51 protein-coding genes and 1 pseudogene (1 of these 52 running past the window's edge) are annotated in these 53,185 nt (G+C 62.3%); 25 read left to right on the plus strand and 27 right to left on the minus strand.

Annotated elements, in window-relative coordinates; translation table 11 throughout:
* On the minus strand, positions 1–598 hold the start of the coding sequence (tssK, locus tag E1N52_RS23340) for a type VI secretion system baseplate subunit TssK (RefSeq protein ID WP_133185097.1). The gene continues 749 nt to the left of window position 1, outside the view; 598 of the gene's 1,347 nt are visible here — the first part of the coding sequence; the start codon lies at positions 596–598; the stop codon falls past the left edge of the window.
* Between the two features lie 114 nt (positions 599–712).
* Positions 713–1,327 carry a type VI secretion system lipoprotein TssJ gene (gene tssJ, locus E1N52_RS23345; protein ID WP_133185098.1) on the minus strand — a complete coding sequence of 205 codons (615 nt, stop codon included), beginning with the start codon at positions 1,325–1,327 and terminating at the stop codon, positions 713–715.
* A gap of 354 nt (positions 1,328–1,681) precedes the next feature.
* Between tssJ and E1N52_RS23350 the strand changes: the two genes are divergently transcribed.
* From E1N52_RS23350 to E1N52_RS23440, 19 genes are all read left to right on the plus strand, one after another.
* Entirely contained in the window at positions 1,682–2,368 is a 687-nt protein-coding gene (locus E1N52_RS23350) for a tetratricopeptide repeat protein (RefSeq protein ID WP_205965658.1), read from the plus strand.
* A 60-nt stretch (positions 2,369–2,428) separates the two neighbouring features.
* Complete coding sequence (gene tssB / locus E1N52_RS23355; protein WP_133185099.1) at positions 2,429–2,983, plus strand: type VI secretion system contractile sheath small subunit; 555 nt, start codon at positions 2,429–2,431, stop codon at positions 2,981–2,983.
* Between the two features lie 18 nt (positions 2,984–3,001).
* Positions 3,002–4,495 (plus strand): type VI secretion system contractile sheath large subunit, encoded by a 1,494-nt coding sequence (tssC, locus tag E1N52_RS23360; RefSeq protein ID WP_133185100.1) that lies wholly within the window; start codon positions 3,002–3,004, stop codon positions 4,493–4,495.
* A 142-nt stretch (positions 4,496–4,637) separates the two neighbouring features.
* Positions 4,638–5,141 carry an Hcp family type VI secretion system effector gene (locus E1N52_RS23365; protein WP_028206760.1) on the plus strand — a complete coding sequence of 168 codons (504 nt, stop codon included), beginning with the start codon at positions 4,638–4,640 and terminating at the stop codon, positions 5,139–5,141.
* 81 nt (positions 5,142–5,222) lie between these two features.
* Positions 5,223–5,702, plus strand: a complete 480-nt coding sequence (gene tssE, locus E1N52_RS23370) for a type VI secretion system baseplate subunit TssE (RefSeq protein WP_133185101.1) — start codon at positions 5,223–5,225, stop codon at positions 5,700–5,702.
* Positions 5,703–5,772: 70 nt separating this feature from the next.
* Complete coding sequence (gene tssF / locus E1N52_RS23375) at positions 5,773–7,611, plus strand: type VI secretion system baseplate subunit TssF (RefSeq protein ID WP_133185102.1); 1,839 nt, start codon at positions 5,773–5,775, stop codon at positions 7,609–7,611.
* The gene (gene tssG, locus E1N52_RS23380; RefSeq protein WP_133185103.1) at positions 7,575–8,660 is read left to right on the plus strand and encodes a type VI secretion system baseplate subunit TssG; all 1,086 of its coding nucleotides are present in this window, start codon (positions 7,575–7,577) and stop codon (positions 8,658–8,660) included. Before tssF ends, tssG begins: the two co-directional genes overlap by 37 nt.
* A 31-nt stretch (positions 8,661–8,691) precedes the next feature.
* Complete coding sequence (gene tssH / locus E1N52_RS23385) at positions 8,692–11,352, plus strand: type VI secretion system ATPase TssH (RefSeq protein ID WP_133185104.1); 2,661 nt, start codon at positions 8,692–8,694, stop codon at positions 11,350–11,352.
* A gap of 69 nt (positions 11,353–11,421) precedes the next feature.
* A complete protein-coding gene (gene tssA / locus E1N52_RS23390) occupies positions 11,422–12,543 on the plus strand; it encodes a type VI secretion system protein TssA (protein ID WP_133185105.1) in 1,122 nt (373 codons plus the stop codon).
* Between the two features lie 2 nt (positions 12,544–12,545).
* Positions 12,546–15,218, plus strand: coding sequence for a type VI secretion system Vgr family protein (locus tag E1N52_RS23395; RefSeq protein WP_133185106.1), 2,673 nt, complete (start codon positions 12,546–12,548; stop codon positions 15,216–15,218).
* A 2-nt stretch (positions 15,219–15,220) separates the two neighbouring features.
* Positions 15,221–16,642: a hypothetical protein gene (locus tag E1N52_RS23400; protein WP_133185107.1), complete on the plus strand. Its 1,422-nt coding sequence runs from the start codon at positions 15,221–15,223 to the stop codon at positions 16,640–16,642.
* Positions 16,639–17,409, plus strand: coding sequence for a hypothetical protein (locus E1N52_RS23405; protein WP_133185108.1), 771 nt, complete (start codon positions 16,639–16,641; stop codon positions 17,407–17,409). Before E1N52_RS23400 ends, E1N52_RS23405 begins: the two co-directional genes overlap by 4 nt.
* 343 nt (positions 17,410–17,752) lie before the next feature.
* The gene (locus E1N52_RS23410) at positions 17,753–18,451 is read left to right on the plus strand and encodes a hypothetical protein (protein ID WP_246089187.1); all 699 of its coding nucleotides are present in this window, start codon (positions 17,753–17,755) and stop codon (positions 18,449–18,451) included.
* 88 nt (positions 18,452–18,539) lie between these two features.
* Positions 18,540–18,827 carry a PAAR domain-containing protein gene (locus E1N52_RS23415; protein ID WP_133185109.1) on the plus strand — a complete coding sequence of 96 codons (288 nt, stop codon included), beginning with the start codon at positions 18,540–18,542 and terminating at the stop codon, positions 18,825–18,827.
* 208 nt (positions 18,828–19,035) lie between these two features.
* A complete protein-coding gene (locus E1N52_RS23420; protein ID WP_133185110.1) occupies positions 19,036–19,956 on the plus strand; it encodes a DUF6708 domain-containing protein in 921 nt (306 codons plus the stop codon).
* A 9-nt stretch (positions 19,957–19,965) separates the two neighbouring features.
* Positions 19,966–20,250: a PAAR domain-containing protein gene (locus tag E1N52_RS23425; protein WP_133185111.1), complete on the plus strand. Its 285-nt coding sequence runs from the start codon at positions 19,966–19,968 to the stop codon at positions 20,248–20,250.
* 377 nt (positions 20,251–20,627) lie between these two features.
* Positions 20,628–20,984 carry a hypothetical protein gene (locus E1N52_RS23430; protein ID WP_133185112.1) on the plus strand — a complete coding sequence of 119 codons (357 nt, stop codon included), beginning with the start codon at positions 20,628–20,630 and terminating at the stop codon, positions 20,982–20,984.
* 47 nt (positions 20,985–21,031) lie between these two features.
* Entirely contained in the window at positions 21,032–21,454 is a 423-nt protein-coding gene (locus tag E1N52_RS23435; protein ID WP_133185113.1) for a hypothetical protein, read from the plus strand.
* 103 nt (positions 21,455–21,557) lie between these two features.
* Positions 21,558–22,034: a hypothetical protein gene (locus E1N52_RS23440; protein WP_165979432.1), complete on the plus strand. Its 477-nt coding sequence runs from the start codon at positions 21,558–21,560 to the stop codon at positions 22,032–22,034.
* Between the two features lie 38 nt (positions 22,035–22,072).
* On the opposite strand, the gene E1N52_RS23445 is transcribed toward E1N52_RS23440, so the two are convergent.
* The 4 genes from E1N52_RS23445 to E1N52_RS23460 form a co-directional block, all read right to left on the minus strand.
* Positions 22,073–23,020, minus strand: coding sequence for an OmpA family protein (locus tag E1N52_RS23445; protein WP_425468118.1), 948 nt, complete (start codon positions 23,018–23,020; stop codon positions 22,073–22,075).
* Positions 23,004–24,014 carry a type VI secretion system-associated protein TagF gene (gene tagF, locus E1N52_RS23450; RefSeq protein ID WP_133185115.1) on the minus strand — a complete coding sequence of 337 codons (1,011 nt, stop codon included), beginning with the start codon at positions 24,012–24,014 and terminating at the stop codon, positions 23,004–23,006. The genes E1N52_RS23445 and tagF overlap by 17 nt, the downstream gene beginning before the upstream one ends.
* Positions 24,011–27,856, minus strand: a complete 3,846-nt coding sequence (gene tssM, locus E1N52_RS23455) for a type VI secretion system membrane subunit TssM (protein ID WP_133185116.1) — start codon at positions 27,854–27,856, stop codon at positions 24,011–24,013. Before tssM ends, tagF begins: the two co-directional genes overlap by 4 nt.
* Before the next feature lie 132 nt (positions 27,857–27,988).
* The gene (locus tag E1N52_RS23460) at positions 27,989–28,846 is read right to left on the minus strand and encodes a M15 family metallopeptidase (protein WP_133185117.1); all 858 of its coding nucleotides are present in this window, start codon (positions 28,844–28,846) and stop codon (positions 27,989–27,991) included.
* 144 nt (positions 28,847–28,990) lie between these two features.
* Between E1N52_RS23460 and E1N52_RS23465 the strand changes: the two genes are divergently transcribed.
* Positions 28,991–29,908, plus strand: coding sequence for a hypothetical protein (locus tag E1N52_RS23465; RefSeq protein ID WP_133185118.1), 918 nt, complete (start codon positions 28,991–28,993; stop codon positions 29,906–29,908).
* A 33-nt stretch (positions 29,909–29,941) separates the two neighbouring features.
* Here the strand turns inward: E1N52_RS23465 and E1N52_RS23470 are convergent, their stop codons facing one another.
* From E1N52_RS23470 to E1N52_RS23480, 3 genes are all read right to left on the minus strand, one after another.
* Entirely contained in the window at positions 29,942–31,402 is a 1,461-nt protein-coding gene (locus E1N52_RS23470; protein ID WP_133185119.1) for a 3-deoxy-D-arabino-heptulosonate 7-phosphate synthase, read from the minus strand.
* A gap of 64 nt (positions 31,403–31,466) precedes the next feature.
* The gene (locus E1N52_RS23475) at positions 31,467–31,994 is read right to left on the minus strand and encodes a DUF6496 domain-containing protein (protein ID WP_133185120.1); all 528 of its coding nucleotides are present in this window, start codon (positions 31,992–31,994) and stop codon (positions 31,467–31,469) included.
* A gap of 68 nt (positions 31,995–32,062) precedes the next feature.
* Complete coding sequence (locus tag E1N52_RS23480) at positions 32,063–32,974, minus strand: LysR family transcriptional regulator (RefSeq protein ID WP_133185121.1); 912 nt, start codon at positions 32,972–32,974, stop codon at positions 32,063–32,065.
* Positions 32,975–33,098: 124 nt separating this feature from the next.
* Here E1N52_RS23480 and E1N52_RS23485 point away from each other — a divergent pair, with 124 nt between their 5' ends.
* A complete protein-coding gene (locus E1N52_RS23485) occupies positions 33,099–34,037 on the plus strand; it encodes an alpha/beta hydrolase fold domain-containing protein (RefSeq protein WP_133185122.1) in 939 nt (312 codons plus the stop codon).
* A 7-nt stretch (positions 34,038–34,044) separates the two neighbouring features.
* Here E1N52_RS23485 and E1N52_RS23490 read toward each other — a convergent pair whose 3' ends face one another.
* From E1N52_RS23490 to E1N52_RS23515, 6 genes are all read right to left on the minus strand, one after another.
* Complete coding sequence (locus tag E1N52_RS23490; protein WP_133185123.1) at positions 34,045–35,607, minus strand: MltF family protein; 1,563 nt, start codon at positions 35,605–35,607, stop codon at positions 34,045–34,047.
* Between the two features lie 94 nt (positions 35,608–35,701).
* Positions 35,702–36,082 carry a hypothetical protein gene (locus E1N52_RS23495; protein ID WP_165979433.1) on the minus strand — a complete coding sequence of 127 codons (381 nt, stop codon included), beginning with the start codon at positions 36,080–36,082 and terminating at the stop codon, positions 35,702–35,704.
* Positions 36,083–36,192: 110 nt separating this feature from the next.
* Positions 36,193–36,594 (minus strand): hypothetical protein, encoded by a 402-nt coding sequence (locus E1N52_RS23500; protein ID WP_133185124.1) that lies wholly within the window; start codon positions 36,592–36,594, stop codon positions 36,193–36,195.
* Positions 36,595–36,713: 119 nt separating this feature from the next.
* Positions 36,714–36,980 carry a pentapeptide MXKDX repeat protein gene (locus E1N52_RS23505; protein ID WP_133185125.1) on the minus strand — a complete coding sequence of 89 codons (267 nt, stop codon included), beginning with the start codon at positions 36,978–36,980 and terminating at the stop codon, positions 36,714–36,716.
* Positions 36,981–37,084: 104 nt separating this feature from the next.
* A complete protein-coding gene (locus E1N52_RS23510; RefSeq protein ID WP_133185126.1) occupies positions 37,085–37,861 on the minus strand; it encodes a molybdopterin-dependent oxidoreductase in 777 nt (258 codons plus the stop codon).
* Between the two features lie 56 nt (positions 37,862–37,917).
* Positions 37,918–38,556 carry a cytochrome b/b6 domain-containing protein gene (locus E1N52_RS23515; RefSeq protein ID WP_133185127.1) on the minus strand — a complete coding sequence of 213 codons (639 nt, stop codon included), beginning with the start codon at positions 38,554–38,556 and terminating at the stop codon, positions 37,918–37,920.
* A gap of 421 nt (positions 38,557–38,977) precedes the next feature.
* Here E1N52_RS23515 and E1N52_RS23520 point away from each other — a divergent pair, with 421 nt between their 5' ends.
* Both E1N52_RS23520 and E1N52_RS23525 read left to right on the plus strand, forming a co-directional pair.
* On the plus strand, positions 38,978–39,523 hold the full coding sequence (locus E1N52_RS23520; RefSeq protein WP_133185128.1) for a sigma-70 family RNA polymerase sigma factor: 546 nt from the start codon (positions 38,978–38,980) through the stop codon (positions 39,521–39,523).
* Positions 39,520–40,161 carry a DUF1109 domain-containing protein gene (locus E1N52_RS23525; protein ID WP_133185129.1) on the plus strand — a complete coding sequence of 214 codons (642 nt, stop codon included), beginning with the start codon at positions 39,520–39,522 and terminating at the stop codon, positions 40,159–40,161. The genes E1N52_RS23520 and E1N52_RS23525 overlap by 4 nt, the downstream gene beginning before the upstream one ends.
* A 33-nt stretch (positions 40,162–40,194) precedes the next feature.
* Here E1N52_RS23525 and E1N52_RS23530 read toward each other — a convergent pair whose 3' ends face one another.
* The 3 genes from E1N52_RS23530 to E1N52_RS23540 form a co-directional block, all read right to left on the minus strand.
* The gene (locus E1N52_RS23530) at positions 40,195–41,502 is read right to left on the minus strand and encodes a chloride channel protein (RefSeq protein WP_133185130.1); all 1,308 of its coding nucleotides are present in this window, start codon (positions 41,500–41,502) and stop codon (positions 40,195–40,197) included.
* A 128-nt stretch (positions 41,503–41,630) separates the two neighbouring features.
* Positions 41,631–42,377, minus strand: coding sequence for a glucose 1-dehydrogenase (locus tag E1N52_RS23535; protein ID WP_133185131.1), 747 nt, complete (start codon positions 42,375–42,377; stop codon positions 41,631–41,633).
* Between the two features lie 210 nt (positions 42,378–42,587).
* Positions 42,588–43,583, minus strand: coding sequence for an aldo/keto reductase (locus tag E1N52_RS23540; protein WP_133185151.1), 996 nt, complete (start codon positions 43,581–43,583; stop codon positions 42,588–42,590).
* Positions 43,584–44,030: 447 nt separating this feature from the next.
* Between E1N52_RS23540 and E1N52_RS44590 the strand changes: the two genes are divergently transcribed.
* Entirely contained in the window at positions 44,031–44,405 is a 375-nt protein-coding gene (locus E1N52_RS44590) for an MvdC/MvdD family ATP grasp protein (RefSeq protein WP_205965659.1), read from the plus strand.
* Positions 44,406–44,453: 48 nt separating this feature from the next.
* On the opposite strand, the gene E1N52_RS23550 is transcribed toward E1N52_RS44590, so the two are convergent.
* The 9 genes from E1N52_RS23550 to E1N52_RS23590 form a co-directional block, all read right to left on the minus strand.
* Positions 44,454–45,278, minus strand: a complete 825-nt coding sequence (locus E1N52_RS23550; protein ID WP_133185132.1) for a hypothetical protein — start codon at positions 45,276–45,278, stop codon at positions 44,454–44,456.
* A gap of 135 nt (positions 45,279–45,413) precedes the next feature.
* A complete protein-coding gene (locus tag E1N52_RS23555) occupies positions 45,414–45,707 on the minus strand; it encodes a DUF971 domain-containing protein (RefSeq protein WP_133185133.1) in 294 nt (97 codons plus the stop codon).
* Positions 45,704–46,699, minus strand: coding sequence for a HEAT repeat domain-containing protein (locus E1N52_RS23560; protein ID WP_133185134.1), 996 nt, complete (start codon positions 46,697–46,699; stop codon positions 45,704–45,706). Before E1N52_RS23560 ends, E1N52_RS23555 begins: the two co-directional genes overlap by 4 nt.
* Positions 46,700–46,734: 35 nt before the next feature.
* A complete protein-coding gene (locus tag E1N52_RS23565) occupies positions 46,735–47,505 on the minus strand; it encodes an ABC transporter ATP-binding protein (RefSeq protein WP_133185152.1) in 771 nt (256 codons plus the stop codon).
* Positions 47,506–47,549: 44 nt separating this feature from the next.
* Positions 47,550–48,410, minus strand: a complete 861-nt coding sequence (locus E1N52_RS23570; RefSeq protein ID WP_133185135.1) for an ABC transporter permease — start codon at positions 48,408–48,410, stop codon at positions 47,550–47,552.
* Positions 48,411–48,459: 49 nt separating this feature from the next.
* Positions 48,460–49,887: an ABC transporter substrate-binding protein gene (locus E1N52_RS23575; protein ID WP_133185136.1), complete on the minus strand. Its 1,428-nt coding sequence runs from the start codon at positions 49,885–49,887 to the stop codon at positions 48,460–48,462.
* Positions 49,888–49,933: 46 nt separating this feature from the next.
* Complete coding sequence (locus E1N52_RS23580) at positions 49,934–50,179, minus strand: 4Fe-4S dicluster domain-containing protein (protein WP_133185137.1); 246 nt, start codon at positions 50,177–50,179, stop codon at positions 49,934–49,936.
* Between the two features lie 11 nt (positions 50,180–50,190).
* Positions 50,191–51,939, minus strand: coding sequence for a fumarate reductase/succinate dehydrogenase flavoprotein subunit (locus E1N52_RS23585; RefSeq protein WP_133185138.1), 1,749 nt, complete (start codon positions 51,937–51,939; stop codon positions 50,191–50,193).
* Positions 51,936–52,706: a GntR family transcriptional regulator gene (locus tag E1N52_RS23590; RefSeq protein ID WP_133185139.1), complete on the minus strand. Its 771-nt coding sequence runs from the start codon at positions 52,704–52,706 to the stop codon at positions 51,936–51,938. Before E1N52_RS23590 ends, E1N52_RS23585 begins: the two co-directional genes overlap by 4 nt.
* Positions 52,707–52,943: 237 nt before the next feature.
* Between E1N52_RS23590 and E1N52_RS23595 the strand changes: the two are divergent.
* A pseudogene (locus E1N52_RS23595) lies at positions 52,944–53,185 on the plus strand (IS256 family transposase); the annotation flags it as partial.

Below are 53,185 nucleotides of genomic sequence, written 5' to 3' on the forward strand. Positions count from 1 at the left end.
GCAGCGGCGACGCTTCGATGGCGAGACTCGGCGGCACGAAGCTTTCGTCGACCTCGAATCCCGAAGTCGCAGTGCGCCGCACGCGTGCGACGGGCACCGAGAGCAACTGGTCGCGCGGCTCGCTGTGCGCGATCAGCTTGACGTTCGTTTTCAGGAACGTCACGTCGGCCTGCGCGGCGTCCGTGTAGTGATCGGCGACGCTCGCCTGCTCGCTCACGTAGCGCGTGACGAAGCCCTCGTTGCGATCGGGCGCGTAGTTCGTGCCGGTTTCGCGCATCTGGTGCAGCGCCAGGTAGAACGTGAATTCGTTGATGCCCTCGGGCAGCGTGTCGAGCGCCACGGGCGGCGGCAGGTCGTCGGCCTGCGGCGCGCTGTAGAGCGTGCCGTCCGGAAACACGAGCGCGAGTTCGCTCATGCGCAGCATGTTGCTGCCCAGTGCGTCGTGGTCGAGCCGCGCGGTGCGAACGCCCCAGTTGTACGGCGCAATGGCCTGGATCGATTCGAAGAGGCGCGCTTCGTGGTAGGCGTCCTGCCGCTGGAAGTGCTGAGGCCTGAGGAACAGGCCTTCTCCCCAAAGCACTTTCGAGGAATAACTCATGTTAAATCGGCTATATGCGTGATTCGGCCCGTGCCGCTCGCGCCGGCGATCGGCGGACTGAAATTGTTAAATATCCCGCTTGCTCGTTACTCTGCCTGGTGCTTTGCCCTTTATTCACCCGCAAGTCACCGACGAAAGCAGATTCAGCTGCTGCGGCGGTAATCCCTGGTCCGGCGAGATCACCGTGCCGCTCGTGACGGTCATTGCGCAGTTATGCAGGCCGACCATTATGCCGGATTTCTCGGATTTCGCAGGATCGAAGGCGAACTTCCAACGCTGCATGGCCGGATCGCGGAATAGGGCGACGATACCGAATGCCTGCGCCTCGCGTGAAACCTTTTCAGTGGCGTTATATCGCTGGCCCGGAATGAGCGTCACTTCCCGCACGCCGAGCAGGTCGCTGCCCAGCGCGCTCTTTTCTTTTGCGGGGTCGGTGAACGTATCGAACGGCGCCTGCTGGAATGACGTAGGGTCCTTCAGCACGTAGAGCCGCACGACGAGCGCAAGCGGCTTGCGGTCGGTCGCCGCGTTGAGGTTTTGCGCCGCAAGCAGCGTGATACCGAGGTCGCGCGGGGGTTTCTGGCTGTCCGGCACGTCGGGCTTGCCGATGCCCGCGAGCTGCAAAGCCGCCGACGCCGCACTGCCGAGCGCCGGCACGGCCGCCGCGCAACCGGCGAGTTGCGTCGTGACGATGACAATCGATGCGAAACGAATAACACGCGCATTCATTATGTGTTGGCCAGGCGTGAATGCCCGGAGTCCGTTAAGTGGTGATATGCGATCCGGATAATGCTATCCGCATAAAAGCGCATTTAACCCCGCTTGGCGCCGATAAGCGGTTGATTATTTGAGGCGGCAAACTTTTCCGGCTCGCTCGTGTTTTCAATTGCACGAGTGAGAAATTCTTTCCTGTGTGAATTTCTTGTGGCAGTAAACCCCGCGTCAAAGAAGCTATTTAGTGTCGGCGCATTACATTAAGAAGTTGAATTATCAAAATTTGGGCTGTACTATACCCGCGCGCTAGAGCTAAAGCAAAACTCTAGTTCCCTCCCATCGAATTAATAATTACACGTTGGTGAAAGAATGATAAACCGGGTCATTTCAAGGCTCTCCGGGGTGGTGCTGGCATGCGGGGTAATCGCGGGCTGCGCTACGCAGGACCATAATCTCGCGGCATCGCCAGACGCATTCAACAAGGCGCTAGCCGACGCCGATACCGCGGCGAAGGGCGGCGATCAGGATCGCGCGATCGCGCTTTACCAGAAACTCGCTGCGGCAGATCCGACGCGCGAAGAACCGTGGTCGCGCATCGCGCAGATCCAGTTCCAGCAGCAACACTATGGACAGGCCATCGTGGCGGCTCAGGAAGCGCTGCAGCGCGATCAGACCGATCGCGCTGCGAAGAGCGTGCTGGCCGTGGCCGGGTTGCGCGTCGCGACGCAGTCGCTCGGCGAACTGCGCCAGGATGCCTCGCTGCAGGGCGACGCGAAGTCCGATGCGCAGGCGCTCGCGAAGCAGTTGCGCGACACGCTCGGCGAAGATTCGCTGTTCCCGCCCGAGCAGGCGGATAAGCCCGCGCCGAAGAAGCGCCGCATCGTTCGCCATGTGCAGAAGCCGGCAGCGAAGCCCGTTGAAACGGCCGAGGCCACGCCGGCTGCACCGTCAGCGCCCGCTGCCCCCGCGGCTGCGGCTCCTGCGCCTGCTAAAGCGGCGCCGGCCAAAGCGGCTGCAAGCGGTGGCGCGTCCGATCCGTTTAGCGCACTGCGCTGAACCGCGTGGCGGTGAATTGCTGACAACAGGTCTTGAACGACTCGAACAGGGGAGCCCTCGATGGCCAAGAAAGAAAGTATTCAGAAGCGCTTGCAGAAAGTGCGGCCGCCGCGCGTCCAGTTGACGTACGAAGTCGAACTCGGCGATGCGATTGAGGTGAAGGAACTGCCGTTCGTAGTCGGCGTGATGGGCGATCTCGCGGGTCAGTCGGAAGTCGAACAGCCGCGTCTGCGTGACCGCAAGTTCGTCAATATCGACCGCGACAATTTCGACGACGTCATGAAGGGCATCGAGCCGCGCGCGGCGTTCCAGGTCGAGAACCGCTTGAGCGAAGCGGGCGGCAAGTTCGCCGTGGACTTGCGCTTTCATTCGATGGCCGACTTCAATCCCGACGAAGTCGTCGCACAGATCGAGCCGCTGCGCCGTCTGCTCGAGGCGCGCTCGAAGCTCGCGGACCTGCGCAACAAGCTCGCCGGCAACGACAAGCTCGAAGACCTGCTGAGCGAGGTGCTGGCCAACACGCAGCAGCTGCAGGCGCTCGCGGGCAACACGGGTGCCGCCGGCGAAGCGGAGCGTGGCGAGCGCAACGAATCCAGCGACAGCAACGATCAATAAGCGCCTGGGGAGATCGACATGAATCAGCAAACTGGCGCAGTTCGCGCACCGGCCCTGGAAGAAGCCCAGGCCGCGCCCTCGTTGCTCGACGAGATCGTCGAAAAGAGCAAGGTGGCCAAATCCGAATCCGAGCACGCGCGCGCGAAAGACCTTATCGGCGAGCTCGTGCATCAGGTGCTGGACGGCACCGTGATCGTCTCGAACAATCTGTCCGCGACGATCGATGCTCGCGTGGCCGAACTCGACCGCCTGATCTCGGCGCAGTTGAGCGCCGTGATGCACGCGCCGGAATTCCAGCGGCTGGAAGGCACGTGGCGCGGCCTCGATTACCTGTGCAAAGAGAGCAATACCGGCTCGACCATCAAGATCAAGGCGCTGCATGCGCCCAAGCGCGACGTCGTGCGTGACTTCAAGACCGCCGTCGAATTCGACCAGAGCGCGCTCTTCAAGAAGATCTACGAAGAAGAGTTCGGCACGTTCGGCGGGGCGCCCTTCGGTGCGCTGATTGGCGACTACGAAGTGACGCGCCAGCCGGAAGACATGTATTTCATCGAGCAGATGTCGCACGTTGCGGCGGCGGCGCATGCGCCGTTCGTCGCATCGGCCTCGCCGGAACTGCTCGGCCTCGAGTCGTTCGCCGATCTCGGCAAGCCGCGCGATCTCGGCAAGGTATTCGACACCGTCGAATACACGAAGTGGAAGTCGTTCCGTGACGCGGAAGATTCGCGCTACGTGGGGCTCACGCTGCCGCGCTTTCTCGGTCGCCTGCCGTTCAATCCGAAGGATGGCGCGACGGCCGAAGGCTTCAATTTCGTCGAAGACGTGGACGGCACCGATCACGCCAAATACCTGTGGTGTAACGCGGCATGGGCCTTTGCGGCGCGCCTGACCGCTGCGTTCGACGACTTCGGCTGGTGCGCGGCGATTCGCGGCGTGGAAGGCGGCGGCCTCGTGGAAGACCTGCCCACGCACACCTTCAAGACCGACGACGGCGAAATCGCGCTGAAATGCCCGACCGAAATCGCCATCACGGATCGGCGCGAAAAAGAACTGAGCGACCTCGGTTTCATTCCGCTCGTCCATTGCAAAAACTCGGACTACGCTGCGTTCTTTGCCGCACAGTCAGTGCAGAAGCCCAAAAAATATAGTACCGACAACGCGAATGCGAACGCCGTGCTTTCGGCGCAGCTGCAATACATCTTCTCGGTGTCGCGCGTGGCGCACTATCTGAAGGCGATGATGCGCGACAAGATCGGCAGCTTCGCGTCCGCACAGAACGTCGAAGTGTTCCTGAATCGCTGGATTTCGCAGTACGTGCTGCTCGACGACAACGCCTCGCAGGAGCAAAAGGCGCAGTTTCCGTTGCGCGAGGCGTCGATCCAGGTCAGCGAGATTCCAGGCAAGCCGGGTTCGTACCGGTCGGTCGCGTTCCTGCGGCCGCACTTCCAGCTTGACGAACTGTCGATTTCGCTGCGGCTCGTGGCGGATCTGCCGAAACCCGCTAATTCGTAAAGCCGCGCAAGCGTGCGAATGAGTTGAGCCGGAGCGGTCCGTCGTTCATCCACGGATCGTTCCGGGAAGCAACCCGGGGCATCGCCCTCGGGCCCGCGTTAGCAAACTACCGTAAACCCCCACTCTGGGGAGTCGAGGCGTTATGAAGGACATCTATCTAAAATTCGGCAATCCGGCCATTAAGGGCGAGTCGCAGGACAAGGACCATGCCGGCTGGATCGAAATCGATTCGTGGAATCACTCGATTCTGCAGCCGCGTTCGGCAACGGCCTCGACGGCGGGCGGTCATACGGTCGAGCGTTGCGAGCATGCCGACATGCGCTTCCTGAAGGACATCGACGTCGTGAGCCCGCTGCTTTATCAGCACGCTTCGGGCGGCACCACCTTCGACGAAGTCACGATCGACTTCATGCGCTCGGACGGCGAGGGTAACCGTATCAAGTACCTCGAAATCAAGCTCAAATACGTGATCATCTCCAGCATCACGCCGGAAGTGGTCGGCGAAGGGCTGCCCACGGAGCAGTTCTCGCTGAAGTATGCGGCCGTGCAGTGGAAGTACACGCAGCAGAAGATCGGCGGCAACCAGGGCGGCAATGCGCAAGGCGCATGGAGCCTCACGAAGAACGACAAGACCTACGCGGTCTGACGCGGCGTGCGCAGGCGGCGCGCGCGATCGCGTGCACTGCCTGCGCCTGTTTCATCTGGCTGACCGACTCTATTTGAACCGATGAAGCGTTTCGAGCCAGGACTGCTTGACAAGCTCTTCGACGACGATCCGCATTCGCCGGCACCGGCGGCAGTGCGGCAGTTTTCGATCGAAGAACTCAAGGCGACCGTTGCGCGCGATCTGGAGTCGATCCTGAACTCGCGCATTGCGTTCACCGAGCACGAACTCGCGATGTTGCCCGAGTGCCGCCGTTCGATCCTGACCTACGGGCTGAACGATTTCGCGGGCTTGAGCCTTGCGAGCCATTACGATCGCGCATTCATCTGCAAGTCGATCCAGCAGGCAATCGAGCGGCACGAACCGCGATTGCAGCGCGTAACGGTGACGCTCGAACTGAACGAGCGCTCGACCAACGCACTGTACTTCGCGATTCAGGCGTTGCTGGTGGTGCATCCGGCGCAAGAGCCGGTGAGTTTCGACGCGATGCTGCAGCCTTCGACGCTGCAGTATTCGGTCACGCGCGCACGCGCAAAAGCATGACGCAGCCGCGACCGGCGGCGCGCGACATGGCATGAAACAAAGGTAGTTTTGGGGGGGCGGGAGCGTACCGATGGAAGAGCTGTTGCCGTACTACGAGCGCGAATTGTCGTTCCTGCGGCGTTATTCGCGCGAATTCGCCCAGCGCTACCCGAAGATCGCGGCCCGCCTCGCGATGACGGGGGAGCACTGTGAAGACCCGCACGTCGAGCGGATGATCGAGTCGTTCGCGTTGCTTGGCGCGCGCATCAACAAGCGCCTCGACGACGACTACCCGGAGTTCACCGAGGCGCTGCTGGAGGTGCTGTACCCGCACTATCTGCGTCCGTTCCCCTCGTGCTCGATTGCACAGTTCGGCGTCGCGGGCGCGCTCGGCAATCTCACCGAGCCGGCCGTGATCGAACGCGGCACGGAACTGAAGTCGCGGCCGATCCGCGGCGTGCAATGCCGCTTTCGCGCCGCCTACGACGTGACGCTCGCGCCGATCCGCATTTCGGAGGCGCGCTACGTGCCGGCGGCGATCGCACCGAGCGCGACAATCCTGCCGCCGAACGCAACGGGCGTCCTGTCGATCACGATCGAATCGACGTCGCCGCAGTTCGACCTCTCTGCGTGGAAAAGCGGCGCGCTACGTACCTACCTGCACGGCGAGCAGTCGTTCATCGCGGCGCTCGGCGACTGCCTGTTCGTGCATGCAATTGCCGCTTACGCCGAGCCCGAGCGCAATGGCCGCTGGCGCGCGCTCTCCGCGCTGCCGTTCGCGCAGGCCGGCTTCGACGCGGCTGACGCGCTGATCGACTATCCGGCGAAATCGCACCCCGCGTACCGCCTGCTCACGGAGTATTTCGCGTTTCCGGACAAGTTCGATTTCGTCGACTTCGACCTCGCGGCAATGACCGCCGCGGCGGGGCGCTGCCAGCGACTTACGCTTCATATCGTGCTCAAGGACGTGCGCGGCGACTCGCACGTGGCACGGTTGCTCGACGCACTCGCGGCGCACCATCTGCGGCTTTTCTGCACGCCCGTGGTGAACTTGTTCAAGCAGCATGGTGAGCCGATTCGCCTCGATCATCAGGCGGTCTCGTATCCGGTTGTGGCAGAGGGGAGGCGCGCATTCGCCTACGAGGTCTATTCGATCGACTCCGTGCAACTGGTGCGGCAACGCGCGCACGAAGAGACGGTCGTCGAGTTCCGGCCTTTTTACTCGCTGCGCCATGGCGAATCGATGCGTGCCGGTCACTACTGGTTTGCCCGTCGCGACGAATCCGTCGCACAAAAGAGTCCCGGCTACGAAACTGAAATCTCGATCGTCGATATCGACTTCGAAGTGGATACCGAGCAAAACGAAACACTGAGCCTCGATCTGACCTGTACCAACCGCGATTTGCCCACTGCGCTCGCGACCGGTCTCGAAGGCGGCGATCTGTTTCTGGAGGGCGGCGCGATTGCGAGTAGCATCGCGCTCCTGATGCGGCCGACGCCGTGCGTGCGCTTCGAGCGCCGGCAGGCCGCGCACTGGCGGCTCATTTCGCATCTCGCGCTCAACCACGTCTCGCTCGTGAACCACGGCGCCACCACGCTCAAGGAAATGCTCGCGCTCTATGACCTGCGGCGCACGGCGGTGTCGGCGCGGCACGTGGACGGCATTGTCGACGTCGAGCAGCGCGCGGCCGTGCAATGGTTGCCCGGCAAGCCGTTCGCGACCTTCGTGCGCGGCATCGAGATCCGCCTGACCGTCGACGAGGATCACTTCGTCGGCACTAGCCTCGGAACGTTCGTGCGCGTCATCGACGTGTTTTTCGGGCTTTACGTGCACATCAACAGCTTCGTGCAACTGGTCGTCGTTTCGCGGCGCACCGGCGAGGAGATCATGCGATGCAGCCCCCGCAGCGGCGAATCGATTCTGGCGTAATCGAGCGGCTGCTCGATGAGCCGCACCGCTTTGGGTTCTTCCAGGCGGTGCGCCTGCTCGAGCGCTGGTTCGTCGACAAGGCCGGCGCGCGGCAGCGCGACGTGCTCCCACAGCGAATCGGCTTTCGCAACACGCTGTCGCTCGCGTTTCCGGCCAGCGAAATTGCGGGCGCCGTGTCTTATGACGCGGCCGGCGCGCCGCTGGCCGATGCCGAGAAACGCTCGGCCGCGCTCGATGCGGGCGAGCTCGAACGCGTGGATCTCACGCCCGCGTTCTTCGGGCTGCTGGGCGCGCAAGGCGCGCTGCCGCTGAACTACACCGAGCAGATCGTCGCGCGCGAGCAATTGCGGCGCGACCGCGCGGCACGCGAGTTTTTCGACGTGTTCTCGAACCGCGCCACGGCGCTGTTCTATTCGGCGTGGAAAAAGTATCGGCTTCCGTTGCACTACGAACTCGATCGCGACGAACGCTATCTGCCACTGCTGCTCGCGCTTGCGGGTGTGGCCAACGACGCGTCGCGCGAGAGCCTGCAGGACGGTGGCGGCGCGCTCTTCGACGAGGCGATCGCGGGGCATGCGGTGGCCGCGCGTCATCAGCCGGTTTCCGCCGCGTATCTGCGCCAGACGCTCTCCGACTATTTCGGCGTGCCCGTGCAAGTCGAACAGTTCGTAGGCAAGTGGTACGACGTGCCGCCCGATCAGCTTTCCATGCTCGGCCAGCGCAACGTGATGCTCGGCGCAACGGCGCTTGCGGGCGAGCGCGTCTGGCAACGCGACATGCGTGCGCGCCTCGTGATCGGGCCGCTTTCGAAGACCGACTATGAGGCCTTCCTGCCGGGCGCGGAACACGCGCTCGCACTCGAACGCATGCTCACGCTGGTCGCGCGCGTGACGCTCGAATACGAGGTGCTGCTGGTGCTGCGCCGCGAGGAAGTTGGGCCAAGCCGCCTGGGCGCCGGCGCGCGTCTCGGCTGGGATGCTTTCCTTTGCACGCACGAAGCCGACCGCGACCGCCGCGACGCACGCTACGAACTGCACGTCATTCATTGAACACAAGAGACCCGAGGCCGGACCGGACGACATGAGCACGCCCCTGAAAACCCTGATCGCGAAGCTGAACACGACCTGCCGGCTGGCTACCGAGCGTGCGGCGAGTGCGTGCCTGTCGCGCGGACACTACGAAGTGGACCTCGAGCACGTGCTGCTCGCGCTGCTCGAAGAACCGGCCAGCGACCTCGCCTGCGTGCTGCGTGCGTCGCGCATCGATGCGCATGCGCTGCGTGCGGATCTGGAGCGCGAACTGCAACGCCTCAAGACGGGCAATACACGTACGCCGGTGTTCTCGCCGCATTTGATCGCGCTGTTCGAGCAGGCCTGGCTCATCGCGTCGCTCGACTCGCAGATCGGGCGCATCCGCTCCGGTCATCTGCTGCTCGCGCTCTTGAGCGCGCCCGATCTCGCGCAGTTCGCGCAGCGCATGTCAGCGCGTTTCGCCGAGGTTCCAGTCGCCGAACTCAAGCATCGCTTCGAGGAAGTGACGCACGGCTCGGTCGAGGTCGAGCCGGTCGAAGGCGCGGCAGAAGCCGGTAGTGAAGTCGCGAGCGTAACGAGTATCGCTCCTTCGAAAACGCCCGCGCTCGATACCTACACGACCGACCTGACTCAGCGCGCGCGCGAGGGGCTCGTCGACCCGGTGATCGGGCGCGAAGCGGAAATCCGCCAGACGATCGACATCCTGATGCGCCGCCGCCAGAACAACCCGATTCTCACCGGCGAGCCGGGTGTGGGCAAGACGGCTGTGGTGGAAGGGCTCGCACTGCGCATCGCCGCGGGCGACGTGCCAGAGGCGCTGTGCGGCGTTGTGCTGCGCGTGCTGGACATGGGGCTGCTGCAGGCTGGCGCGAGCGTGAAGGGCGAGTTCGAAAACCGTCTGAAGAGCGTGATCGACGAGGTGAAGAAAAGTGCACAGCCCATTGTGCTCTTCATCGACGAGGCACACACCATCATTGGAGCAGGCGGCCAGGCGGGCCAGAACGATGCGGCGAACCTGCTCAAGCCCGCACTCGCGCGTGGCGAGCTGCGCACGATCGCTGCGACTACGTGGAGCGAGTACAAGCGCTACTTCGAGAAAGATGCGGCGCTGGCGCGGCGTTTTCAGGTGGTCAAGATCGAGGAGCCGGACGAAACGCTCGCGGCAGCCATGCTGCGCGGTATGGTGGGGCTCATGGAGCGCCACTTCGACGTGCGCATTCTCGACGAGGCAATCACCGAGGCCGTGCGGCTGTCGCATCGGTATATCAGCGCGCGGCAACTGCCCGACAAGGCCGTGAGCGTGCTCGATACCGCGTGCGCCAGGGTGGCGCTCGCGCAGGGCGCGACGCCCGGCGCGATCGACGACGGCAAGAAGCGCATCGAACGTATCGAAGCGGAGATCGCTTCGCTCGAGCGGGAAACCGTGCATGGCGCCGAGCATGAGGAGCGCCTCGCGGCGCTGCGCGAGGCGCGCGACACTGCCGCTCGCGAACTGGCAGAAAGCGAGACGCGCCACGCCGAGGAGCGCGAACTCGTGGCGCAGATCACGAAACTGCGCGGCCAGATCGACTCGGCGCGCGAAGACAGTACGTCATCCGAACGAATGCGCGACGCCGATGCCGCGCGCGAATCGTTGCCGTCGCTCATCGCGCGCCTGCACACGCTGCAACAGAACGCGCCGATGGTGCCGCTGCAGGTCGATGCGCACGTGGTGGCGGAAATCGTCGCTTCATGGACCGGCATTCCGCTTGGCCGCATGGTGAAGGATGAAATCCAGACCATGCTGAATCTTCATCCGTTGCTGGCCGACCGCGTGATCGGCCAGGATCACGCGCTCGAAGCCATCGCGCAGCGCGTGCGCACGGCGGGCGCGAATCTGGAGGACCCGAACAAGCCGCGTGGCGTCTTCATGTTCGTGGGACCGTCCGGCGTGGGCAAGACGGAGACGGCGCTCGCATTGGCCGACATTCTCTACGGCGGCGAGCGCAAGCTCATCACCATCAATATGAGCGAGTATCAGGAGGCGCACAGCGTGTCGGGCCTGAAGGGCTCGCCGCCCGGCTATGTAGGCTACGGCGAAGGTGGCGTGCTGACCGAGGCCGTGCGCCGCAATCCGTATTCCGTCGTGCTGCTCGACGAAGTGGAAAAGGCTCATCCCGACGTGCTGGAAATGTTCTTCCAGGTTTTCGACAAAGGCACGATGGACGACGCCGAGGGCCGCGCGATCGATTTTCGCAACACGCTCATCATTCTCACGTCGAATGTGGGTTCGACTGCCGTCATGCAGGCCTGCCTGAACAAGTCCGATGAAGAACTGCCTGACGCTGAGGCGCTGGCAGAGCTGCTGCGCCCGCAACTGTACAAGTCGTTCAAACCCGCTTTCCTCGGCCGCATGAAAGTCGTGCCGTATTACCCGATCTCCGACGATGTGCTCGCTGAGATCATCGAGCTGAAGCTCGAGCGCATTCGCCGCCGCGTCGAGGCGAACCATGGCGCGACGTTCGAATGGGACGAGTCGCTCGTCGATGCGGTGCTCGCACGATGCACTGAAGTCGATTCGGGCGCGCGCAACGTCGACCACATTTTGAACGGCACGCTCTTGCCGGAACTCGCACAGCAGATTCTGGAGCGCATCGCGCAGGGCACATCGCTCGCGCGTGTGAGCGTGCGCGCCGATGATGCAGGTGAGTTCGAGTACGCGGTGCAATGACCATGACCATGAAACGCGGCCGCCGCGCTTCGCTCGAAGCCCGCCGCCTTAGCCCTTTTGTAGAACGCCATGTCGACTGACACGACCGCGCTGCTAGCGCCTATTAATGAAGCGTCGCCGTGCGGCGCCGACCTGCTGTTTTCGGCGGATTTCGACGCGATTCAGCATGCACGCCGCTTCGACGACCCGTCGCTCGACCAGGGCGAGTGGATCACCGAGATCAAGGAAGCCGACTGGCCTTTCGTCGTCGAGCGTTGCACGGCAATGCTGCGCACGCAGACGAAGGACTTGCGGCTCGCCGTGTGGCTCACCGAGGCGCTCGCGATTCAAGAGGGCGTGCCGGGACTCACGCAGGGCTATGCGCTCCTGGCCGGACTCGTCGATCAGTATTGGGAGCAGGTTCATCCACTGCCCGAAGGCGACGACACGGAGTATCGGCTCGGCAATGTCGCGTGGCTCGCGGGCCGCACGGCGGAATTGCTGCGTTCGGTGCCGCTCACGCAGTCGGGTGTGGCGTTCAGCGCGATCGACTGGGATGTCGCGATGCACGTCGCGCAGGCAGTCAAGCGCGATCCGGATCACGCAGACGATATCGCGCGCGGCAAGCCTTCGGTTGAGCAGATCGACGCCTCGAAGCGGGCCACGCCGGCTTCGTTCTATCGAACGTTGCTCGCGCAGTTGAAAGCATTCGAAGCCGCTCTCGCTGCGCTCGATATGGTGCTCGAGGCGCGAGCCGGTGATGCGGCGCCGAGCTTCCGGCAAGCGCGCGAGGCCAACGAGAGCGTGTATGGACTTGCGGAGCGGTTCGCGCGTGACGTGGGCGTGAACCTGAATGCGGAGACTTTGGAGCCTGCCGTGCAACCGGCCGCTTCGCCCGTGGCTGTCGAACGCGCAGAACCGAGCTTCAAGACACCTTTGGCCGTTGAGGACACCATGGCGAATCCGATTCGAATGCCGGTCCGCGCGTACGCGGGCATACAGAGCCGTGCCGAAGCCGTCGCGCAACTGCGTGCGGTGGCGGTGTTCTTTCGCGAGACCGAACCGCATAGCCCCGCCGCCTATCTCGCGGACAAGGCGGCGGAATGGGCGGAAATGCCGCTGCACAAGTGGCTTTCGTCCGTGGTGAAAGACGATGGCACGCTCGCGCAAATTCGCGAGATGCTTGGTGTGAAGACGGATGATGCGGGTTGAGCATGAATCTCACTGAACTTGTTCAGGTCATTCAGGGCGGTCTGATCCAGCAGGACCGCCTGATCAAGACCGATATTCCAGCCTTGCCGGATAGTGCGCTCGTGCCGCGCAGGGCGGTTCTTTGTTCGGAGCTGGGGCGCGATTTCAGTGGCACGCTCGATCTGGTGTCCACGGCGGGCGACATCGAACTCAAGAAGCTCATCGCGCAGCCAATGACGCTGTGGATTCAGCAGGCGGACAAGTCCTATCTCCCGGTCAACGGCTATATTCATACGGCCCGAAGGCTCGGTGCGGACGGCAGCTTCACGAGTTACCAGCTGACCTACGCCTCATGGATGCACTTTCTTAGGTTCCGCAGCGACATGCGGTACTGGCAGGACAAGAGCGCCGACGCCATCATCACGGACGTATTCAACGGGCATCCGCAGGCGCGCGGCCAGTTCCAGTTCGCGCTGAGCAAGCCGCTGCCACAACGCTCATATTGTCGCCAGAGCGAAACTGACTGGAATTTTGTCCACCGGCTGATGGAGGAAGAAGGTCTGTTCGGCTTCTGGCGGCAGGCCAAGGACGGCAAGTCACATACGTTGGTCGTGACCGACGACATCCATTCGCTCGACGAGGTGTCGCCTAATCCGGTTACGTTCTACCGGTCCGGCACTGGCAGCGAAACGGACGCCTTCACGCAGTGGTCGGGCTCGCGGACGTTGCAGAGCACGGTGCATACGACGCGCACGTTCGACTACAAGACGCCGTCGTCCGCGGTCAATCCCAAAGGGACAACACTGCCGACGATGGCGAACCAGGGGAATCTGCCCGAGCAAGCTGAGGTCTATGAGTATACCGGTGCATATACATACTCGGACCAGACTCGTGGCGAGCACCTTTCAAGAGTTCATCTGGAAGAATGGGAGTCGCGTGCCAAACGGTTCTATGCGGCGGGTGGCGTTCGCGGTATGGATGCGGGACTGCGCTTCGAACTGACCGGTCACCCGGAGCACGATCACGATCCGGCGGGCCAGCGGGAATTCGCGGCAATCAAGGTGCGCCGGTACATCGAGAACAACCTGCCGCTTTCGGACCACGAAGCGAGCTTTCCGCACAGCTTGCAGAACGAACTGGCGAAGGCCAAATCCGGGCACACCGGAGAAACTGTTACCCAGGAAGACGGTTCCGCAGGTTTTTATCTGGTCGAAGTCGAAGCGCAGCGCGTGACGGTTCCGTACCGCAGTCCGTTCGAGCACAAGAAGCCAGAAATGCACCTGGAGACGGCTATCGTCGTCGGTCCGCAGGGCGAAGAGGTCTACACGGACGAACTGAACCGCGTGAAGGTGATGTTCATCTGGGACCGGCAGAATTCTGGAGATGCGGGCGCTTCGTGCTGGGTGCGGGTCGCGCAGTCGGATACGGGGGGCGGTTACGGTAGCGTTCACGTTCCTCGGGTCGGTGAGGAAGTGCTCATCGGGTATGTAGGCGGAGATTGCGATCGGCCGATTGTTCTGCATCGCGTCTACAACGGGAGCGTCCAGCCGCAGTGGCACAGCAACGGGATTCTCTCGGGCTACCGATCGAAGGAGTATTCGGGTTCGGGATTTAACGAAATGGTTCTCGACGATGCGACGGGGCAGAATCGGGCAAGGTTGTTCAGCAGTACGGGGAACAGTCTGCTTCACTTGGGGTACTTGATCGACCAGAGTGGAAATACACGCGGTTCATATCTTGGCTCAGGATTCGATCTGAAGACGGATTCGTACGGTGCGGTGCGTGCTTCGCAGGGGCTGTACGTCTCGACGCATCCTAAGCAAGCTGGCAGCCAGCAACTGGACGTGAGCGAGGCCAGGCAGCAACTCGTGGGCGCCGAGGGCGTGGTCGAGTCGATGTCGCAGGCTAGCGAGGCGCATCAGGCCGAAACTTTGAGCGACGGCCACGACGCGCTCAAATCCTTCACCGACGCAACACAGAGCAGTGCGCAGGGTGCGGCTTCGTCCGGTGGCAGAACGGCTGGAGGTGGCACCGGCAGTGCAAACGCTTTCAAGTCGCCTGTGATGCTGGTTGCGAGTCCGTCCGGTATTGCGCTGTCGACGCAAAAGTCAGTGCACTTGGCGAGTGATCAGCAGACTAACCTGGTTAGTGGACAGAGCACGTTCATCGCCAGCGGGAAATCGCTTGTAGCCAGCGCTGCCGAGAAGATCAGTCTGTTCGTGCAGAACGCGGGGATGAAACTGTTTGCGGCCAAGGGGAAGGTCGAGGTGCGCGCATATTCCGATAACGTGGAGGTCACTGCGCAAAAGGGCGTCAAGATGCTCTCGGCAGCAGGAAGCATAGAAGCGATCGCGAAGGAACAAGTTCTCCTGACCTCGGGTGGCGCATACATCAGGGTCAAAGACGGGAACATCGAGATTCATGCGCCGGGAAAGATTGATATCAAGGGCGCACAACATTCATTCGCCGGTCCAACGAGTCTTGCCGAGACATACAACCTCGAAGGCAAGAAGGCCGAAATGCGCCTCCGCTACGTCGATGCCGACGGAAACGTTCCCTTCGGCGAGCCACTCCAGCTAGCTGCGCAAGATGGCGCAACACATAGTGTTTCACTTGACGGAGAAGGAAAGGCAGTGTTGAAGAATATCGATTTCGGCTCTTTGACCGCAGTTCAGACGAAACGTGTTGGAGATTGAATATGGGCGAACGTCCGCTGGTGCAGCATACGGCCTGTATCGACCTTCCCGGGGAACCTGTTAACTGTTGGGCCGAAACAGACTTGACCGTGCTATTGCGCAAGCATCGTGACGTGATTTTCGATATCGAATTGAAAAAAGGCGCGACGTATTCGGTTGAGGCTACGCAGGACTGGATGTACGACGTCAAGAAGAAAAAGCGTGTGCAGAAAGGACAGTTCCTGGACGGCGAGCGGTACCACCTGTGGGTGGGGAGAGACTTCAAGGGTGAATTGGTACTGAGCATGAACGGCACGGTGCTCCATCGCTATTCGCTTGCAGCTCTCAATTTGCGGAGCGAAAGTAGCGATCCCAAGGTTAAGCCGGCGCCGCTAATCTTGACACTCGGGAATCAGTCCGGCTCAAAAGCGCAGGCTCAATTTACAGGTGGTCCACAACAGGGCATCAGTCTCTTTGCGAAGCCAACTACGTTAGTTTGTCGCAATACAAACGGCGAATTGCCGGGGGCGGCATGGTGGGGGGGGATGATCCCGCTGGACTTCGGGACGCAGGCGCACGTCAGCACAACTGCGTCGATGCCGGCTGCTCTGCAGGCGCATGCGGAAGAAGACTCGGTTGTTCACGTCTTTGAGGTGAGTTTGTCAAACGCACCTGCGGAGATCGTTGCGTTTGCAGAAAACGGCGGCGAAGACACGGCGCTTGACACAAACAAAATCGTCACACGCAATTGGCTTCTGGGGCAACTGGCCGGAGGGACGTCGTTCGTGAAGGATAACTTCGCGGAGTTGCGCGACCTCTGGAACCGTAGCTTCCGGTTGATGCAAATTGTGCATCCGAAGGCGGGAGCAAAGACGTATGTCGTATTCCGTGGCAATGCTGGGTTGCGGAAAGTGATTACTGGCACCCGGTATGGTGCGAAAAGCTCGAAGATTCTCGCGATTACGGCAGGTACGGGGACATTCGAATCGGCGACGGCTGCGGCATGGGAGGCCAGTAAGGGTGCATTCAAACGCGCGACCGGAATTGCGCTGGTGTTCACGATTGCACTCGATGCCGCCGAGTGGTACCACGACTATTCGAAGGTTGGCCCGGATGGAAAGCACTCGAAGGACTTGTACGATCTATTTGCAAAGATTGGTGTCGACCTGGTTGCCGCTGGGATCACCGCGGCTGTTTCGACAGCATTGGTTGGTGCAGTCACGACGGCGTTACTGTCCGCGGGTTTGATTGCCAGCGCGCCTGTATGGGCGGTGGCCGCCGCTGCGATCGGCGTAGCGGTGGCTGTAGGATATTTCATCAATCTGGCCGATAATGAATTTCACATTACGCACTGGGTTGCCGAAAAGTTGCGCCATGCAGCCAAAGCTCTGGAAGAAAGCTACCCGAAAGATTACAACGGATATCCTATGATGTTCATGCCATGACTACAACCACGAATCATTCGCAGAATGTTCTTTGGAACTTGGTGAAGAAGACAATTCCGCTGACGCTGTTCGTCAATGTCGTTTCGATCGCTATCGCCTATGGTTTTTACGCGCTGGCGTTTCGTGTGTCACTAGCGCCTTTCTGGCTAGCTACGGCGATGTTGATAGTCGCCGTTGTGGGGCCATGCGTCATTGTTTTGATCGACAGAGATCAATCGAGGCTCGTTTCCCTGGGGCTCGCGAATGCGATCATGGTGACCGCGTTTTACTTCTTTTTTGGCATCGTTTGTTTCTTTTTTTACTTTCTGTTCGCGCCGATGCCCTTGTATGCAAAGGCTGGTGGTCTCGCGCTCGGTATCACACTGACCGGCTACTGGATGGCATTTACAGCCCGAGATGTCAAAAGGGCGCTAGCGACCTCGCGCTTCGTTCAACAGGCATTTGAGGACAAAGGAAGTGTCTTGCAGTATCGGCTGCAGAGTATCTCCAAACTAGAGGCAGTGCTGAGTTCACGCAGCCCCTCTGGAAAGTTTCACATGTACTTGGTGCTGCTTATTGCGCCTCTTTCGCTCGTCATCGCGCGCATTCTGACGCCAGTTTTTGGTGCGCACGGCCCGATCTTGCTGGTCGCGCTGATTCTATTTCCCGTTTCGCAGTGGATCGCCGGAATCGGCGTCAGGCAGTATATCGTGATGATACGCTTGCCCAGAAAGCTGGAGCGCACGCAAGGGAAATTGGTCGTCGTTGTTAGTGATGACGTTCACTAATACGACCCGAAGTCGAAACTGTGTTTCGCAGCAGGTCATTTCGATCGCCGTGTGATTGTCCGCTGGACTATTTGGCGTCAGGCCGGGGTGAACCGTGCCACGTTACCGGACACTCCATGGCGACAAGACCACTGCGAACAGATCGGGAGGCGCGACGCCAACCACGATCCAATCTGGAGGCCGTGACATTGCACACAATAGCGATGATGGGCAGCGGCGCCCGGCATGCAATGCCACGGGAAAAGTTAACCGCGAAGGTCCGCATCAAGTGATGTCTGCGACAGACGACCGGCACGCGGCACCCAAGGATTTGGTGTGGCACATGGTGAGAAGAGTCATACCGATGAGCCTGCTATTGCCTTTGCTAGGTACCGGCGTTTCATACGCCGCCTATGCCGATGACCTCGCAGTCTCTGGGTGGCCATGGAAATTCGCGATGCTCGTAACTTTGACGTGCTTTTTCTCGCCCTTCATGATCTACATGATGTACCGCCGCACGAACTTGCTGTGGGTGTGTGGGCTGGTGCAGTCGATTGGCATATTTGCGGTCTATTTCTTTTTCGGCATTTTTGCGTACTTTTACTATTTCATCTTTGCGCCACTGCAGCCTCTGGTTAAATGGACGGGGCTTCTGGGTGGCATCACATTGACGTTTTACTGGCTGGCCAGCATCAAACGAAGCGTCCTTCATACGATCACGACGACTCCTTTCGTCGAGCGGGCTTTTATCGAACAGCGGTCCTACCTCGGCTTCCGGATACAGCCTGGAATGACGCTGTTCGACCGACTCCACAGTGAGCTTTTGCCGTTTCCGAAGATTTATTACTGGATCGTCTCTGGTATTGCGCCGTTTTATCTCATTTTAAGTCGACTGCTGAGTGTCAGTTTCGGAACGAACGGTGTGTTGTTTTTTCTGGCGGTGTTGGGCATGCCGGTGTCCCTGTGGTTAGGTGGGCTGCTTGTTCGCGTCTATTTCGTCATGGTCTTCCTGCCGAGACAACTCGAGAAGGAACGCCAAAAGCCGGTGTTAGTGGACGGGTAGCGAACCCCAAAGACAGTTCGGCTCAAACTCGATGTGATGCGACAGACGGCCGACATGGTCATCTTGAAACCCGAAGGCACTACAAATCATGCAACGCTTCCTGATACTCAACGGCGACAAAACCACAGCGAACGGAAGAGTGGTCGCTATGTCAACCACGATTCAACTTGAAGGCCATGACGTCGCTCACGAGGGCGATGATGTGCATTGCCCCGCATGCAACACCACGGGCAAAATTAAATGCGATGGGCCGCGGCAGGTGATGACCGCGCCAGACGGCCGCCATGCGGCATTGAGCGACGATCTCTGCATTTGTAAATGTGATCCGCCACCGAAGCTTGTGGCTTCGCAGCAGTCCATGTCCATCGAAGCATAACGCTCATTCCCGACGTAACCAACAGCGACCAATCGAGTCAAACGACGTTTGGCTATTTGAGGTTTGGCGACCTGGACAATGCGATGAGGCCAGCTTGCCAAGCAATGCACTCGAGTGTGCGTTGCCGACAAAAAATCGACAAATTCGTTTCGAGGGACGGGATGAACACAAGCAGTTTGCGCAACTGACCTCGTAAGGCGGAGCACGTATGTACGACTACATGACCAAAATTGACGTGAACTGTCCCGTCGATGAGTCGGAAGCGAAGCGTCGGTTAAACGTTCGAAAACGTGCGGCCGATAAGACGGAAGACGGATACGTCGTGTTCCGGATGAACGACGTTGTTCTCGATGTATGCAACACATCGTACCTGCAATCGGGTTGGGCGACGCTTGCATTCCTTGTCGGCTTCCCCGCTGCGATTTACGGCGGCTGGCAAGCTGTGCTGTTCACTCGATATGGTGAACTGGTACCTGTATTCTGGGCGTTCTTCGCATGTCTGGTGCTGCTTGGCGTCCTCTGCGTGGTACTTCTGCTACGGGACTGTTTTAACTATCGCCACAAAACTGTTCGGTTCAATCGCAAGAAGCGGATGGTCTATGCCTTCCGGCACAACGGCCCCGGAGGGGTGGTGGCGGTGCCGTGGGATAAAGCCTTCTTCTTCCCGCATCGCCTGTCGTCCGTTGCGATGTTTGGCGGCGCGCCAACGCTCATGCGTTGCTACGTCATGGACGACGATGGCAAGACCATCAAGGATACATTCAGTTTCGGCGTTCGCGTAGTTAATGGCGACGATGAAACGGATGAGTGGGGGAAAAAGGTGCTCGGGGAAGTCCTCGCGAATTTCGAGTTCATTCGGCAATTCATGGAAGATGGACCTGAGCATTTGGCGGTTGAGCGGTACCTGCCGGAAGGGCCTTCGTTAAAGGCGTCGTTTAGCATCTGGTTCGAGAGCTTCAAGGAAGTCGGCAGCGTTGCCAGGGTCCTGGTGACGTTGGTCGCCCTTCCGGCGGCCCTTCTTGCGATACTTCACTACATCGGGCAGTTGACGAGCCGGGAGCCTGTGTGGCCGGATGATGTGCAGCGTGCGTCGGCATCCGACGAAACCTCAGCAACGGTCATTGCGTAGGGTGCAAAGATGACTCGCAAATTCATACTGAAAGACGACAAGACCGATCACAACGGCGTCGTTATGGATGGCATCGAGGGGTCCTCGTTTTCCGGCAGACCTATGGCTTATATCGGTGCGCTGGTCATGTGCCATACCTGCAAGACCCAAGGTGTCATTGTTTCGGACGGGACTCCGCACACGCTGACTGTAATGGGAAAACAGGTCGCGCTGGAAGGCGATCTATGTCAGTGCCACTGTCAAGCCCAGCCGAAGCTCGTGGCATCGCAAGCCACGGGAACGCTTTCCGCGTGAAGCAGCGAGTTGGATAGGTAATCATTTCCCTTGGCGAAATTTCAAGGAAAACAATTTAAATTCTGCAAGATATCGGTGGCTTCGGTTCTAATATTGAGTTGCAATCTCTCGCATGGGTAGAACGCCTGGAAGGCACCCACGATCTCCATTGTTGGAGGTAAGGTGGCTTTCGTAACGCCCGATGGGAAAGCGAACGCAATTCAACTTGATCATGTGTCGGAGTCACAGGCTATCAAGCTGGAAGACCTGAATTTCGACGGCTGGGTGAATTAGATGTCAATCAGCAATGCTCTTTCCAAACTGGTTTTTTCTTCGCTTGTGTATGCTCGTCAGTGCAGGCTGAGAAGATTAGCTTTCGCCCAGTCGATGGAGTAAATGTGATGATGTCAGCGCGTGATGGGAAGGTCGCGTATAAAATAAACGATAAAGAGGGAGTGATCGAGAAAAGTATTGATGTCGACACCGAGTCAAAACTACATTTGAGTGCCGGCAACTATCGGTTCAATGGGGAGAAAGGCTTTGCGATATCATGGTTAGATGAAGGCGCGGGTGTTTACGAGGTTTACCGAATCTTCACTTACTCGAGAAGGCTGAGAGATTTTGAGGAGCAGTCTCCCGCGTGCGGAGATGAATTTTTGAATGTAAAACTTGACGGCAAAACAAGAACTATTAAAAGCATGTATTTTTCTGGAAATGATCCGGTAATTTGCGTTACAAAGTTTAAGCAAAACTGATACTTTATAGGTCTGCTCATATCCGCGAGCGTGATTCCGTGCAATTCATGAAAAGAATACTTGGTCTTCTTGTATTGATGTTCTCCGTCCCGGCTTATTGCGAAATAATCACAGAAGACTATTGTTTCGCGACGAGCGGCGACAAGCCAGTGCGTTTCGAGATGAGAACGTATTTCGACGATTCGGTCAAGTGGTCGGGCGCGTTTGTCAGGTACGAGAAATCGAAGGAACTGATTCCAGTAGTTCTGACTAGCGTCGAGACAGATGAGATTGAGAAAGGTCACCCGGCTGAATTAACGAGGAAGTGGCTCGAGATTTCGAGAGGCGTAATAACTGGTGAATATGAAATGACGAGCCGGGGAGCGAGTATAGAATCGATGTCGTATAAGGGCTATAAGAGTAAAAAGAAGTATAGTTTTGTTTTCGATGCAAACGCGCAGAGAACTGAGGGCGTGGGTTGCAACTGGTGACCCGTCGCAACAGTCCATGTCTATGAACGCATGAAAGGCGGTCCGGGTTCCGAGCGACGGGGGCCTGAAACTTGAAGTGGCATATGGCCACTGTGAGACGCAAATGTTGACTAGATTGACGTTGGCAATGGCCCTTACGTGCGGGATTGCACGTGCTGGCGAAGCGGTCGTCTCGTGTGATACTTCATCCCGCGTCGATATAATCCGGCCGGGCATGATTTCCGTCGTTGGGAAGAACGGGAACCCTGTAAGCGTCAAGATTAATCATCAAGTCGAAGGTGGAAAATTCAGCCCTGACGGCAAGTATCTGGTGTTGTACGGTCAACCGTTGAAGGTAGAGCCGAGAAATGCTCAGGTTACGTTCCTCACGCTCTATGCGTTTGGCGGAGGAACGAAGAAAGGGTTCGCACGAACTTATGGAGCGGGGATCTATTCCGCAGACTTCAGCGCGGACGGAAAATACCTCGTTGTCTCCTCGGTATCTGCCATCGACGTTCTTGATATCGCGAGCAAAAACTTCGAAGCTCACGATCCAACTTACGTGCCGTCGTTCTCGATGGACGCGTGCAACAAGCATTGACGGGCGCATCCATTCAGGTTGCGCCCCGGCTGAGTTGCCTACAACCCCGCCCGAAACTCAATCCGCCGATTCCTTGCCCGCCCATCACTCGTATCATTCGAAGCAATCGGCTGATCAGGACCCACACCCGTCGCCGTCATCTGTTGCGGCGAGATCCCCTTGCCGACGAGATACCCTTTAACAGCATCGGCGCGCGCCTGGCTCAGCGCAATGTTTGAAGTGCGATTACCTGAGTTGTCCGTATGCCCGATGATCGCCACCGTGCGCGTGTTCATCTTCACGAGCACGGCCGCCATCTGGTCCAGGATCGCGCGGCCTTGCGGCGTGAGCGTCGCGCTGCCAGTTTCGAATTCGATCGTGCGATTCGCAAGCGTCTGGTCGAGCAACCCCTGTTCGGACGCGCTCACACGCAACCCATTGCGAATCGTATAGGTTGGATTCAGCGCGATGGCCATGTCGCTCGCGATCTGCTGGCGCGTGGCCTCGTTGCCTACCTCGCCGCGCATGTCGATCTGCGTGCCGTCGATCTTCAGTTGTCCTTTGTGGATCTGCTTGAGCTGCGCATTGAGCAGCTTCTGCACGTTGTCCGACCAGTTGGGCGGCGTGGCGACGTCGCCCACTTCGATCTGATCCACGACGTTCGCCGCGCCATAGGTCTCGCGCAGACGCGCGAGCACAGCCGCGTGCGTGGCTTCGTCGGGCACCTTGCCGCCTGCCACGACCTGACCGGGCGCCGTATCGACAGGCGCGGGCGTGGACGTGGCGGTCGAGCGGGGCACAGTGGCAGCAGTAGAGGACGCCGGGTTCGCCGCAGGAAGCTCAGTCGTGCTGACCTGCGCGCCGCTGTTGTTCACGGGCGTCACGCGAGCAGGGCTCGCATCGTCGGCCCACGCATTCGCGCCAGCGAACCCGAACACGCCAGCCGCGAGCGCCGCAGCCATCGCCGTACGCACGGGAACGCGCGTCTGCTTATCCGCGCCGTGCATGTCCAACCTCCCCAACGAACGCTTCCTGGAACGTGTCGATTGCAAGACGCAGCGACAGTTGCGGCTGATCGAGGTAGCTGACGAGTTTGCTGATGCCATGGTCGCTTTGTGCGTGACCGTCGATCCATTCGGGATCGTCGATATCGATGTTGTGGGCGGCGTAGGTTTGCGGATCGACCACGCTGTGCAGGGTCCGGGCCGATGCGCCGTTGAAGCCGACGATGAGCCGTTCGCGCTGCGCGATGGTGCCGATGAAGATAGCGAGTTCGAAGTCCGCCTTCGAAACGAACGGCGCGATCAGCTCCAGCCAGAACGCGGCCACGAGGCTGCGGTAGAACGGGTCGGTCGGCAGCGGCAGCGTGAGGCCGCGCTCCAGATGCGAGGAGCCGCTCGTCATCACGGGCCGCAGCAGCGAGCCGAGCGCGAGCATCGCGCCGCGCAGGCGCACGGGGTGGCCGCTCGCGAGCAGCATCCGCTCGAGGCCTTCGAGCGTCTGGTGTTCGACGAAGTCGTTGAAGGTGCCGTCGTGCGGGTTGCCCACGCCGCCTACGTCTACGGGCACCTGGGTTTCGCCGAGCGCATGCAGAGCACCGGCGGGTTCGCTCGCGCCAAGGAGCGGCTGCATTTGCTGCGCGGCGCGCGACCACAGCCGCGCGAAGGCGAGCGGGCTGCGCGCGAGAAAGGCGAGCGGCTGCTCGACTTCGAGCGCGGTGGCCGCGAGAAACGGAAAGCGCCGCGACGACTGGTCCTGGCTCGCCACCATGTGCCCCGCGATCGCGAGCTTGCTCTGCGAGCCGAGAAACGCAAAGTGCATGGGTTGCGCTTCGCCATAGACGATCTTCCAGCGCGGATCGTCGGCGAGCAGTTCCATCGCCTGTGCGATCCAGCGGTCCAGTGTCTGCAGCAACTGCGGATTGTGCGCACTCTTGACGAAGTCGCCGCGCGACGGAATCTTGCCGAAGTACGCGATCTGCGCCTGAACGGACTGCGTCATTGCGCGGTTCCTCCTGTCTGAGTGGGGGCCGCTGCGGCCACGGCGGCGGGCGTAGCGCTCGCGCTGGCCGCGGGGTTGGCGGCCGCGTTGTTCACCGTCCCGACGCTTGCGATCGAAGAGGGCAACTGCACGCCGCTCAAGCCCTGCTGCTGCGGCGCGTTACCGCTCGCGGCCGTGGGCTGCGAGGTGCTGACGATGCGCATGCTCACCGATACGGTCACGCTGCCTTGCGTCCACGAAAGGTCGAAGGTGCCGTCCGGATGGCGCGTGCGCTGCGCCGAGTTGATGAGTTTCTCCAGACCGTAACGTCCCGGCTCGTTGACGAACTGGATCGTGCGACCGTCGAACGTGGTGGCCGAGAGCGTCGCGCCAGGCGCGCCTTGCGGATTGGGCCAGACGAAGTTCGTCCACTGCGGCGGCGTGTTGCGGTAGCGCAGTTGCTGTCCATCGATGGCAATCGTGTACTCGGTCGTGCCGCTCGAAGGCTGCGGCAGGATCTGGAACACGGTCTGCGGCTCGGACGAGCCTTGTCCCGCGCCTGCCGCGCCGCCCGCAAGCGGGGCCACCCAGCGTGCGAAGCCGGTCGTGAAGTCGGGCGTGAGCGCGAGGCCCATGTCGCCCCAGGTGCGTGCGGAGAGCGTGTCGCCGCGGCGCACGGCGAGCGGCCCGAGGGTCGTGCCGACGAACTTCGAGATCGCACCGTCCGGCCCGAACATCTGGGCGATTTCGCTTGCGCCGGCCTCGATCTTTGCGCTGCCCGCAAACGGGTACTTGTTCGCGAGCGAAGCCTGGAATGGTTGGTACACCTGCGCATTCCACACCTTGTTCACTTCCACGCTCGCGGGCTGGATCACCACCGCGTAGGCCTGCATGAGCGGGCGCACGAGCAGCGGGCGCAGCGCCTTCTTCTGCGCGTCGGTCAAGCCCGTGAGCATTTGCTCGTCGACGAACTTGAGCGAATCGGAAAGTTCGGAGCCGTTGCCGTCCAGCGTTTGCTGCATGAGCTGGCGCGCGCCCGGTCCCGGGTCGCCCTGATTCTTGATGACGTTAAGACGCGTGCGCACCTTCGAGAGCGAATCCATGTAGCCGCCGAGCAGCGACGCGTTGTCGTGCGTCACGACCATGCGGCCCAGACCCGCGAACGCCTGGCCGATCGGACCCATCGTAGGCTCGACCGGATTGCCGTTGAGGTCGAGATTAGCCGTGGCAGTGTTGCCCGACATGCGCGAGAACCATTGTTTCACCCAGCCCGTCACGCCGCTCTCCGCGCGCTTGATGCTCACACTCGCGAGCGACGGGTTGTCCCACGAGGTCTGGTCGTACGCGGTTTCGAGGATCTTGCGGATCGGCGAATCCTGCGGGTCGCCCAGGCGATTCATCGCATCGACGGCCTGGCCGAAACTGCCGAAGTCCTGCACGGCAATGCCCTGCATGAACTTCTGCCAGTTCTGCGCGTACTCGGTCTTGTACATCGACACCAGCGCCTTCTGGATCTGCTCGGGGCTGCCTTCGAGCGTGAGATCGTCTTGCGCCGAGGTGTTGAGCACCCAGTCCTTCGCTTGCAGTTCCTTCGTCGCGGCGTCGCGGATCGCGGGCTGCACGTACTGGAACCATGCCTCGCGCGTGAAGGTGCCGGAAATCGCGTAACTACCCGCAATCAGCGAGGTATTCGTGTCGCCGACAATGCGCGCAACTGTCATGGGCGCGAAACGCGTGGAGGCGCGCGCCTTGATCTCCTCGTACACACGCTGACGAGCCGGCATGCCGCGCACCACGTGGCGCAGGTTTTCGCGCGTCTGGTCGACGAGCGCGAGGTTCGCGTCGATCATCGGCCAGTCGTCGTCGGATACGCGCGCGAGGTAGAACGTGATCATGCGCTCGGCGCTCTTGATCATCTCGTCGCGAGGCATGTTGCCGCGATTCGTTTCGAGCCAGCCGCGCCAGAAGCGCGCGATCTGGTCGGTCAGGTGCGCGGCCTCGACGTGACGCTTGTCGGAGAGCATCAGGTAAGTCTTGAGCGCGTTATAGGCGTCTTCGACGCTCGTCGGCGAGGCGGCGCTATAGAGGCCGCCCTGGCTGCCGCTCGCCATCGCCGTGTGCGCCGAGACGGGAATCGCACCCGAATCGGGCGTATGCGACATCGGCGCGAGCAGTTCGGGATGCGCGTCCACATCCTTGAGGAACGAGGCGAGATTCTGCGAGACGGGCGTCAGCATGATCTGCCGTACGCCGCTGTAATACTCCTCGAGCAGATGCTGTTCGAGCCGGTCGCCCTGGTAGAGGCCGAGCGAAACGGCGAGCGGGCGGTCGCGGCGGAACTGCTCGAGCTGCTCGATGCGGTCTTCGAGAATGTCCATGGCCTGCAGGCGCGACTGCAGGTCGTTGCGGTTCTGCTGGAGGCGCTCGACGTTGTCGAGATCGGCCTGCACATTCGCCACGAGTTGCTGGTTGCCGATGGTCGACCACGTCCAGCCGCCCAGCGCGAGCGCTAGCACCGCGACGAAGCCGAAGAACGTGGCGTAACGCAGGCGCGTCTTGGCGGGGCTCGCGAACTGCTTCACCGTTTGCCGGTCGGCGAAGATCACTTTCGAGAACAGGTCGCGCAGGAAGAAGCCGTTCTTCGAGAACGCGCTATGCGGCTTGGGCAGCCCCTCTGCGGAGAGCACGAAGCGGTTGGCAATGCGCTGCGCGGCAGCGCTGCTCGTTTCGCCTTCCTGCAGCGCGCTCGTGAAATAGAAGCCGCGGAAGATCGGCTTGTACTGGAACGGGTTGTTCTCGAACAGCGTGGCGAGGAACGCCCGCAGTGCCGGCTTGATCGCCGAGAATTCGAGTGGGAAGCTCAGTTGTCCTGGCGAGAGCTGCTTGCCGCGGCTGAGCGACATCTGCGCGATGCTGATTTCCTTGAGGCCTTCGTAAAGCTCCTCGAAGCGCTCGTCGAACAGCGCGACGATATCGCGCTTCTCGTCCGGCTCGTAGGGCAGGGTAGCGCCCCACACGCGGTCGTACTCCTGGCGGTCGTTGCTGCTGAAGAATTCGGTGAAGCCGGTAATCAGGTCGACCTTCGTGAACATCACGTACACGGGCGCGAACACTTCGAGCTTTTCGGTCAGTTCCTGCACGCGCTGGCGCAGGTTCTTCGCGAGATTGATGGCGAACTCGGGGCGGTTGCCCGTAAGTTCCGCGATGCTCGCGGTGACGATGATGCCGTTGATGGGCGCCTTCGGACGATGGCGCTTGAGGAGGCCAAGAAAGCCGAGCCATTCGCTGCGGTCTTCCTCGTGGACAGAATAGCGGCCCGCCGTGTCGAGCAGGATGCCTTCGGTCGTGAAGAACCAGTCGCAGTTGCGCGTGCCGCCAATGCCGTGCACCACGGCGTCGTGCTTGTCGGCGAAGGGGAATTGCAACCCCGAGTTCAGCACGGCGCTGCTCTTGCCGGCCGCCGGATTGCCGATGACGATGTACCACGGCAACTCATACAGCGCCGAGCCGCCCGAAAGCTGGCCGATCTTCGAGGACTTGATGGTCTTGACGGCGTCGACGAGCCGCGTGCGCAGCACATCCAGCTCCGCCTGCCTCGCGGGGGCGGGTGCAGGCTCTCCGCTGTCGGTCTGCGCCTGCTGCTCCAGCATGTCGCCGAGCTTGCGGTTCGCGCGCCGCACGCGCGCGCGGCGCCAGAGCCAGAACACGAGCCAGATCGCGAACAGCGCGCCGAGCACGGCAGCGGGCCAGACAGGGCTGATTTGCAGCGCATCGGCCGCGATGAACAATGCGGCCGCGAGCGCGATCACGCCGACGACAGAGAGCGTGCGCGTGTTTGTCAACACGTTGAAGAAGCGTTGCATAAGCCGTTCAGGTCCTGGTGCCTTGGGTGCTGTTTGTAGTGATGTGCGGTGTCGTCACGCAGCAAGAGGTTTTGCCGCCCGGCAGAATGAATGAACGCCCCATAAAACTCCCCATTTATTTCCCGCCGCGCCTCATTTAACAATTGCCGGCGCGCGACCCAGAACGAAGCCGGGTTTGTGATATTCGACGTGGCCCAGGTCCATCAATTTCCAGCGTCCGCCCCAGGTCAGGCCAACCTGCTCGGCCACCTGGCCGTATAACTGGTAACCCCGCATCGCCCAGGGATCTTTTTCTGAAATGACGAGCTTGCCGTCACGCAGAAATGCGTTATCGGCCGCGAGTCCATATTGGTGATAGCTTTGGAAAGCTGCCGCATTTGTCACATTACCGCCCAATTGCGCCAGCCGGTTTTGCCGCTCGGGGCTGCGGTAACCCTCCAGTAGTGCCATTTCATAACCGTATTGCTCGCGCATGATTTTGTAGACGAGCAATAGCCGCGTGCGGAAATCGGCGTCCAGCAGATTCCAGTCGCGGCTTGCGTCGTGCAGCGCGGGCCGCACCTGCTCGACCTCCTTCGTGTCGAATACCTCGGGAGGCAGCGGCGGCGGTGGAACCAGCTGCTCGCCGTTCAGCAAGGCAGCGATTTTTTCGTCCGGCACTCGGGGCGTGTCATCGTATTGAAATAACTGATGACCGCGCAATGTAAATGCAATGAGCGGCGGCGTCGCAAGAATACCTGTGGTAATGGAAATCAGCAAGCGCCGCCTGATGAGTATATTTTTCATATCGGCCATTCTCGAATGAGAAATTTTTGCCGACTTAAAGAGCTGACTCCGGGCGTGAGTGGCGCTTGCTGAAGCGCGGCGCATAATTAAATTATGCAATTCGAATAACGTGCTGAAAAGCGATGCGCGTACGGCGGGCAGCAGCAATAGTGCGGCCAGTGGTACGGCAATGGCAAAATAGGCGACGAGAGCAATGGCGACCAAAAGCGAACCCGCGGAGTGGCAATTGTTTTTTGTAATGCTTGATTTTAGAATCAGCGCTGCCCGAAGTTGGGCCGCCTCGTATTATTGCGGTGAAACAGGCTCAATTCAATGAGCACAATGAGCACGATTCCAAAGAGACAGTGAATGAGTGCGCCGGACAACTCTACCCCCAAAGCTGCGCCCAGCCTCCTCGCCGACACGCCTGCCAGCGTGCCGGGCACACAGCCGGGCGGCTCGCGCATCCTCGCGAATCTCGAGGGCCGCGTCGTGCCGCCGGCCACGCCGCCGGGCACAGTGCGGCGCTCGCGCGCGCCGATGCTGGTCGGGGCGCTGGTTCTGATCAGCGCCGCCGGTTTCGGCGCCTGGCGTGTGGCCGAGCGCAGCGCGCCGGCGAACGCCGAGACGCAGGCGGCTGCCCACGCAGTTGCCCCGAGTGTTGCCCCCGCAGGCGCTACGCCAGCCGTTGCAAACGCGGCGAGTGCGCCCGATACGGCGTCGGCTTCGCACGCCGCTACTATCGTGAGCGACGACGATAGCGCCGACAACGCGAAGCCCACACCCGATGCCGTTGCGTCGGCAACGGTGCCCGACGACGGCCGGCTTTCGCGTGCGTTGGCCAATGGCGCGCGCGATGCCGGTGCGAGCGCGCCGGCGGGCGGCGCCGCGCCGCTTGCGAGCGCGTCCGTGGACGCGAATCACAAGCACCCGGCCAAGGGCGCCGAAACCCGGCACGAGGCGAAGGGTGGCGCGCATGCGGGGAACGCCAACGCGCAAGCGCTGGCGAAGAAGCGGCATGATGCGCGCTCAGGCGGCCAGAAGGATGACTCCGATGTCGACTTGCTAGCTGTGCTCGTTGCCCGCACGAAGCCGGGCGATGTCAAGGACGCGTCTTCGCACTCTTCGAAGCCGGCGGCAAGCAAGCTCACGCTCGCGCAGCAAGTCAAGGCGTGCGGAGAACAGGGCTTTTTCGAAGATCAGCTTTGCCGCTGGCGCGTGTGCGACGGGCATTGGGGCAAGGACCCTGCGTGCCCTGCGGCGGCGCGTGCGAGCACGGAGCATTGAGGCGTTAGGGCGCCTGTCGCGAACGAACGCAGGTCAACAAGGCCGTTCGTTCGCCGTGTATTGCTGAGACCCCGGCGCAGATCCCGGCGCACACTCCGATGCATCGCGAATCGTGGCCATCAGGTCATCGGGGTGCACCATCAATTCGCGCACGAGGCGCAGCATCGAATACTGGTTGAGCACCGCGTGCCAGCGCGGCGACTGCGTGAGTTGCTGCCAGACAGCACCCAGTATCTCCGGATCAGCATGTTGTCCGTCCCACTGGGCGCTGGCGTATTCAATGCTCGCCGGCGCGGACAAAAGCTGCATACGGCTCGCGGCGTTGAGCATTCGCGATGCGCCTTCAGCAGGGGCGTCACAACAATAGAGTACCGTTTTCGACAAGCCGGACTCGTCGATGCCTTGTGCACGTAGCGATGCGCCGTGCAGTCGTACCGGCCCCTGCTGGGTCTCGAACGCATAGACGGCGTTTTCTTCGGCGTGCGCGAGCAGGCGCAAACCGCGCATGAGGCGCGGGAGGTCGGTCGTCGCGGACTCGACGGATGCCTTCGCTTCGACGAGCAGGCGCACGTTCCAGACGGGCACGATATCGAAGGTCTTCGCGTGCAGCCGCTCCAGCAATACCACGTCCCATTCCGTTTTGGCTCGCTCGTGCGTGCCCGGTATCGAGGCCGGAACGCGCATCGAACTCACGACACGGTACGCGTGCGAGTGCTCCTGCGCTGCGTTGAGCCTTTGAGCCAGGGCTTCGAGTGCTTGTAAGGCCAGCGCTTCGACAGCTGCGCCGCGTCGCTGCGACGCCCGGCCTTGTGCCACGGCCGCCGGCGTACCCGGCCGCGGACCATACGCGTCCAGCATTGATATGTACTGCTGCACAAGTGGGTCAGGCGCCAGGGCTTCGAGCCGGCACAGGCGCGCAAGTCCCGGACTGTCCCGCAGATCCTCCAGCGCGCGCTCGAAATCCGAGCCCTTTGCAAGCTCAGGCAAATCGAGGAGGTTTCGCGCGGTTTCGTGAAGTCCTGCATAGTGCGCCTCGTCGTGCGCGACAGATGCGGACGAATGCAGCCGCGCAAGTGCTTCGCGCTGCCAGGCTTCCAGGGCACGCTGCTGTTTGGCCGGATGCGCGATCGCATTGACCGCGGCATGGATCTGCCGGCGATCCTGATCGGCTTGTGCCGAAAGCGACGCAAATTCGCGTACCTGGGTGGCGCGGTGCCGTAGAACCATCGCCTGAAATGCGCGGTCTCCGGAATCGGCGTGCATGGCCTCGGTGATCATGGCCGCGAGCGACTCGACAAAACGCGGCTTTAGCGCCGCGTCGGGTGCTCCGCCATGAGCCATGGCTTCACGTGCCTGTTCGATGACGAGTGCCAGCGCCGTAGCCGGATTGGCGTGTAGACGCGGCAGCGCCGAAGCCGCGGCCTCTTGCGGCAAGCGATAGCGTCGTGGGACGTCGCGAAGGATCTGTTCGAGCAGCAGGGCGGGTGAGGACATCGGCGGATTTGCAGCATGCGCATGCGGGGCGATGAGGAGCATAGTCTCATAACCCCGCGCCCCGCTAGTGGCGAGCGTGCTGCGCACGTGCGGCGCGTGTCTTCGCCGCCTTTTTTGCCGCAGCGGAACGGCCCGCTGCGCCCTTGGTCTGCGCAGCCTTCTTCGCAGCCGCCGTACGGCTTGCAGCGGGGCGGCGCGCTGCCGCGGTCTTCGCCTGCTTCGACGCGGCTTGTGGCGACGCGCCCGCCCGGCTCTCGCCCTTGAGCACTTGCGTCGTCGTGCGCGAGCGTTTGGCCTTCGATTCCGTGCTCGTGCGGGCCGTTTTCGCGCCGTGGGCCGCCGCGGTATCCTTCGCGGCCTTCTTGCGCGTCGCTTCGCTGGTTTTGCCGGGCGCCGGCGGTTTCAGGTCCACACCCGCGCGGCGCGCCTTCGAAAGGCCGATCGCGACAGCCTGCTTCGCGGAACGCACGCCATGCTTGCCCTCGCGCACGCGATCGAATTCCTCTTTCACGAATTCGCCGGCCTGGATGCTTGCGGATTTGCCCGCGCGCTTGTCAGCACGCGCACGCTCGATCGTTTTCTTCTCGGGCATTTTGGCTCTCCTTAATGAGTGACCCTCCCATTCCAGCAAGCGCCGTTCCGCCCATGCGCGCGAAGGCATCAGACCGGAACGAAAGCCGGGCGCGGATCCGCCGCGAGGATTTCGGCGACGAAATCGAGAAACACGCGAGTCTTGTTCGGCAGCCGCCTGCCTGATGGATGCACGCCGTGGATGGGCAACGGCGGCGGCGCGAAATCCTCCAGCACGCTGATGACCTCTCCGCTCGCCATCTCCGCTGCGAAGAGCCAGGCCGGCGCCTGAACGAGGCCCATATCGGCCAGGACGGCAGCGCGAATCTGCTCCGCGTCGCCGGTGCGGAAATTACCGGACGGAACATGGAGGCCGGGCCCTTCGACGTTGGCGAAACGCCATGCCCGCGGCTCGTGCATCGGCGCGAAAACGACACAGGCATGCCGTTCGATCTCTTGCGGCCGTTCGGGGCGGCCATGTTTTTCGAGGTATTGCGGCGTTGCGACGACAACGACCGGACTCGAGACCAGATGCCGCGAAATCATCGAGGAGTCGGCAAGCGGTCCGGTTTTGATCGACAGATCGAAACCTTCCTCGACGAGATTGACGTTTCGCTCGGTCGCGGAAAGGTCTACGCTGACCTGCGGATATCGGGAGAAAAACGCCGGCAGGTGCGGCACGAGATAGAGCCGGCCAAAGACTGGCGGCACGGTCACGCGGACCAGCCCGCCCGGAGACATCTGGCCATGCCCGACGGAAGACTCGAGATCGGTAAAGTCGCCAATGATGCGCAAGCCCGCTTCATAAACCGACTGGCCGGTCTCGGTGAGCGTCATGCTGCGCGACGTGCGCCTGACCAGTTGGGCGCCAAGATAGCGCTCGAGCGACGCGATCTGTTTGCTGACCGCGGGCTGGCCCACGCCGATGTCGCGCGCCGCCGCGGCGAAACTTCCGCTTTCGACGATGCGAATGAAAAGTTTGAGCGCGTCGAGCCGGTCCACTTCTTCTTCCCCAAAGCTTCCTGTCTGGAATGGATTCTATTCCATTTGGCCTTCTTCCATGCTCTGAGTGGAATCGATATCGTCATGCCCATCGACGACGCACACACCCAACGAAGGAGCCATGATGAGCATCGGACAACGCGCAAACCTGATCGAAGTGCGGCACAGCCTGAGCGATGAAGACCGCGACGCGGCGAGGGCCTCGATCGAGCGCACGCAACGCCACTTCAACGAATTCGATGGAACGATGCGCGAGGCGTACGACGCCATGACCGCGCAAACGCCGGTAGCGGATGGCGCCGGCCTGGAGAGCGTCACGAACGCGGACGTAGAAGGATGGTGGATTCGGCCGCGTGCCGCGCCTGCCCATCGCGCGATCCTGTTCCTGCACGGCGGGGCTTTTGTGCTCGGGTCTGCCTGGGGGTATCGCGGCTTCGCGAGCCAGGTTGCGGTGCGCGCAGGCGTTCACACCTTTGTGCTCGACTATCCGCTTGCGCCCGAGCATCCGTTTCCCGCGGCGCACGATGCCGTGCTCGCCGCGCTGCGATGGCTCGCGAACGGCGGCATACGCGAAGTCGCCCTGGTTGGCGATTCTGCAGGCGGCGGCCTCGCGCTTGCGGCTCTGGGTATCGATGAACCGCGGACGTTGAACATCGCGAGCGTGGCCGCTTTCTCGCCGTGGGTCGATCTGGCGTTGACGGGGCCGTCGTTCAAGAGCGATGCGACCCGGGATGCCGTCCTGACGCGGCCTGTGCTCGCCGATGCCGCCGCGGCATACCTTGGCGCCGTCGATCCCACCGACGGACGCGCGTCGCCGCTGCATGGCATTCCAGGAGGGCGCCTGCCACCCATCGCGCTCCAGGTAGGTACGGACGAACTGCTGTTCGACGACGCGCGACGCTACGCAGCGTCGGCGGCGGAGCAGGGCAACACGGTGCAACTGGACATTTACGAAGGGCTGCACCACGTGTTCCAACGCTCCACCCACGAGTTGCCGGGCGCGCGGCATGCGTTGGATGAGGTCGCAAGATTCATCTCGCAGTGCTGGACACCTGACGCGTAAGCCTGCCTCAACCCTGCTTGCGCACCTGCCCGATGGCGCGCTCGCGCGCCGCCTGCGCTTGCTGAACGAGCCGGTAGGCGGCGTAGTACTTGTAGATATTGCGTACGTAAGTGGTGGTCTCGATCCCGATCTTCTCGCCCACCACGATCTCGACGTTGTTGAACCACTTGTCGGGCGAGAGCCCCCGGGCGGCGGCTTCCTTGCGTATCTTCGCGATCCTCGCCGGACCCGCGTTGTAGCTCGCAAACGCGAAGAGGGCGCGGTCCGAATCGGAGAAGTGCGCATCCGGGAAGTAGCGGGACATCAGGAGGTCCAGGTATTTCGCGCCGGCATGGATATTCGATTCCGTCACACGGATGTCGCCGACGGCCAGCTCCTTGCCGGTTGACGGCATGAGCTGCATGATGCCGATCGCGCCAACGTGGCTGCGGGCGCTTTGGTCGAGCTGCGATTCCTGGAACCCTTGCGCGGCAAGCATCAATGGATCGAAGTGATATTGCGCGCCGTACTTTTCGAAGAGACCGACCGTTTGCTTGAAGCGCTTCAGTTCCGCGTCCTCGGTGTTGCTGGTGATCTGCTTGACGCGCTGCAGTTCCTGCTGCAGCCGCACTTCCGCGACGCTCTGCTTCTTCACGTAGCCGATGTAGAAGTCGGTGATTGCCTGCTGGAGTTTGGGGCTCTGCTTGCGAATCGCCCAGCCGATATAGCCGGCGTCACGCACGGCCATGTCGTCGTGCACCACGATGTCCGGCAACACCTGCGCCCAGAATTTCGCCTTCCAGTCGTCGACGACGAGAATCTGGACGAGCCCGACATTGAGCATCTCCATGGCGTCCTCGTCTTCGAGCGCATCGGGTAGCAATACCAGCTTCATCGGCGGCTTACCGTCTTTTTTGAAGCGCGCGTTCAGGGCGGTCAAGCTCTCGAAGTAGCTGCTGCTCGCGCGCACATGCACGGTCTTGCCGCTCAGGTCGTCGAGTTTGGTGAGCGCGGGCGACTTCGGACCGGTGATGACCAGCTCGCGGACTGGCTTGCGGTCGCGCGGCGCGACGAAGTCGACCTGCTTCAGCCGTGTTTCGGTGGCGGTCAGATTACCGGCGGCGATGTCTCCCTTCCCGGCAAGCAGCGCGGGAATAAGCTGCTCGCGCGTCGTCGGGATGATCACGAGCGTCAGTGGCCGCTTGCCGAGGCTGCTCCGGTACGTCTTGTTCAGGTAGCGCTCGAAGTCGCGCATGAGTCCGGCGGTCAGTCCGCGCTCATGGCCGAGTTCGTTGAAATAGAGGGTCCTGCTGTACGGCACCAGTACGCGGATCAGCCTGCGGTCGAGCATGGCGTCGAAATCGCCGAACTTCGGCTGAATGGCGAGGGCGAGGTCGAGCCGGCGGGCGGCGGCGCGCTTGGGAGGCGTGGAGGGCGCGGGGGGCGATGGCGCACTGGCTGGCGCGGCCTTCGCGGGCTGCGACGCCGCGGCCTGCGCAGGCGTTCCCTGGGCCGCGAGGCAACCTGTCGGCCGGCCGGCAATACTCATCCCGAAAGCCAGGATGATCAGCAACGTATGAACAATACGCATGGTGCCAGGGCCGAGTATTCCGCGCCCTTCCATCATGTCACAACCGCATGATCTGGCTATGGGCCCAAGGTCCTATAGCGAAAGCGAACAGCCGCTACTTTGCCGATGTCATGACGTCGCAGCCGCCGTAGGAGCCCGTGTTTTTCAGCGTGAGCGTAAGCCGGCTGCCCCGGTTCGCCGTGATGATCTGCCCATAGCTCACCGTGGGTATGAACTGGATATCCGGTGCGACCGCCACAGGGGGATTCCTTGCGCCGTCGACGGTCAGGTCGAGTTCCACGGTGACCGTATCGATTGCGACGCCCATATCCTGCTTCCGGTCGGCCTGTTCCTTCTTGAAATTGCACAGGCCCGAGAGAACCTGCTCGAGGGCGGTCGGGATATCGACCGGCTTGCCAGGTGGGATCGGCGGCGTGTTGCAGCCGACGATCATGCATGGCAAAGCGCAAAGGAGCACATATCGGCAGGCGCGCATCGGGTTCCCCCTGTGATGAGCCGAAGGGCGGCTCTGTCGAAGGGTGCCATGCGTGGAGGCCCAGTCAATCGGACCTATGTCCTATGCGGAAACTCGCTTCGCCTCGTGAATTACCCGATCCGGCGCGTCCATAGCGTTCGTAGACGGCGCGCGGGGCCTTCGAGCAGATACGACGCTGCGAGCGCGATCAGGCCGGACACGATTCCCGTCGCAATGTGTTCGAGAACATGAATGCGATAGTGACTCGTGTGAGCGTAGGCATCGCCTATGACGGTCAGGCAGCCGACCAGCAGCGCGTTGCCATAGCGATTCGCGTACCACTTCGACGCCGGCGTGAAGGTGAGCAGTACCGCCAGCGCGCCGGTGAACAGTCCCGTCTTGAACGCGATGGTCCAATGGGCCAGGCTCATTATGTTGCCCCAGCTTCCCGGCATGCAGGTCATGCACGCACTGGTCGGCTGCCAGAAGCGCTGAATAAACAATTTCAAGCGGCGTTGCCAATCGCTTCCCATTACGTACTCCCGGCGCAGGGCGTGTGGCCCCTCGGAGATCATACATCGCGAGCGCACGGTGGCGATGCGCTCGCGATGCGCTCCTGGCGCAGGCCACGCCGGGAGCGCGTTACGCTGGCTCAATGCGCCATGGCGCCCGATGCCGGATGATCCATGCCCATGGCGTCGGGCTTCATCGGCTTGTTCATCTGATCATGGCTCATCGCGCCGCCTTTGCTCATCGTATCGTGCGACATGGCGCCTTTGCCCATGGTGTCCTTCTGCATCGAGTCCTTCGACATGGCGTCGTTTGACATCGCGCCGCTTGCCTGTGCGAATGCAGTGCCTGCGCTCATGCTCAACAGGGCGGCCGAAATGGCGATGGCTGCGAATCGGATCGTGTTCATTTGCACTGCTCCTTACTGGGTGGAAAAAACGTTGCCCCTTTTGCGGGCGGAAGTGAAACGGAGCCGTCGCATGAAGTGGCGTATCAGGCGGCGGCAGGAAGACGTCACGAACCGCCGAACCAGTTGTAGCCCTGGTCGACCCAGTAGCCGCCTGGATAGGTATTCGTGACGAAAATTTCGACGATGTGCTTGGGGTTCTTGTAGCCGAGCTTCGTCGGCATACGCAGCTTCATCGGGTAGCCGTATTTCGCGGGCAGGCGCTGGCCGTCGTAATCGAAAGCGAGCAAGGTTTGCGGATGCAGCGCCGTCGCCATGTCGATGCTTTCGTAGTAGTTATCGGCGCAGCGAAAGCCCACGTATTTCGCGGTGAGATCCGCGTCGACGCGGCGCAGGAAATGCGCGAACGGCGTGCCGCCCCAACGGCCTATCGCGCTCCAGCCTTCGACGCAGATATGCCGCGTGATCTGCTCGGCGTGCGGCAGCGCGTACAACTCGGGCAGCGTCCAGACGCGCTGGCCCTTGACGAGTCCGCTGAGCCTGAGCCGATAGTCACCGCCATCGACCACCGGCGCCTCGCTTTCGCTATAGAACGCGTTGAAGGGGAAGGGCCGCGTGATCTGTGCCTCGGTGTAGGTGGGCGCGAGTCGGGTTGGGTCGAACAGCCACGCCTGCACGCGATCGTTGAGCCGCGAAACGGCGGTAAGGAATGTGTTGACCGAGGCGTCGTCGGTTATCGTGCAGTCGGTCAGCAGCGAAAGACCGCCGAGCGTGAGCATGCGCTTGCCGAACAGGCGCCGTGACGGCATGTCGAGTTCGCGCCGTGCGTCGGCAAGAATCGCTGCGCGGTCGATTGCGATGATCTTGCGGTCGGTCGGTTTCATCTGGAATCCTTATCGATATCGAAGGACGGTGACTCAAACAGGATCGGGCGGCGTGTTCAGCGACCGCGAAGCATGGTGAGCAGCGAGCGCGGCACGAGCGCGACCATCGTCACGTGAACGAGCACGAACGCCGCGAGCACGGACATCGCGCAAAAGTGCACCACGCGTGCGCGGTCGTATCCGCCCATCAACTCGCGCAGCAGCGGAAACTGCACCGACTTCCAGATCGCGAGGCCCGAAAGCACGAGGACGACGAGAACGGCGATCGCAACGAGATAGGCGAGTTTCTGCACGGCGTTGTACTGGCTCAGGTCGGCGTGAGAAAGCCGGCCCGTGAGTGCGGCGCGCAGATCGTGCAGCACGGCGCGCGGGCTCAGCGGGAAGAACTTCGTGCGCCAGCGGCCTGTGGCGAGATTCATGGCGAGATAGAAGAGACCATTGAAAAACAGCAGCCACATTGCTGCGAAATGCCATTGCAGTGCGCCGCCGAGCCAGCCGCCGAGCGTGATCGAGGTGGGAATGACGAAACCTGCGAACACAGGAGACGCGTCGTAAATGCGCCAGCCGGAGAACATCATGACGAGCGCCGCGAGCGCGTTGAGCCAATGCGTGACGCGCAGCCAGAGCGGCTGGATTGCGTGTGGACGGCGCGTGCGGGCTTCAAGTGCGGGCGATTCACCGATCGACGTGTGCATGGCGATTCCTCGTTGGCGCAGAGTTGACAGTGAATTCGCTGTGGTGCGCACGCCGGTTACAGCGCGTCGCGAATAAATTCGCGAGACCGGGGGCGGCTAAAAAATAAACTGCTTTTGCTGTAACCCAACTGGCATTGCGAACGAACTACCCTCAACGGGCGCATGCGCTCGCGCTACGCGAAAGAGGCAGACGGTGGGTTTGACTAGCACATGGGCGACGATGGGGGAAGGGGCGACGCCCGGCGCGAGCGCCGGCGGTGCGCATGCCGTTGCGGCGCACGAGGCGTTCGGCTACGCTCACGCGAACGGGCGCGAGTGCGGCGGCGCTCGTAATCATTTTGAAAGTTCGCCTTCGCAAGACCGGGCGAGCGCCATACCCACAAGCCCGCCAACGTATCGTCGCGACCATCCAGGACGACCTTTGCACTCCGCGGAAACCCGTCTCAAAGCGCTTTTCGTCAGCGGCCTGGAAGGCGACGCGCAAGCGTATCGCAACTTCCTCGAGGAGCTCACGCGCCATCTGCGCGGCTATCTGCGCCGGCGCATTCCGCAGTTGCGCGACGATGTCGAAGACCTCGTGCAGGAGATCCTGCTTGCGGTCCACAACGCTCGCCACACATGGCGCCCCGACGAACCGCTCACGGCCTGGGTGCACGCGATTGCCCGCTACAAGCTGATGGACTTTTTCCGCTCGCGCGCACGCCGCGACATGCTCAACGATCCGATCGACGATCACACCGATCTCTTCGCCGAGCCCGACGACGAACCGGCGCAGGCGCGCCGCGATATAGGCAAGCTGCTTGAACAGTTGCCCGACAAGCAGCGCCTGCCTATTCTCCACGTGAAGCTCGAAGGCCTTTCGGTCGTGGAGGCGGCGAAGCTCACCGGACTCTCCGAATCGGCGGTCAAGGTGGGTATTCATCGTGGTTTGAAGGCGCTTGCCGCGCGCATCAGGGGAGCGCGATGAAAACCAACGATCTGATCGACCTGCTCGCCGCCGGCGATGCTCGCGTGGACCACAAAGCTGTGCTGCGCCGCTTCACGCGGGCGCTGGCGCTCGGTTTTGCGGGCTCGGTCGTGCTGATGAGCGTGGTGTTCGGCGTACGGCACGATCTCATGAGTGTCATGCACACGCCGATCTTCTGGGCGAAACTCGCGTTCCCGTTGTGCGTCGCGGCAGCTGCCGCGCTCGCGGTCAGCCGCCTCGGGCGGCCGGGCCGGCGCGGCGGCTATGCGTGGGCGCTGGTGGCGCTGCCGTTCGTCGCGGTGCTGGCGGGCGCATGGATCGCGCTGGGCGACGCGGCGCCCGCGCAGCGCATGCCGCTCGTGATGGGCCTTACATGGCGCACGTGCCCGTTCAATATCGTGCTGCTTTCAGTGCCCACGTTTGTGGCCGTCTTCTGGGCTGTGCGCGGTCTCGCGCCCACCCGCCTGCGCGCGGCGGGCGCGGCAGCCGGCCTCTTTGCGAGCTCGCTCGCGACCATTGCGTATTGCCTCCATTGCCCGGAGATGAGCCCGGCGTTCTGGAGCGTCTGGTATGTGATCGGCATGCTGCTGCCCGCCGGCATTGGCGCGTGGCTGGGGCCGCGGCTGCTGCGCTGGTAGTGGCGCGTGTGGGGCAACGCGCGGTAGCGCGCGTCAATGCTTCAGGAAGCGTTGCGCCAGGGCTTCGTACAGCGGCGGCGCGAATAGCCTGGAAACCTGGCTCGACACGAGCGCCGTTGCCATCAACGAGATCACGAGCGCGTGCCCGTCGATCATTTCGATGACGATGACGAATGCCGTGATCGGGCTTTGCGTGACGGCGGCCAGATAGCCGACCATGCCGAGCGCGATCAGCATCGGCAGCTGCATCTGCCCGAACACCATGTGCAGCACGTTGCCGATGCCCGCGCCGATCGCCAGCGACGGCGCAAAGAGGCCGCCCGGCGTGCCCGGCAGATACGAGCCCACCATCGAGGCCATTTTCAGCACGGGATAAGCGACGCCGAGCTGCGAATGGCCTTCGAGCATGCCGCGCGCTTCCGCATAGCCGCTGCCGAACAGATTGCCTCCACTCGCCACGCCGATCACGGCGATGAACAAACCGCACAGCGCGCCGAACACCACGGGCCGTTCCCTTCGGAGAACGAACAACCGGGCGGGCATCCATCGTTCGGTGTTGAGCAGCAGCCAGCAGAACACGCCGCCCGCGAGGCCAGTGATCACGCCAACGAGAATGACGGCCACCGCGAGCAGATCGGGCAAATGGCTGCCGATGGCGATCGTGCCGAAATACACATAGTTGCCTTGCAGCGCGAGTGAGACGACGCCCGAAAAGATGATCGCCGTGATGATCACGCCGCTCGTTCGCGCCTCGAAGCTACGCGTGAGTTCCTCGATAGCGAAGACCACGCCTGCGAGCGGCGCATTGAACGCGGCAGAAAGGCCCGCGGCGGCGCCCGCGAGCGCGAGCTTGTATTCGAGGCCGACACCGTACATGCTGCGTAGCCGCGCCGGGTAGAAACGCCGGAGGGTGTACATCAGCGCGGCGCCCACGTGGATCGTCGGCCCTTCGCGGCCAATCGTGAATCCGCCGACGATTGCGAGGAACGACAGGGCGATTTTGCCGATCAGGATGCGCAGCGTGAGCAGGCGCGGGCCGAATTTACGCACGTCGTGCAGCGTTGCGATGACCTGCGGGATGCCGCTGCCCTCCGAACCCGGAAACCAGCGGCGCGTGGCCCAGACGCAGAATGCGCCGATGGCCGGTGTGATGACAAGCGGCAGCCACCGGCTGTGGGCAGTCATCTGCAAAAAGAGCGCGTAGCCGAAGTCGACGAGCCGCGCGTATAAGACCGCGACGAGCCCCGTCGCGATAGCGCCAAGCCAGAACACGCCGAAATACAGCCAGCGCCGCCGGCTGCGCAGGAAGGTACGGCTGTCTACAAGGTCGGAAACTCGCATGAAACGGCTTGGCCAAACTCCTCTTTTTGAAGGGTTGCCGGCCGTGCCGCCACGAGGGCGGCACGGCCAATCCTCCGGAGATTAGCACGCACGCGATTATCGGCGCCAGCCAGTTTCACCGACCCGCCTTAGCGCAGGCCTCCGCTTGCGACGATATGTTCGCCCGTCAACCACTTGGCGTCGTCCGATGCGAGGAACACGACGGCCGAGGCGATATCGTCCGGCTGGCCCAGGCGGCCGAGCGGCGTCTGGCTGACCGTATGGCTTTCGAAATCCGATCCGATGACGCCGGCCGTGTGTGTGCCCTCTGTCTCGATCATGCCAGGATTGATCGCATTCACGCGGATCTTGCGCGGTCCCAGTTCGCGTGCGAGCACGCCCGTGATCGCATCCACGGCGCCCTTCGTGCCGCTATAGACAGCCGTTGTCGGCGGCGTGACCGTCGTCGCGACAGAACTCACGTTGATGATGCTCGCACCCTCGCCAAGATGCTTCACGGCCGCCTGCGTGATGAGCAGCACGCCGAGCACGTTCGTGTCGAACTGCTTGCGATATTGCGCCTCCGTGAACTCTTCGATCGGCGCGAACTCGTAGACGCCCGAGTTGTTGACGAGGATGTCGAGGCGACCGTAGGTTTCGACGGCCGTGCTGATGATGCCTTGCGCGTCGGACGCCTTCGACACGTCGCCGCCAACGGAAACCGCCTTGCCGCCGGCCGCCGTAATGGCGTTCACCACCGCATCGGCGCCCGCCTTGCTGCTCGCGTAGTTCACGACCACCGAAGCGCCTTCGGCAGCGAGGCCCTTGGCGATTGCGGCGCCAATGCCTTTCGACGCGCCCGTGACGACCGCTACCTTGCCTGCAAGTTTACTCATCATGTTCTCCTTACCGTAAGTCGCAGCATCGAATGGAGCCGGCGTCCTGACTGGTATGAAGCAATCGGCCGGCGACGCGTACGAATCTAAGGGTCCGCGCCGCCGCGATAAAGCGGCTGGACGCGAATTGACTGGCAGGATCAGATGAACAATCGAGGTAAAGCGGAGTAAGCGCGTGCGGAATTCCAACGGCGTCGACCGCAGGGGCTTTTACCAGCGCTGGTGAACGTGCGGCGCGATCAGGCGTTCATAGACGTCCCGCACGCGTTGCATTGCCACATCGGACAGCGGTGCAAGGCTCGCCGCCGCGACATTCGACGCTGCCTGGGCCGCGTTCTTGCTGCCAGGAATGATGACGGAGACGGCGTCTTCCATCAGTATCCAGCGCAGGGCGAGTTGCGCCATCGAAGCATCGGCGGGCACCAGGCCGCGCAGTTCATCGACCGCCTTCAAGGCGACGTCGTACGGCACGCCCGAGAACGTTTCGCCGACATCGAATGCTTCGCCATGACGATTGAACGCACGGTGGTCGTCCGCCGCGAAAACGGAATCCGCGGACAACTTGCCGGTGAGCATGCCGCTGGCGAGCGGCACTCGCGCAATGACCGCTACGTTTTTCCTTAGCGCCTCGCGGAAAAACAGCTCGGCAGGACGTTGACGGAACATGTTGTAGATGATTTGCACCGAAACCACATTGGGATATTCGATCGCCTTCAGTGCTTCCTCCACCTTTTCGACCGAAACGCCGTAATAGCGGATTTTGCCGGCGGCGACAAACGCGTCCATCGCGTCGAACACCTCGGGGTGGTAATAGACCTCCGTGGGCGGGCAGTGCAGTTGCACGAGGTCGAGCGTATCGACACCCAGGTTCGTGAGACTCCTATCGATGAAGCCTTCGAGTTCGCGCTTGTTCAGATAGCCGCTGGTCACATGCGGGTCGAGCCGGCGTCCGAGCTTGGTGGCCACGATGGGACGCTCGCCGCCGCGCTGGCGCAGCACGTCGTGGATGATGCGCTCCGAGCGGCCGTCGCCGTACACGTCGGCGGTATCGATGAACGTGACGCCGTTATCGAGCGCGGCGTTCAGTGCGGCTTTCGCGTCGTCTTCGCCAACGCTGCCCCATGAGCCGCCGATTGCCCAGGCACCAAAGCCGATTTCGGACACATTCCAGCCGGTACGACCCAATTTTCTCTTCGAAAGCGTCATTTGTGTGCTCCTCCTGTGGTTTGCTCGATTATCTCGCAGGCGTTTCAACGGCTGCTGCGCCAGTAGTGTAGCCCGCTGTTGGGCCTGCTGCTGGCCCCGCTGGCGGCCTTGCTGTTGGCGAATGGCCATCTTTGCGCGCCCGCGCGTTGGCTTCGAGCTAACGATTCCGGTTCTGACTAGACGTAAATTCTCCGCCAGGACAGGCTGTCGCGCGCCACAGTGAAGCGCGGGCACTGCTGGCACGGCGGTTGCAGGACGTGGCGGCGGCCTATGCCGCCTTCGTGGTGTATGCCCACCCCGCCGGTGACGACCATGGCGTATCCCTCGGACAGCCAAGTGGTTCCTCTTTAGTATTCCTGTGCATTATCAGGCGGCGATGCCTGAGCCGGTGTCGAGCGCGCGGCAAGGTGCAATCCCGCCGCGCGCTTTCAGGAAAGGAGCGCAACCATGTCCGAACGGCACCCACGGCCGGTGGTGCTGGTCATTACTCACAGCAACGACAACGAGAGTATCCCGCTCGTCATGCATGCTGTCGCGGAAAAGGGCGGCGTGGCTTACCGCTTCGATACCAACCGCTTTCCCATCGATATTCGGCGTTCCAGCCAGTACAGAGGTGACGAGGAGCGGCAGGTTGTTGCGTGCGAGGACTACGAGCTGGACATGAACTACGGGGCCGCCGATTACATCCTCACCCCCGACGGCCGTCACTGCTTTCTTGAGGTCAACCCGGTCGGCGAATTCTTCTGGCTGGAAAAGCACCCGGGATTGCCGCTCTCGGGTGCGATTGCCGACCTGCTCGTTTCGGCCAAGCGAGGTTCGTGACGAAAGTGAGCCGCCGATGCTCGCGTGCACCTCGTCACGGCCTCGACCTCAAATCGGTTTTTCGATCGCCGCCTGGCCGTGAGGCGTCAACGTTTGTTGCCCGTCCTTGTCGAAGCCGCTATACGTCCAGTCCAGCTTTCCGGATGTGGTTGCGACCGAGCGGGTCAGGCCGATGCCGTATTGAGTCAGATAGGTTCGACGCGTCTTGTTCTGGACGATGCCGTCTTTCGTCTGCTCGCAGTCGAGGTCGATCGCTTTGCCCGTGAGCGCGGCGTTGAACTGGGAGGCCGGATAGTAGCGGCTTGTATGGCAGCTCCACGTGAGCGCCCGGAAGTTGACGATCTGGACCGTCGTGCCGAACTTGAACGTCGTGGTATAGGTTTCATCCTCCTGCGGGGCATTGAAAGCGAACTCGCTGTTGTCGACGTCGTGCGCGACGAAGGGGATGAACGCCGCCGTCTGTGCGTAGTTCGCCGTTTCCTCTTTCAGGCTGTAAATGTTGAGGTAAGAGAGGCTGAATGTTGCGGCGGCGGGCACGCCGTTGGCCGAGCTTTCATACACCTGCTGGACCATGCCCGTATCTTGCGCGTTGATCAGCACGGTTTTGAAGTCGCGCTCGATGCCCACGGTGCCCACTTGCCCCGTTACCTTACCGAGCACCGTCAAGACCTTGAAGGGCAACTTGTGCGTGCCCGCTGCCGGCATCTTTTCGCGAACGCTCGCGGGCAAGGAGTCCACCGTAAAGTGCGCCGCGAGATAGCCGGGCTTGTCGTTGGCCATATCCTTGACCGGCACGAACTGGGTGCATCCTGAGAAAAGCGCAACGGATGTGACGGAAGTGCCGACAAGCAGGCGGATTATTCTGTTTCGCATCTTTTCTTCGATTCTCTGTCAGCGGATGGAGCGCCGCTCAAACGAGCACGGCATGGCATGCATATCGGCGCGGTGCGAGCGTTCTTTAATCGAAGACTGAAGCGAGATGGGTGGCTGCGAGGTCCAGAGCGCGAGCTAGCGGGCCTCGTCGCGCCCAAGTTGCTCGAGGTAGGGCCATGGATAGATGCCGCGTGCGTGGCCGTCGCTGAACGCGAGCTGCACGCCGTAGCCCATCGGCTCGATGGCGATCAGCGTCACGTCCGCTACGGCCTCGGACGCGGCGCCGTCGAGCCGCACTCGCCGGCAGGCTGCGCACGGGCAGGCCGCGCGCAGCCGGGCGTGGTCCACACGTTGTGTCTCTCCCGCTGGCCAGCAGAGCATGAGCGCTCGCGTGGCGGCGTCGTTGCGGACCTCTAGCGGCGTTTTCATGGCGCTGCGCCCTCGATCTGGCCGATCGCGATGCGCACGGCTTTGCGTACCTCGGGATCGCGGTCCTGCAGCGCGCTTTGCAGCGCCGGCAATGTCTCACGCGCACCCAGTTCGCCAAGCGCAAGCGCCGCTTCCTTGCGCAAATTGCTGATCGAATGCGCAAGCAGCTTGGCAACGGCGGTGGCCGCTTTCGCGTCGCGCAGTTGTCCGAGCGCGCGGGCCGCGCGCAGCCGGACCTGCCAGTACGCGTCGCCGAGCGCCTCGACGAGTGGTGCCAGCGCCGTGGCGGCGCGCAGCTTGCCAAGCGTCGTCGCGGCTTCTTCGCGCACTTGCCAGGCGTCGTCGCGCAACGCCGTGAGCAGCGCGTCGAGCGTGGCCTGATCGCCCGGCGAGGCGAAGCCAAGCGCGCCAACGGCGGCGCGGCGGACCTCCGGGTGCGCGTCGCCGGCGCCGAGCGCGGCGAGCGCCGCCAGCGCACGTGGCTCCTTCAGCCAGCCGAGCACGGCTACGGCTTCGAGCCGCACGTCGGCCTCGGTGTCGGCGAGCGCCTCCAGCGCGGGCTCGAAGGCATCCGCAAAGCGGAGTTCTCGCAGGCCGCGCAGGGCCGCACGGCGCACGAACGCCTCGGGCCGCGTGGCCCACCGGCGCAGCACGTGGCCCGACGACTGGGCTTTCAATTCCGAAAGACTCTGCGCCGCGGCTTCGCGCACGTCCTCGTCGGTGTCGAGCAGCGCCGCGCAGAGCGCTTCGACGACGTCGTCGTCTTCCCACGCGGCCAGCACGGCGGCGGCTTCGCGGCGTACGTCTGGTGCGGGATCGTCGCGCAGCGTGGCCACGAACGCGGGCAACAGCGCTTCATCCTCGAGATCGGCGAGTTCGAAGAGTGAGATGCGGCGCACGGCGGGATCGGCGTCGGCGAGGCGCGCGAGCAGGGCGCTGGCTTCGACGCTCGGGTGCTGCGGGTTCGGCAAGGCGGAAACGGAAACGGTCATGGGAAAGGGCGGTTGTCTGGTGGGCGCTGGCGGGGTTACGCCGCTTCGCGCAGCAACGCGAGGCAGCGGCGCTTGATGTCGATGAAGCCGGCTTCGGTCGTGCTCTCGTCGCTGCGCGGCCGCGCGAGCGGCACCGCGATATCGGCGATGAGGCGTGCGGGGCGTTGCGAGAGCATCAGGATGCGGTCGCCGAGAAACAGCGCTTCGTCGATGTCGTGCGTGACGAACACGACGGTCGTGCGGATCTGCGCCCAGATGTCGAGCAACAGTGTCTGCATCATGCGGCGCGTTTGGGCGTCGAGTGCGCCGAAGGGCTCGTCCATCAGCAGAATGCGCGGGCGGTTGATCAGCACGCGCGCGATTTCAACGCGCTGCTGCATGCCACCCGACAACTGCGCGGGATAGTGCGACTCGAATCCCGCGAGGCCGACCAGCGCGAGCAGTTCGGCGGCTTCACGCCAGCGCTCGCTCGCGCCAACGCCCTTCATCTTCAGGCCGAAGGCCACGTTGTCGATCACACGCTTCCAGGGGAACAGCGTGTGCTGCTGGAACACGAGGCCGCGCTCCGGATCCGGGCGTTCGACCGCGAGACCGTCCACGGCGATTTCGCCCTGCGTGGCCGGGACGTGTCCCGCAATGGCGCCGAGCAGCGTGGACTTTCCGCAGCCGGACGGCCCAAGCACGCACACGAACTCGCCGGGCGCGATATCGACGTTCAGTGAGTCGAGCGCGGCGAAACGCGCGTGCGGTGGCCCGACCTCCACGGTCAGCGAACGCACGTCGATCCGCCCCGGCGCGTGTGACACCGGCGCCCTGGCGCGGGCTTCCGGGTGGATGGCGGCGGGCGTGTTCACTGGCGTGCTCCCCGCAGTCGGTACCACGGTGTCAGCGCGGTGCCGATGCGCTTGACGAGGAGGCTGCTGCCCATGCCGAGTACGCCAATCAGCGCCATGCCGACGACGATATCCGCGTAGTTCTGCAACGTATAGGACTCCCATGTGAAATAGCCGATGCCGTACTGCCCGGCGATCATCTCAGCGGTCACGAGGCAGAACCAGGCGGTGCCCATGCCGATGGAAAGCCCTGTGAAGATCGCAGGCGCCGCGCCAGGCAACACCACTTCCGTATAGAGCGACAGCGAGCCGGTGCCGAGACCCCGCGCGGTCGCGACGAGGCGCGGGTCGACGGCTTCCACGCCGTGGATCGTGTTCAGCAGGATCGGGAACAGCGCACCGATGAACGTGATGAACATCATGCTCAGTTCCGAGGAGGGAAACATCAGGATCGCGAGCGGAATCCACGCGACCGCCGGGATTGGCCGCAGCACCTCGAGCGGCGGCAGCAGCACATCTTCAAGCGCGCGATAGCGGCCGATCGCGAGTCCGAGCCCGACACCGACCAGGGCCGCCGCGCAAAAGCCGGCCAGCACGCGTGTCAGGCTCGCGGCGAGATGCATCGGCAGCTTCGGCGAATGGAGCAGCGCCCATAGCGCGGGAATGGCGTCGGCGGGCGAGGGGACATTCGCGAACGTGATAATGCCGAGCGAGAGCCGGAAATGAACGGCCAACTGCCAGGCGGCCACGAACAGCACGATCGAGCCGGCTCGCCAGGCGCGGCGGCGCATCGGCGCGCGTCGCGCTGCGCCTGCGGTTAGTGCCGGGTCGCGGGCGGCTGGGAGTCGCCGGGCTGCGAGGTCAAACGTGGAGGACATGCGGACTCCTCATAAATGGCAAGTGAGCGAGCGGACAAGACGCGGCGCGTTAGCGCGAAGCGATGGCCTGCTGGGCGCCCGTTTTCGCGGCGGCATAGTCGACGACAGCGCCCGACGTGTGCTGTGCGTAGGCATCGGCGCCCGCTTTCTGCAGGAAGGCGGTGACACCGCCGTGCGCGTCGCGCACGTACCAGGCGTCGGAAGCGAAGAGCTTCTGGCCGCTGTCATGGTCCTGCACGTATACAGCGCGTACCTTGCTGCCCGACTGTTCGAGTTTCGCGAGCGCAGCGAACCCTTCCGCCGCGTTCGCATAGTTGCGCACGTGTGCCTCGTTTGCGACCCACACCTGCGTTACCGCGAGGAAATCGCGAATGGGCTTGCCGGTTAGCGCGTCGTTCGTGGTGAGCGGTTGCCGCGCGTAGTTCTTCAGCGCGGCGTCATAGTCGAGCCCCGACTCCTTGAACGCCTCGCGGATGTAGCGGTCGTCGATGAACGTGTTCGCATCGAGATTGACATCCGTTTTCTTGAGCAGCTTAAGCGTGTCGATGGCGGTCGCCACGGCCTGGCGGTACTCCGGCTTCCAGGTGAGATCGCGCGTTTGCAGGCCGAGCGGCCCATGATAGAGATAATCGACAGGCGCCTCGATGCCCGTCACCTTCTCGATCAGCAGGCTGTACTTTTCCGGATCATCTGCGATCAGGCGATTCGCTTCGATTGCCGCGCGCAGATACGCGACCACCACTTCGGGGTACTTCTGCGCGTAGGCGGCATCGACGAGCGCGCCGTGAAAGGTGGGCGCATGGCTTTGCGCGCCGTCGTAGATCTTGCGGGCGATGCCGCGGTACGGGAACAGATCGGCGAACGGCACGAAGTCGGCGTGGGCGTCGATCTTGGCCGCCTTGAGCGCGCTGCCGGCCACTTCCGGTGCTTGCGTGATGATGTTCACGTCGGTATCCGGGTTCCAGCCTTGCGCCTTGATCGCACGCAGCAGCATGCCGTGCGACGTCGAGGCGAACGGTACCGAGATCGTTTTGCCCTTGAGGTCGGCGATCGAATGTACCGGCGAGTTGACGGGCACGACGATGCCGTTGCCGCTGCCATCGGTGCTGCCTTCGAGCACGGTGATGAAGAGGCTCTTTCGGCCCGCTTTCTGAAACGCTGCGCCATTGAGCGAGCCCGGGAAATCCGCCATGGCGCCAAAGTCGAGTTTGCCGGCCACCATTTCGTTCGTGAGCGGCGCGCCGGAAGTGAAGTCTTTCCATTGCACGTCGTAGGTGACGTTCGCGTATTTGCCGGTGTGCGGCAGATACTTGTCGAGCAGATGCAATTCGCGGATCAGGAGGCCGCCCGTCGCGCAGTTGATGGTCGCGTCCTGGGTGCCGATCGCGACGCGAATCGTCTCGGCGTGTACGGTGATCGCGGCGCTCAACAGCAGCGGGGCGGCGAGAAGGCGAAGTATCCGTTGGCGTGTTTTCATGATCTGTTTGGCGAGCAATACGGGAACCGTCGTGGGGTGACAGCGGTTAGCGCAACAGGTATGGAATGTCGACCTTGACTGCGCCGGTCGGGCAGTCGCGTTCGCAGGGCATGCAATACCAGCATTCGTCGAATTGCATATAGGCCTTACCCTTGCTCACGTCGATTGCGAGCAGGTCGAGCGGGCACACATCCACGCAAACTGTGCAGCCTTTGTCGGCGATGCAGCGGTCCTCGTCGATCGTGACCGGCGCACTGCTGCGCTTGAAGATTTCGTGCGGCGTATAGGACATATTCGGATTCCTCAGTGTTCGGTGACGAGTTCCGCGCTTTCCTGGTCGGGGCGAATGCGCAGCTGATCGTAGGCGCCTCGATCCGCTTGCGCGAGCGGGACGATGTACGGCTCGACCGCGCGCTTTTCGCTCGTCATCCTGCCGGATGCGTCCTTGCGCAGGTGCGTGTGGCAGAACCATTCGGCGTCGTTGCGCTGCGGGTAATCGACTCGGTGGTGATACAGGCCCCAGCGGCTCTCGGTGCGGAACAGCGAGGCGCGCGCCGCCATTTCCGCGCAGTCGCGAATGGCGCGCACCTCGGCGGCGCGCATCAATTCGTGCGCGTTGTTGGCCTTGATCGACTCGATGTCTTCGGCGATCTCGTCGAAGCGCTGCAGGCCGATCTCCATCTTGCGCGTGACCTTGGGTGGCTGAAGATAGTCGTTCACCATGCGGCGCAGCTTGTATTCGACCTGCGCCGGAGCGAGTCCGTTTTCGCGCTCCAGCGGCGCATAGATGCGTGCGCGTTCGGCGGCGATCTGTGCCTCATCGAGGTTCGCGTGTTCGCGGCCTTCCACGTACTCGGCCGCGTTGGCGCCCGCGAACCAGCCGTAGGTGAACGCGCCCAGCATGTAGTTGTGGGGCACGGCCGCCATGTCGCCTGCTGCATACAGGCCGGGCACGGTCGTTTCCGCGCGCGAATTCACGTAGACGCCCGATGCGCTATGCCCGCTGCAAAAGCCGATCTCGGAGATATGCATCTCGACCATCTGCTGGCGGTAGTCCGTGCCGCGGCCCGCGTGGAACCGGCCCCGGCTCGGGCGCTCGTTGGTGTGCAGGATCTGCTCGATGGTCTGAATCGTTTCCTCGGCAAGATGGTCGAGCTTCAGGAACACGGGGCCGTTGCCGCTTTGCAGCTCCTGGTAGAACTCCCACATCATCTGGCCGCTCCAGTAGTCGCATTCGATGAAGCGCTCGCCCTTGCCGTTCGCGGTGAAGCCGCCGAGCGGCCCGGTGACATACGCACATGCCGGTCCGTTGTAGTCCTTAATAAGCGGATTGATTTGAAAGCATTCCAGATTCGCGAGGGCGGCGCCCGCGTGGTACGCCATGGCATAGCCGTCGCCTGCATTCGTCGGGTTCTCGTAAGTCCCCATGAGGTAGCCGGAGGAGGGCAGACCCAGGCGCCCGGCTGCGCCGCAGCACAGGATGACGGCTTTCGCGCGCACCACGTGGAACTGCGCCGTGCGGCAGTCGAAGCCGAGCACGCCGCTTACGCGGCCCCGCGAGTCGGTCATGAGCCGCGTGGCGACGATGCGGTTCGTGATCTCGATGCGTGCGCGTTTGAGCTGCCGGTAGAGGATCTTTTTCACGTCGTGTCCTTCGGGCATGGGCAGCACATATGCGCCCATGTGATGGACCTTCTTCACGGCGTAGTCGCCGTTGCCGTCCTTCTCGAACTTCACGCCCCAGCGGTCGAGCTGCTCGATGGTCGTGAAGCTGTGGCGCGCATAGGCATACACGGCTTCCTGGTCGACAATGCCGTCGTTCGCGACGGTGATCTCGCGAGTGTATTGCTCGGGCGTGGCGTGCCCGGGAATGATGGCGTTATTGAGGCCGTCCATGCCCATTGAGATCGCGCCGCTGCGCTTGACGTTGGCTTTTTCGAGCAGCAACACCTTGAGCGCCGGGTTGCGTTCCTTGGCTTTGATTGCAGCCATTGGGCCGGCCGTGCCGCCGCCGACGACCACGATGTCGTATTCGAGCACTTCGGTATTCATTGCGTTTTCCTTCCCCGTGCACGGGTTTTCTGGCGGTCGACGCGCAGCCGGTACTGGAAGGCGTCGCCGCGGAAATACAGGTATTCGTAGTCGATGGGATTGCCGGATGCGTCGTGCGTCAGGCGCTCGATGCGCAGCACGGGGCTGCCGTCTTCCACGCGCAGGGCGCGGGCGATGTCGTCGTCGGCGAGAATCGCGTCGATCGACACATCGGCATGGCCGAGCGGCACGCCGCAGTCATTCTCCAGAATCAGAAAGATGTCGCGCGTGGCGAGGTCAGCGTTGGCGAGCCGTTTGCCGAGCGCTTCGGGCACCCACGTGAGTTCCAGCGAAACCGGTTCGCGGTTTAGCATGCGCACACGGTGGATTTCCGTGACCGGCGTGCCTTCCGGCAGGTTCAGACGTTGCGCGACGTGGCGATCGGCTTTGATGATCTTGAAGCTGCGCAACTGGTTGACGATCTCATAGCCCATCGACGACATCGCTTCCGCGAAGCCTTGCAGCGAGGTCACATTCTGGAATGCCTTGGGCCTGGAGACGAACGTGCCTTTGCCGTGGAGCTTGAAGACCAGGCCTTCCTTTTGCAGATCGCCTAGCGCCTGGCGCACGGTAATGCGGCTGACGCCGAACAGGGTGCATAGCTCGTGTTCGGAGGGCATCTGGCTGTGCGGCGCGTAGGTGCCGTTCAGGATGCGCTCTCGGAGCGTGTCCTTGATCTGTACGTAGAGCGGCTGGGGGGATAGCGCCACCAGATTCGTTCGGGACATGGTTGGCTTGTCATAACAAGATGGATCTGCAGTCTAGTCAGGGTTCCATTTGCGACAAACTAACGAATTCTGATATGTATTTCTTTGGTGTTTGGGTTGGGTTTGCTTTGTTGTGGTTTTTGGTGCTATCGCGGAGGGGGGTGGTTCTTGGCGCTTTGGCATTGCCGCCGCAAAGAAAGTAGGGGGCCTGTCATAAATTTTGTGTGTAAGGCATAACATGTAGCTCAAGGAGCATGTATGCCACGCAAACCCAAGACGTCCCCCGAGGCCCTGACGGCGTTGCCGTCCATTCCGAAGGAACTGATCGACCAGTTCGTGAAGGGGCCGATGACGGCCGAAGCGGTGCATGCCGCCTCAGCGGCGTTCAAGAAGGCGCTGATCGAGCGGGCGCTGGGCGCCGAACTTGGACACCATCTGGGCTATCCGGCCGGCGCCGTGCGGCCCGAGAACGCGACCAACCAGCGCAACGGCAAGAGCGG

The sequence above is a fragment of the Paraburkholderia guartelaensis genome, from assembly GCF_004353905.1.
GTDB lineage: Bacteria > Pseudomonadota > Gammaproteobacteria > Burkholderiales > Burkholderiaceae > Paraburkholderia > Paraburkholderia guartelaensis.

Coding starts and splice junctions, on each gene's coding strand:
- tssJ (WP_133185098.1), bottom strand. CDS start 1,327: ATGAATGCGCGTGTTATTCGTTTCGCATCGATTGTCATCGTCACGACG.
- E1N52_RS23350 (WP_205965658.1), top strand. CDS start 1,682: ATGATAAACCGGGTCATTTCAAGGCTCTCCGGGGTGGTGCTGGCATGC.
- tssB (WP_133185099.1), top strand. CDS start 2,429: ATGGCCAAGAAAGAAAGTATTCAGAAGCGCTTGCAGAAAGTGCGGCCG.
- tssC (WP_133185100.1), top strand. CDS start 3,002: ATGAATCAGCAAACTGGCGCAGTTCGCGCACCGGCCCTGGAAGAAGCC.
- E1N52_RS23365 (WP_028206760.1), top strand. CDS start 4,638: ATGAAGGACATCTATCTAAAATTCGGCAATCCGGCCATTAAGGGCGAG.
- tssE (WP_133185101.1), top strand. CDS start 5,223: ATGAAGCGTTTCGAGCCAGGACTGCTTGACAAGCTCTTCGACGACGAT.
- tssF (WP_133185102.1), top strand. CDS start 5,773: ATGGAAGAGCTGTTGCCGTACTACGAGCGCGAATTGTCGTTCCTGCGG.
- tssG (WP_133185103.1), top strand. CDS start 7,575: ATGCAGCCCCCGCAGCGGCGAATCGATTCTGGCGTAATCGAGCGGCTG.
- tssH (WP_133185104.1), top strand. CDS start 8,692: ATGAGCACGCCCCTGAAAACCCTGATCGCGAAGCTGAACACGACCTGC.
- tssA (WP_133185105.1), top strand. CDS start 11,422: ATGTCGACTGACACGACCGCGCTGCTAGCGCCTATTAATGAAGCGTCG.
- E1N52_RS23395 (WP_133185106.1), top strand. CDS start 12,546: ATGAATCTCACTGAACTTGTTCAGGTCATTCAGGGCGGTCTGATCCAG.
- E1N52_RS23400 (WP_133185107.1), top strand. CDS start 15,221: ATGGGCGAACGTCCGCTGGTGCAGCATACGGCCTGTATCGACCTTCCC.
- E1N52_RS23405 (WP_133185108.1), top strand. CDS start 16,639: ATGACTACAACCACGAATCATTCGCAGAATGTTCTTTGGAACTTGGTG.
- E1N52_RS23410 (WP_246089187.1), top strand. CDS start 17,753: ATGAGCCTGCTATTGCCTTTGCTAGGTACCGGCGTTTCATACGCCGCC.
- E1N52_RS23415 (WP_133185109.1), top strand. CDS start 18,540: ATGCAACGCTTCCTGATACTCAACGGCGACAAAACCACAGCGAACGGA.
- E1N52_RS23420 (WP_133185110.1), top strand. CDS start 19,036: ATGTACGACTACATGACCAAAATTGACGTGAACTGTCCCGTCGATGAG.
- E1N52_RS23425 (WP_133185111.1), top strand. CDS start 19,966: ATGACTCGCAAATTCATACTGAAAGACGACAAGACCGATCACAACGGC.
- E1N52_RS23435 (WP_133185113.1), top strand. CDS start 21,032: ATGAAAAGAATACTTGGTCTTCTTGTATTGATGTTCTCCGTCCCGGCT.
- E1N52_RS23440 (WP_165979432.1), top strand. CDS start 21,558: ATGTTGACTAGATTGACGTTGGCAATGGCCCTTACGTGCGGGATTGCA.
- E1N52_RS23445 (WP_425468118.1), bottom strand. CDS start 23,020: ATGCACGGCGCGGATAAGCAGACGCGCGTTCCCGTGCGTACGGCGATG.
- tagF (WP_133185115.1), bottom strand. CDS start 24,014: ATGACGCAGTCCGTTCAGGCGCAGATCGCGTACTTCGGCAAGATTCCG.
- tssM (WP_133185116.1), bottom strand. CDS start 27,856: ATGCAACGCTTCTTCAACGTGTTGACAAACACGCGCACGCTCTCTGTC.
- E1N52_RS23465 (WP_133185118.1), top strand. CDS start 28,991: ATGAGTGCGCCGGACAACTCTACCCCCAAAGCTGCGCCCAGCCTCCTC.
- E1N52_RS23470 (WP_133185119.1), bottom strand. CDS start 31,402: ATGTCCTCACCCGCCCTGCTGCTCGAACAGATCCTTCGCGACGTCCCA.
- E1N52_RS23475 (WP_133185120.1), bottom strand. CDS start 31,994: ATGCCCGAGAAGAAAACGATCGAGCGTGCGCGTGCTGACAAGCGCGCG.
- E1N52_RS23485 (WP_133185122.1), top strand. CDS start 33,099: ATGAGCATCGGACAACGCGCAAACCTGATCGAAGTGCGGCACAGCCTG.
- E1N52_RS23490 (WP_133185123.1), bottom strand. CDS start 35,607: ATGCGTATTGTTCATACGTTGCTGATCATCCTGGCTTTCGGGATGAGT.
- E1N52_RS23495 (WP_165979433.1), bottom strand. CDS start 36,082: ATGCGCGCCTGCCGATATGTGCTCCTTTGCGCTTTGCCATGCATGATC.
- E1N52_RS23500 (WP_133185124.1), bottom strand. CDS start 36,594: ATGGGAAGCGATTGGCAACGCCGCTTGAAATTGTTTATTCAGCGCTTC.
- E1N52_RS23505 (WP_133185125.1), bottom strand. CDS start 36,980: ATGAACACGATCCGATTCGCAGCCATCGCCATTTCGGCCGCCCTGTTG.
- E1N52_RS23510 (WP_133185126.1), bottom strand. CDS start 37,861: ATGAAACCGACCGACCGCAAGATCATCGCAATCGACCGCGCAGCGATT.
- E1N52_RS23515 (WP_133185127.1), bottom strand. CDS start 38,556: ATGCACACGTCGATCGGTGAATCGCCCGCACTTGAAGCCCGCACGCGC.
- E1N52_RS23525 (WP_133185129.1), top strand. CDS start 39,520: ATGAAAACCAACGATCTGATCGACCTGCTCGCCGCCGGCGATGCTCGC.
- E1N52_RS23530 (WP_133185130.1), bottom strand. CDS start 41,502: ATGCGAGTTTCCGACCTTGTAGACAGCCGTACCTTCCTGCGCAGCCGG.
- E1N52_RS23535 (WP_133185131.1), bottom strand. CDS start 42,377: ATGAGTAAACTTGCAGGCAAGGTAGCGGTCGTCACGGGCGCGTCGAAA.
- E1N52_RS23540 (WP_133185151.1), bottom strand. CDS start 43,583: ATGACGCTTTCGAAGAGAAAATTGGGTCGTACCGGCTGGAATGTGTCC.
- E1N52_RS44590 (WP_205965659.1), top strand. CDS start 44,031: ATGTCCGAACGGCACCCACGGCCGGTGGTGCTGGTCATTACTCACAGC.
- E1N52_RS23550 (WP_133185132.1), bottom strand. CDS start 45,278: ATGCGAAACAGAATAATCCGCCTGCTTGTCGGCACTTCCGTCACATCC.
- E1N52_RS23555 (WP_133185133.1), bottom strand. CDS start 45,707: ATGAAAACGCCGCTAGAGGTCCGCAACGACGCCGCCACGCGAGCGCTC.
- E1N52_RS23560 (WP_133185134.1), bottom strand. CDS start 46,699: ATGACCGTTTCCGTTTCCGCCTTGCCGAACCCGCAGCACCCGAGCGTC.
- E1N52_RS23570 (WP_133185135.1), bottom strand. CDS start 48,410: ATGTCCTCCACGTTTGACCTCGCAGCCCGGCGACTCCCAGCCGCCCGC.
- E1N52_RS23575 (WP_133185136.1), bottom strand. CDS start 49,887: ATGAAAACACGCCAACGGATACTTCGCCTTCTCGCCGCCCCGCTGCTG.
- E1N52_RS23580 (WP_133185137.1), bottom strand. CDS start 50,179: ATGTCCTATACGCCGCACGAAATCTTCAAGCGCAGCAGTGCGCCGGTC.
- E1N52_RS23585 (WP_133185138.1), bottom strand. CDS start 51,939: ATGAATACCGAAGTGCTCGAATACGACATCGTGGTCGTCGGCGGCGGC.
- E1N52_RS23590 (WP_133185139.1), bottom strand. CDS start 52,706: ATGTCCCGAACGAATCTGGTGGCGCTATCCCCCCAGCCGCTCTACGTA.